The organism is Microvirga sp. BSC39 (assembly GCF_000739015.1).
Lineage (GTDB): Bacteria > Pseudomonadota > Alphaproteobacteria > Rhizobiales > Beijerinckiaceae > Microvirga.
The window spans coordinates 1-57,048 of the sequence record NZ_JPUG01000063.1; the positions used below are offsets into that span (position 1 = coordinate 1).

Genomic DNA, 57,048 nt, shown 5'->3' on the forward strand with positions numbered 1-57,048 from the left:
GTCGGAGCGAGGATGTCGGGTTCCGGGCTCATGATCCGCCTCCTGTGCGGCGGCCAGAGACTGGCGGATGAGGCTGCCGATCAGCACCACCAGGCGTCGGCGCCGGTCGGGCGGCAGGTCCTGCCAGTGGAGGGGTGTCGCTCGCGGGGTCATGGCGTGTGGCCACCCATAAGGCCAAGGCGCGCAGCGCCTGATGGCCCAGTCGTGGTGTCAATGGAACCTCACGTTCAGCGGTTCCACGTTGGTCCGATCTCAATCGGGTTCAGATCCGGACTGTAGGGTGGCAGGAACAGGAACCAGGCGCCCTTTTGCTTGAGAAACTGCGCGGCTTTCTCGCTTTTGTGCGCGGGCAGGTTGTCGAGGATCACCACGTCGCCCTGCGACAGGGTTGGAGCAAGCTGGGTCTCCACATAGGTCTCAAAGATCCGCCGGGTCATGGGCCCGTCGATCACCCAGGGGGCACTCAGCCCATAGCAGCGCAGGCCCGCGATGAAGGTTTGGGTCAGCCAATGGCCGAAGGGCGCCTTGGCATACAGGCGCTGCCCCTTGGGACAGCGGCCGCGCAGGCGCGTCATCTTGGTGGAGGTGCCGGTCTCATCCAGAAACACGAGCCGGTGCGGCTCCTGACGCATGCGGGGCTGACGCTTCGTGCGCCAGTGCTCGCGGGCTTGGCGCACGTCGGAGCGTCCTTGTTCGCTGGCCCGCAGCGTTTTTTTTGAAGCTATAGCCCTGGCGGATGAACCAGTGTGAGATTGACGCGGGCGTGACCGTCGTGCCGAGGGCTGCCAGTTCTGCGGCGAGCTGCGGCATGGTGATGTCGTCCTTTTCGGTCACGCGGCGGAGCAGGAAGTCGCGGTGCGGGTCGAGCTTGGAGTAGCGCCAGCCGCCCTCCGGTTTGGCGGCCAGGCTGCCGGTGGTCCGATACGCCGCCATCAGCCGCACCACGAAGGCGACGGAGACCTCGAAGTGCCGAGCAGCCTCATGGCAGGAATGGCCCGCCTCGACAAAGCGCGCCACTCGGCGGCGCAGATCCAGCGAGGAGGACTTGGTCATCGCTCATCTCCTCCCAAGAGGGCCAGGATGAGTGAATCACGAAGCCGTCACGCCGCATAGCCCCAACGACTCCGTCGGAACTGCCGCTGCTCTAGCGAGATGCAGCTTCTGTGGTCAATCTGTCCTCATCAACATCTGCTCGCCTTAGGGCCATCATCCCTGCCATTGTGGCGGGATGACACAAGGTGGAGTCATGTTCCTTCAGAAGCGATCGGCCTTTATGGTCCTGAGACCAACAGGTGCGGATCGGAAGTAGTCCAGATTCTTGTGCTATAGCGTCTGCACGGACCTGCTGCAGGTTGGATGCGCGATGCCGGATCGCCAATTCGAGTATACTGCAAGACAAGTGTCTAGCCTTTCTCGTCACGAACTTAGGCCTATGAGACCGACTTGCGAGAAGCAAGTGCACTAGCCAACAGAATGGAGATCGCAGTCAGCTCTTGATCCAAACGGCCGGCTTTGGCCTTTGCCTCCGCTGGCCATCCTGATTGATCGTCGCCGAAGCGGTGGCAGAAATCATCAAATGCGTCTTCTAGCTCGCGCTGTCGTTTCATAAGTTTCTGAGACTCTGGAGTAGGGTTCCGGTCAGCGGCCCTGGTATCATTGTGCTGCTTCTCTATAGAGCATTCGTGCCTTGGAGGCTGCATTTCATCCTGGCTAGGCAAGCAATTGCCTGCTTCAGCCTGCTCCGTCGCCTCGAACTGGATCGCCTTTTGTTGGGCAACAGTCACGTGCTGGCGATGCTCAAATCCAAATGCCGACGGTCCAAACGTCTCGTTGGGAAGTTTGTCAGAAGTGGCTGCTTCGATCACAATAGGTGTATTAACAGCTGGAACTGACAAAAGCCTTACACGGTCGGTGCCACTTGCAAGAGCATCAGATGCCCAGGTGCCCTGATGCGGCAACTTAACCCTGTTGTCTGATGACGACAGTGTCGTTTGCTCAACTGGCGCCTCACTCTTGCGGGGTTGATCATGTGAAATATCTGGATGCTGCGAGCTGATTCCCGCCATCTGAGCGTCCGAATTACCGCTGGAATCTCGTTTCCTACGCCTTTGCGGTGGCTTGATCTGATGCTCAGTGGCCAACGCGATCACCAGGTCGGCTTCATCAATCAGTACCTGCTTCGCTGCAATAGCCTTCTCGGTTTCCTGCCGCTTTCTTTCACGAATCGTCTCGATCTGCTGAAGCAGTTTCTCCTTGTGCTTCTGCGCACGGGCGAGGGCCAAGCCCGGACGCTCGCTGCCCCATGGATATTTTGTTTCGAACTTGCGTTTCCTGCTCATATACCGACGCCTCTGCGATTTCACCCGGAGCAAGACACGGCATAAAAAGGCACGAGGTGCCAACGGTGAGAGCTCGCAAAGGTGTAACTTTCCCGTTCGTTATAGCTGCGAACGGTAAGTATGGAAACGGAAATAAATTGCAGAAAAGAGATTTTTGACGAAACCTATTCGGGCCCGAGCGGGTAGTGCTGATGGCGAGCTGCCGGCAACAGGTTGGAAATGGAAATGCTCTTTGCGTGAGATTGTTTGTGCGGCAATCTCCGTAGCATAACTTACAGCCTCGCAACTTTGAGGTTGTGCTGAATCTTGCATCCCCTGTTAGCTTGGAGGAAATCGAATTGTGATCAAACTCACTGCCGATCCGACGCGAAGGCATACCACCGGCAATCTGATCGCCTTTTGGTATCCAGATGCTTCCATCTAGCACGTCTCGGCAAGCCTTGAGCACAGTTGCTGCTCCGCCACGGTCCATTCTGCGTGGTCTGTAGGCCAGGTGCTCCCATCGCCTGACACTGCCAATCAGCAACGCGATCCGGTTCGCATGGGGAAGAGTCTGGTGAGCCATACAGGGTAGTTTGTCCGTCAGGACGGTTGATGAGTTTGCCCAAGCTCAGGTGGTGGGGAATAACAACCGGGCAGAATGAAACTGGACCGAAACACTCCTTTATTCCAAAAAGTCCTGTCAATTCAGACTACGCCGACTTGTTCCAACTCCATGGTCCCACCTGACGGCCAGCCATGGTGTCAGTTATCCTGCCGGTGATTGTTCAACTCACCTCGTCAGGCCGTGAGTTATTCGTAAGAACAATCTGCCCAGGTGGCATCAACAGCGGCAAACAATAGCCCGGCTCCAATAGCATCGGTGGGTTCACCTTGGACCATTCCAATTCGGTAATCCAGCCGACCGGCTTGTCTCGAAACTGTCCACATGGGCAGCGACGACAGGTTCGCAGAAACTGAAGGGATGGCAGCATAGCAGGTTAGATGGGAAGAATGGCAGGTGGAGCAATCTTCCCTATATTCCCAGTGTCACTAATGGCTCTCATCGTCGAAAGCTCCCGGTTCGCGCCAGCGCTGGTCTGACTCCGCGCGTTGCAGGTAAAGCCCGTCTGTTGAGCGTTCTGAAAGCGCCGTGGGTTCTCTCATCGGCCTGAGTACACACCGTGTTCCCGACGCTCAGCGCATCTCATACCCGCGGGCTTGCCGCCGCGATCCTGCCTGAGCGTATTCATGTCAGTTTGTGCTGCCGGAATATCTTTCCACGACAGACAAGGAAGCCCTCTCCCTGTGTGCGCGTCCTCAAACCTGAGAGAAATGGACTGCAGGCCGGCAGCGCCAGAACAGGCCAACACGAGCCTTTACCAACTAGGTAGGGGCCATAGGCCCCGTTCAATATCCCGTCTGACCCTACGTCGCCGACGGTCAGAGCCTGCGGCGGTTGGATACCTCTGAGGCCCATAGACTCCATACAGGGGGCAGAGGAGGTTTAGGGGCAGGATAGGTTATAGGAGGGGCCCAATACCTCAAACGTGCCGCACCTCCGGATGCAGCATGTTTGGCTCGTTCCACATTGGGCTTTGCGAGGCTGGCCAGGAGTGCTTTGGCCTCACGCCAAACCGTACGATCCAGGCGGATCTTGGCCGGGTAGGAACGAGGCTCAGGGATGCTGGATCCAGCCCCGCCTCGTAATCCGGGCGCGAGGAACGCGTCCATCATGAATGTTATCGGAGCGCTGGTCGTCGGGAAATGCTCCGAGTGCGAGCGGACGACGTGCGTGCCTCTGCTCCTGATGGGTCTTACGTCTATGATCCGCAACTCGTGCCGATCACGCATGGTGGAGTTCATGCATGTCCCGTGCGCTCTACCCTCCGAAGTGTGCGCAGGTCAGTCGAGAGGGCTGCCGGAATCAATTCATCGAACGTAAGATTTAGCCCCAGTCTTTAAGTGACAGGTGAACCGGATATCTGGGCGAAGGAGAAGTCACACGCTCCAGACGCACCAAGTTTAAAATTCTGACATATTCATTTTAATTCGCATTTCGCGTATAGTTTGTCATTCCACGAGATTACGCAAATCACGTCATGACTGAAGAACACGCGCTTGAGATTGCCTGTCGGGAACTCGCACAAGAATTGGCAATATCAGGACGGATCGCCGAGGCGGAACGTCGGGCTCGCGAAAGCCTCAAGCGGCGAAGCTCCTCGTCTCGGGAACTCGCTGCCCTGATTGAGGCCTTCAACACCCCAGGACTGCGGTCAGTCCGGGATTTCCAATTGTCGGCCCCGTTCAAAACAGCACCAAGGCCAAAAGCACCTGGCTCAGGCGCGGTTACGTTTCACTTTTCGGTAACACACGTCTCAAAAACAAATCACACGGTCGCCGCCTATGCCCGCCGCTCACCGTCTGGAAATGCGGCCCATTATGGGAGCTATATCGAGCGGGAAGGAGCTGCCGAGACCTTCATCGATCTGGAGTCTCCTGCATTCGCTACGGGCCATAAGGACTTGAGCAACGGAGGTTTTCGATTCCGAGAGGAAAGTGGCACGGCTCCAGGCAGATACGAGGAGGAGGGCGCAGTTGTTGTGTCCTCGTTCGGAAATCTCGGCGACACACGAGAGGAGCGCCTTGAGTTCTGGCGCAAGCTCGACAATGCTGAGCGCAGCCCACGAAACCATGGCTTCACCATCGATCCCTTCCGAGGTGCCGACTTCTGGGACACGGTCAAACGGTATGCTGACACCGGACACAGCATACCTGAGCATCTTGGCAAGGCGATGGACCATTGCCGCGATCGCGTGGACCCGTACAAGGTGCGGCTAGCAGACTCTGAGGCCATCGCCCTTCTCAAGTTTGCTCATACGATGGGAGACTTCCAGGCCACTGGTGCGATCAAGGTCTCCCCCGGACGGGGTGGACGGGTCCAGACCCGTATTATCGCGGAACTCCCTCACGAGATTACGGCGGCCCAGCGTCTGAAGCTGGCAAGGGAATATTGTGAGGCCTTCGAGGAGCAGGGATTACGCTACTGGGCGGTGATCCACGCTCCCGACAAACACAATGACCGCAGAAACTTCCACCTTCATATTGTTTTGAGCGAACGGCCGGCCAGGCGGCTCTTTGATCCCGACACGATAACGTCTGATTGGGATTTCGACATTGTCGAAGAGTATCTCTCCAAGTGCCGCCATAAGCGGACTCGCCGGCGGTTCATGCAACCGCGCATCCGGTCGATGAACAGTAGAGAATGGGTGAAGTCGGAAAGACAGCGATATTGCACTATTCTCAACAGTGCCCTTGAGAAGGCCGGCAGCCCAAAGCGATATGACTCCCGTTCCTACAAGGATATGGGTGTTCCTCAGAAGGCCAGAAAGCGCATCGATCCTAAGATTTATGCCAAGGAACGCAAAGGACAACGGACCAAACAGGGGCTCGACGCCGCGCGTCAGCAATGGTCTGCCGCTATAGGCGAACTTCATGAGCAGAGCATCAAGGCCGCTACCCACGTCGATCAAACCAGCAGCAAAAACCGGGGATTTCTCAATCTTCTCTATTCCGCAGGTCATCCGGACACAGGCGTGATCCGGAACTTGGCCCGCAGGACCACGGATCTCCACAGCCTGCTCTTGTCGGCTGCGCTCGCCGAGATTGCTGCCAACTTTGTGGCTGACAAGATGGTCTCCCGAGCACGGCTGAAGGCGCCCTCTGACCGTACGAGGGTCGACAAGCTCCTGATCGAGGTCGCATCCGAAATCCGGGCAACAGAGGTGAAACGGTTCCGAACTCTGGCTGAAAAGGTCTGGGCTGAGTGCGATGAAACAGTTTCGAAGATTGCTCGGATCCGCAATGAATACGTCAGGACATTTCAGGAGAACATGTTCAGAGAAATGGTGAGCCGGGTCGCCTCACCCGTCCCAATGCAGCGTCATCAGCCCAAGCCTGTCAAGACGTGGGAAGTGGAGCGAGCTGAGCTGATGGCTGAGATGGAAGCTCTGGCCGCCAAGTGGCTCCCGAAATACACGCCTCTGTTTGGCCCGTCACCGGAGCCAGAAGCAATCGGAACTCCTAAGCCCACGACTTCGCGAGGTGCTGAACGCCCTTCGTTGAGGGCCATCTTCGGATCCAAGCCAGCCAGGAGGGAACCTCCTAGTCCGCGGGAGCCGAGGAGTTCACCCCCGCAGAGTTCACCTCCGCCTACGGCAGATCGATTGAAGCTTGCTTCTACGGAAAAGCCGTCTGATTCAACCAAGACCATGTCTGCCCAGCCTTCCTCCGTCCTGAAGCCGTTGACGGGTAACGAGAGATCTCACGACCTCCCGAAGAAATCGCAGCAACTAACGAGGCCGGTGAGTGAAACAATTGGCAGTAAGCTGAACCGGAGTGGATTGGAACGGTCTCCTTTGGAGGAGCTGAAACAACTGAACAAACCAAAGGTGCCTGTTGTGCCACAGACAGAGGATAAGCCTCACGCTCCTCCTCTGATGCCCGGAGGTGCGCCCCTTATCGTGATCGATGAGGAAGAGGCGAGAGAGCGGAAGAAACGCGACAGGGAAGATCTGACCGCGACTGCCAACAAGGAACAACCGGCTGCGCCATCGTCAGTAGATAAAGATCGTCAGCTTTCCGCCATGGACATAAAGCGAATGAGAATGAAGATGATATTGAGAGAAAAGGGGAGGGGTAGGTAGCCTGCGGCCAAGAAGGGGATTTAGCCGCCTCTATGACGATGTTTCAGGACCCACGGGAGGATCTGGTTACTCCTGAAGTCTTACGACCCGTACTCTCTTGCGGCACCGTCCGTTCTGAGCTCTGAGCCGAGTCGCTCTGCCTTCCTGACGTCATGGTTCTCTTAGTCTTGAGACCCTTCGCAAGGATAACAGGACCAGCTTTGACTTGTGACGGGCGGACCTTTCCCCGTGGAGACGGAATCGCATCAGCAGGCTCTTGCCCGATCAGGCGCGTCAGGTTCTCGACTTGGCGGGTGAGGGCTGACTGATCTTGAGCTAACCGCTCTTGCATGGTGATCAGATGCTGGAGGAGATTGGAAAGGTCAGGTGTAAGTCCTGAGGGGAGTTGCTGTGGCGAGACAGCATCGAAGTGGGTCGGGGAGCGCGGCTGATCCTCGTCTACAGCATCAGATGATTTACCTTCCTTGAGCCTGTCCAGAAAGCCAGTCCACCCACCTGGAATGGTGGCATCCAGACGGGACCCAATGAAAGTCAGAAACGGGATGTTCAGCCTCTCGGCAATCTGCTCGAGCACCAGTACAGTCACGTTCGAGGTCATGCGGATCAGGCTGTCCAGGTGCCGGTCGCTGAGGCCTGTGCGCTTGCCGAGTTCCGCCAACGAGAGACGCTCCAGACGCCGGATCAGGTCGAGATTGGCGCTGACGTTCTGCAGCGTCACGCTATTGGTAAGGTCATCCTCGCTGAAGGACTTGCGGGTCATGCCGAGGGTTCTCCTGGTCATCGTCCTGATGGTGGAAGTGGGTAAATCACGGAAGTCGCCGCCGCGGAAGTGGCTTCATATCAGTTCGAACGTCATGGTTTCCTGGTTTTGAGAGCTTGTGTCCACAGGCTCGCACCATCGGCGCATGTATGCTCAACTCTAATCGGCGGCGTCCGACCCTGCCAGGAGCGTCTGGCCGAAGTGCGTTTGCGCCAAATCATATCCTCGGGCCATCTTACAGGTTGTGGAACTTCACCCGAAACTCGGGGTCGCTGAGAATGCGGGCAGCTTTGGCGAGCCGCAATGCGTCAGCACCCGCGCGATGCGGATGGGGATAGAGTTGCTCAATCCAGGTCAGCAGGGATGCCGCCTCCGCCGGGTCGAGCCCGGCCTCCTGGGCCAACCCTCCATAAAGCCTCTCGACATCGCCTACCGCCCAACTCTTCTGTCGGCCGGCCGCGGCATACAGGCGGCCGAGCCACCAGTCATCATGCCGAGGAGCATCCGACACGACGAGGCGCCCGCGTGTGAGGCCGTCCAGTCGGGTGCAGGCCGCCTCGACCGAGATACCCTCTGCCTCGAGCATGGCTGGCGTGATGCCGTGAATGGCCGCTGATTGCGCTGACCAGCCGCTGGTGAAATCCCATATTTCGGACGGCCTAACGAGGAAACTCTCGGGATCTACCTCGTCGTCGAGCACCCAGCCGATCTCGATCGGAAACGAGGCGGAGCTCAGGCCCGACGCCTCGACGTCGATGAATAGCACTTCAAAGCCGCGGAAGGTCAGTCGCATGAGATCTCCAACTCAACTGAGCAGGAGCGGGCGATCAGACGGAGCATGACGAACCCAGCAGGGCCTGCACATGATCAAGCACCCTCTGCGGTCCACCCGCCGTTTGCAGGATGTCAATCGGGCGCTCGTCAAAGGCGGTGTTGTGGCTCCTCACCCAACTCTCGACTGCTTCCGCATCCCCACCGAGGTCCTGGTTAAGGGCGCGGCTCAGGCGGATGACGGGAGCGGCGCGCTCGAGCGTCAGCCAATCCTGGATCACAGGCGTCTGGCTCTCCCTACCCTGCTCGACCCCTGAGGCGGACAGGCCCAGGATCGTTGCAAGTACCGGATCGGGAAGACTGAGGTGAGCGGCGGCCCGCAGGGTAGCCTTGGACACCAGGACAGCATCCTCCGGGCCCAGCGGCTGGTGCAATTCTCCTGACCGGGCGCGAGCCCGCTGGCGTTTGTAGTGCCACTCGTTGAGAAGTACTGCGGCCCAAGCCATGCAGCAGACGATCCCCGGCAGGATGACCGTGGCAAACCAGAACTCAAAGCTCATGACCTCTGCCTTATCAGCAGGTGTGGGCATGCTGTGGGAATGCAGGAGGCTATGGGGGCCATCACACGTCAGCTTTGGGAGGAGGGGAGGTGTTGAGCAGGTCCTGCACGAGGACAAGGAGGGCGCGCTCGTCGAGGGAGCCCAGAGACCAGGGATCCTGAGACAGGTCGAAACCGCGGCTTGCCACCAGAACCCTGGCCTTGGCGATCAGAACCGCCACCGAGCTGGCGGGCTGACGGAGAATGGCATCCGCAGCCTCTGCGGCAGCCTGTTGATGCTCCACATTCTCCTGATAGGCTGCCGTCAGCCCGATCTCATCAGCCGCCAGCGAGAGCTCGTGATGATGGCGGTGAAGGGCCGTGACGATCGCCTGCACCCGCGGCCAGAGATGCGGTGAGGCTTTCGCGATCTCGTACAAGGCTGGAATGTCGCGGACGGTGTAGTAGAAGCCGACCTCATTTTCGTGGCACAGGTCAAAGATGGCATCGGCTCGGGTGGTCAGGAGAACACCTGGCAGAGGCGGTTTTTTCTGCGACCAGATCTGTTCCAGCTGGTTCAGACGCGTGGCCGAGACAAGGGCATCGGCCAGCACAGCCTCAAAGGTAGCTTCGAGCTGCACGAGCGAGAGGTTCTCCGAGGCAGCCGGCCGTGAGACATGCGTCGGCCCCTCACGATCCATGTCACTCATGGTGTGTTGCTCCAATAAACGGAAATCGGTAGTCGTAGAAGAGTACCGTTGAGAGAAGATGCTGTCAACGCTTTTCGTTTATTTTTGATGGAAATCGTGTGTTGACCATGATTACTAAGGAGCAATCCCGTGCTGCAAGAGGGCTTCTGGATTGGTCACAAGATCAGCTCGGTCAAAAAGCCAACCTCAGCGAAAGCACCATTCGTGATTTCGAGAAGGGGCGCAGAATTCCTTCTGTCAATAATCTTGCGGCTATAGCACGGGCGTTTGAAGCTTCCGGCATTATCTTCATTGCGGAGAACGGGGAGGGGCCGGGTGTCCGGCTCAAGAAGCAGAAGCCGGATGAAGGCACGCGTCCGCAGCAACTGACCTCCGAGAACGACACCTGAAACCCGCTACCATACTGGCCAGAGGCATCTTCTCCGGTAGCGTGGATCGGCAAGACCGACAGCAGGACAGGGAGCATGCCTCACCACAGTCCGATCACCGAATGCTGACGTGCCATGACTGATCCGCACCCGAACTCAATCGAACCTGAACGGCCTGACGAGACACTCGCGCTCAAGTATCTCGGCTACACCATTAGGCTGCAGCCGACACCACTGGAGTGGATAGCGGTTGTCACCCGACCCAATCAGCGGCCTGGCATTGTCCTGGCGGCAGATCGCGCGGCGGCCCTGATCAAGGCGCGGGACTGGATCGCAGTTCAGACCAAGTCACAGGACTAGCTCAGGACCAGACGTCTGGACGACGATGCCAGAGAGGAATACACGAAGTCTGTGCTCGTTGCGACGATCAGGTCTTAGGGCTGCGACGTCCCGCAGTCAGTCGAAGGGAGCCGTCGGCGCCGGCGATCTTGGACTGAGCGAAGTTGAGGTTGCCGAGCTTCCAGGACTGGAGGACCACAGAGGTGCTCCCGACTGCCTTTGGCTTTACGCCCCCCTCAGCCACACGCTCAATGGTCAGGGTCTTGCCGCTCCAGTCCAGCAGGAGACGGTCATCTGGGCCGAAGCCAGCTTGGTCCCACAGATCCCGCGGCAGGCGGATGGAGGTGTAGAACCGGTCCGAACGCTTGGCGTCGGGTATCGACTTCACCACAATGGCCGCGGAGCCGGTGTGACGGACTTGAGCCTCGGTCTTCGCCGGGCGCAGGCCCGCCCTTGAGCGCTCTTTTGCTTGGGACGCCTTCCGAGGTTCTGGATCTGAGCTGAGTTCTGGATCCTGCCGTTCGACAGGTTCAGCCTCTCGCGTAAGCGGCTCTTCTGCCTTGAGCGGCTCTGGCTCAGGAGGAGATTCGCTCGGGATGGGCTGGATCGCGCTGACAACCTCCCGCAGGCCGCCGACAATCCCGTCAGCCGATTGGACCATCAGGGGTGCTAGCCGCGCGATGGCCTCGATCTGCTGACCGCCGAGAGCCACCAGCTTGCCAATCTGCTCCGCCATGCCTTCTATGGTCGAGCGCAGGCTCTTCAGCTCTGCGGCCATGCCCGTCAGGGCCTGTTCCACCTCGCGTGGCAGGGTGGGGGTTGATCCAGTCTGCGCGGGCGTCTCCGGAGTAGAGGGGCGAGGGAACTGCACCGGCTTGGGGCGGAAGACTTCCGCAGCGAGCGCTTCAGGCTTGCCCAAGTGGCGGGCCAGGATATCAGCCGTATCCCGGGGCCGCTTGTCCGCCGGGGCGCTCGGGCGGCCTGAAGGGCTGGCAGCCGCTGGCGACCTCTGGGGGCCTGCGTCGTTGGACGGCCGAGACTGCCGCTCCTCCCGAGGTTTCGACAGGCAAGCCGCGCACAGATCATAGGCCCGGTCGCGTCCGAGAAGCCATCCACGCTCCTTGAAGTAGCCTTTGACGAGATCATCGTTGGCAGGCCTGCTGGCCTCGTAGATGTCTGTCTTGGAGCACGTGGAGCATCGGGCGGTGAAACGGTACTTGGAAGGAGCTCCACCGGTACGGGTGATCTGCGACTCGAACTGACGTGCGATGCCCGGCATCTGGCGTGTCCTATGTTAATCGCGAGGGGCTTTCCGGCTGAGAACGAGTCTCATGGCCGAGTGTCGGCTTTGACAGGAAAGCTGCTGAAAGAATGCGAGAACAAATAATGCCCTGCTGGAGATATTCCAAGACCTCTCACGAGCGAGCAACCATTGGTGGCAAAGGGAGGCCATTCTGGACCCTTCCGCTCCACGGGTGGCGCCATCTCTCCGAATAGAGGTGAGCTTGCCTGACATTCCAGGTGGGTAACAGCTCATTAACCATACTTGCCCATTGTTCTCTCGTGCTCTGAGGCGGTCACAGAGCCGTTTCCCACAAGGCAAGCAGATGATGTTCAAGATCCTCACCGATGCAGTCGATGAGAAGCTCGCGTTGATTGCACCCGTCTTAAGAAAGATCGAGCAGGATGGTCAGAGTGCTGATCTGCGCGACCTCGGCTCTCATCTCATCCGTGCTCTACGCCTGTTCGAGCGCAACCCCTGCATTGAGGCAGCTGCGGACGATCTGTATCCGGCAGCGGCGGCGCTGGTTGGAGAGAACATGAAGCTCGCGCAGCCCAGTGCAAGAGGGCGGCGCCTTCTCGACGATGCTCATCGACGCTTTTGCAGCCGGCTTGAGGCGGCCGCGGATCGTCTTAAACCTTATGAGTACCTGGTTGTCCCGGATTTCTCCATTCGCCAGGCGGCCTGACGAGACAGGCTCTGCCGCTCGCAGCTGTTCCTTCCGGGTTCATCTCGTGTGCAGGGGGAAGTGAGATCAAGCCAGGGTGTCAGCGGCTTTTTCGAGCAGAGCCTGAAACGAAGGCTGGTTCTTCTGCCCAACCACAACAGCGTAAAGTCGGAGACTGGAAGCTGTTGCTTCATCCTGCTCACCTCGGGCGAGCTTGGCCGCCGCTCGGTCCAGCAATTCAGCCCAATCTTTCTCACCCCGGCCCAGCAACACCGCTGACCACAGGCCCAATTCACCGGAGAGCATCTTGTGGTCAGGCATGGGTGCCCTCGCTCGCATGTGCGGCCTCGACGGAGGACCACCACGACAAATCCAAGAACGCCTCGGCTGAGTGAACCGGGCGGGGTTCTCAGCCGAGGTGTGTGCGGTGCCGGTTGCAATACCGCCGGACGACTTTGGCAGAGTGTTGGTAAAGATCTCGTTCCTGGTACTGTTTTCGGTCAAGCGGCATCGGATGTTTGCCAGCAGCACTCAGCAGGGTAGAGGCTGATGATGCGCCGAGCTATTGAACAGCAGAGACAATGTGGCTTCGCAGAGCCTCAAGCGTTGCTGGTTCGAGCTTTCCCGTGACAGGCAGCCCTTTGGCACGCTCGAAGGCTTCGACCGCTTTGCTGGTACTCGGGCCAAACACACCATCCGCCTCAAGGCTGCCGTAGCCGAATTCGACGAGCGCTTCCTGTGCGGTACGGATCTGCTCTTTCGACGGTGGAGTTTCTGATGTCGAGCCTGTCGTAGAAATGTCGATCCTAGTAATCGGCCGGTCAGATGGTCCTGTGAGTTGAAGCCGCGCCTGCTCGATGGCTTGGCTTACGCTGGCACGCAGAGCATCCAGATCCTGGAGCTCCTGCATCGCGGCTTCGATCTTCTGCTGTGTAGCATTTAAGTCCTTCCCTGCTTGCAGCGCCTGCGCCTTGTCGTGCGCGAGCTGGTCGCGCTCGGCCGTGACTGCCTGGATCTGCTGATGAAGTTGCGCAATTTCAGTTTGAGCAGATTGCTCTTCAGTCCCAGAGACCAGCACCGAGTAGGCAAACAGCCCCAAGCCGATGATGGTTGCAGCCAGGAGGCCTATCCTAGCAGCCTCGAATGGTAGTCCTACCTGATTTCTCGTGTCACTCATGATCGTACCCACAACCAAACAACTGGAGCGCTTGAGCACTCATGTGCTTATGGAAGATCCAGAATGGGTCCGAGGTGTGACATGAGTGGGGCTGGCACGGGTCAGCTATCCGCATGGTTAACCAATCGTAATCACCGATAGCCGATGAAGCCATCATCCTTCCTGAGCTTGGAGCCGGGCTTGCCAGGTTCGATCTGATCGACAGGGGCGGAAAGATGCCCATCTTCCGGTCATGCGATTCACCAGCTTTCGATAGGCCGTTTGAGCTGGCCTGCATCAATCTAATCCCATGGTCGAACAGGATCTCAGGAGGGGGATTCACTTTTCAGGGGACGTATTTTCCGCTCCAGCCGAATGTCCCAAATCAGCCCTGCGCCGTTCATGGCAATGCGTTCTCGTCGAGATGGTCAGTCTTGGAGGCAACGAAGACATCCGTCGTGCTGACCATGACGTCGTTCGGCCCCGAACCCTTCCGGTATCACGCGCGGTTGCGTTACACGCTCAGACACTCTGCCATGCAGATGTATGTCAGCGTGACCAATCTCAGCCGCTTTCGCCTCCCATACGGTATTGGCTTCCACCCTTGGCTGCCCCGCACGCCTGATACATTGCTCAAGGCATCGGCTGTTTCGATGTGGCTTCCTAATGAGGCGATGCTGCCGAAGCAGCGTGTCCCCGTTTCCATGTATCCTGAGTGGAACTTCGAGGGTGGTGCAAGGCTGCCACGCGGGTTCATCTCAAGATGGTTCGACGGCTGGGCTGGTGAAGCAACCATCGCGTGGCCAAGCAGAAATGTCACACTGCGGTGTCAGGCAAGTTCTGAGCTTGCACGTTTCATCCTTTACTCACCTTCGGAGGACGCAGGATTTTTCTGCTTCGAGCCTGTTAGCCATGCTGTTGATGCGCACAATCTGCCTCCAAACCCGGAGTTTCATGGACTTCGCATATTGGCGCCGGGTGCTGTGATGGCGGCAAGCTGCACGTTTACGGTAGAGCGGTACCAAGCAACTGATTGTCCGTTATCTTGAGCAAATAGGGTATCTGACCCTTGGCGTCAGATGGGGGCTGTCACGGAAACGTTTGGTCAGTGACGCCCAGCTAAGAACGGCAGCATGACCAAATCTGAGCGTCCTAGGTAATACAATCTTTGGAGAACAAGCTCCGCTACCCTACCTCTTGGAAACCGGGTCGGCTACACTTTGATGTGGTGGATCAAGAGCAGGCTTCGTGAGCAATTCACGCCAGTGGTAAAAATGACCTTCAGAGAGATCATTCGTGACTCAGTACAGGCACAACTTCCGACCGTGTTGGCGGATACGGAAGCGGCTGATGACGTCATGTACACTGGTCTATACGATTGAGAGAAAGAAAGCGGGTCAAGACTGACACACTGGACGAGATCTAGGATATGCCGATGTCTCCAGGCGACGGCTCAAATCTACAGCACGTCCTGAGGCCGCGTCCCAACCGGGTCCGCTCGCTTCGTTTGGTTGGCTTTCTCTCATGATCGGTCGATCCACATGGCTCCATTATTCGGACGGGAGAGGCAACCCAAATAGCGAAACGCCCCAGCCGGGGAGGGGGCGACCTCGGCTAGGGCGCTGTGGTGCCTGAGCGCACCACCTTGGGCAGATACGCAACGCGCCCAGATACTCACCGAGTGGACGGCCAAGGTTAATGTCTGGTTCCCACGGCTGAAGCTCTCCCCAAATGGCTCACTTGGTCGACTGCTGTTCAATCGACGTATGGAACGTCCTCTGGTAGCGGCTCAACTGGACTGGGATAGCGGTTGTGGCGAGGCGCTCGGCGCTCCCAAGGCTCTGCGGTTTCTATCTCACCTGTAGAGCCGCAAACGCGATCCCGTCTAACAACCTCTTCTCCGAAGCTGTCGATGCGCCGTCTGACAACGGTTCGGCACCTCTCGCTCTCGATACCACGGGACGGATCTGCGTAGAGGTTACGCTCATAGGTGCGCTCAGTCCCGCCATAGCGGTCATACTGATACTCGCTGTAGGAAACCTCGGTACCGGTCACGCACCCACCCAGCAATGTTGCCACGGCGATCACGGTAGCAGCGGGGATTACTCGTCTAGACCAGCTCAACATGGGAGCCTCCCTGTGTACGCAGGCGACACCAACAGGCATCCGCCCCATACTAATAGAGAGGGTCGTGCGGCACCCGTGAACCGTATCTGAACGGCCCAGCTATCATCACAGGTTCGGTAAACGAGCCTGTGGATGGGGACGCTCGCCTCAGTTGGCGTTCTCAGCCTGTAGCCGCTTCAACTGGCGTGGGGTCTGTGCCGGCTCCCGCAGAAGCCCTCACGGCTTCCCAGTTAGCCAACTGATCCACCCGCTCATTTTCCGGGTGCCCGGCATGACCCTTCACCCACTTCCACGTGATATTCCGGCCAGTCATCACAACATCCATCTGCTGCCATAGGTCTTGGTTCAGCACAGGCTTGCCGTCTGCCTTACGCCAGCCTTTGGCTTTCCAGCCCCGGAGCCATTCGGTCGCGCCCTTGATCACGTACTGGCTGTCACTGTGGATCACGATGGGCAGATCCTTGGAGACAGCTTCAAGGGCCTTGATGGCTGCTGTCATCTCCATCTTGTTGTTCGTCGTGGATCGATCTCGGCCAACGATAATCTGCTCTTCACCTGCAATGGTGATAACGGCAGCGTATCCGCCTGGGCCAGGGTTTCCCAGGCATGCGCCGTCGGTGAAAATAATGGCTTGGTTGGTCATATGGATTTCTCGATAGGTTCGTTGGGCAATTAATTGCCCCAGTGAGCAAACTGGAAGGGCATAGAGCAGGGGAGGGTTTAAGATCCCCTGACCGTATGCCGGCAATCCACAGGAGCGATCTCGCCAAACGACAAAGCCTGTCGGGAGGTGGGGCAGGATGACTGTCTTAGCGAGTTACAGTCTTGGGTGGTATCGTCGGATATAAAGGGTTGCCTGAGGGGACGTGATGGACGATCAGAGGAAGGAACTTCGCAAGCTCATCGCACAACTGCGGCCCGTTCAAGGGGTTCGTTCGACCACGCGCGAGTATCGCAACTTGGACGAACAGAATGATGCGAGAACGGTCTTAGAGGCAGCCGGCCTTCAGTTCACGAGCCTACGCCACAGGGGCGAAGGGAGAGACCCACCTGACTGTGAGGTGGAGATCGACGGTGTTCGTTGTGGGATTGAACTGACTGAGTTCGTCCACAGGCGGACGCTGGAGAAGTCCATCAAGGCCCACAAGGCTGATAGTCGTAATCGCTACTATCATGAGTGGACCCGAGAGGAATTCCTTAAGCAACTCCGAGAGGAGATTGCGAAGAAAGACCAGCCGAGGGATCTGAAAGACGGTCCTTGGCAGCGATATTTCCTTATCTTCTGGACGGGGGAGATGCATTTAGGAATCGAGGAGCTAACGGACTTCCTTGATGGTGTTGTATTTGAGTGCGAACTGATCACAGATGTACTCATGGGCTTGGACTACCACCCAGGCCGGGGATACCCAGCTATCCGTATTCCAGTGGTCAGGAAGTTGGCAGTCATCCGATGACTATGAGTCGTTAAGGCGAGGAGCTGTCTGGGTTGCTTTCAAGATGAGAGGCTGAACAGCAGTCCATCCGATTGGAATGCATGTCCGTGGGCAAGAATACTTTTGCACATCAAGCGTTCGCATGGCAGTTTTAGCTGGGCCATCTGTCAAGGTTGGTCTTCAACGATCAAGTTTGACCGACGTTGAGTGGTCAGTGGCTATTCAAGCGCTTCAGTGTCTCCAGGAGCCGCGTGCCAACCTCTATGGCTTGCTCTGCTGCGTCTGGATCAACGTCGAGGCTGTGTGAGGCCTGGTTCATCGCCTGCAGTGCGACCTCAAACTCACCCACGCCTTCCAGGGTGATCCCATCCCGCTCAACCTCCTGGAGCATAGGACCGATTCCTATGCTACCAATGCCTCGGCCGCGTGCTTGCAACAGCAAGCGCAACTCGCGCTCGATCTCAATCCGGAGCTTCACAGCCGACATTAAGGAGAATTCACGAGCCAACTCCTCGGCAGTCGGCAGGTTGCCTTGGAGCTGACTTGGAAGCGAGGGGGAGAGCCGATACTCAGCGACACCCATTGGTTTGGCGGAGTCGCGCAAGGCATACTCCACCACCACCGCATTCTTGCCCTTGCAGAGGATGATCCCAATGCTCGGTCCGTCAGTTTCGTGACGAAGCTGGTCGTCGACGGCTGAGAGATAGAAGTTCATCTTCCCAGCGAACTCCGGCTTGAACTCCTCGATCTTGAGTTCAAGAACAACAAAACAGCGCAGGCGCAGATGGTAGAAAAGCAGATCGAGGTAGTAGTCCTGGCCACCCACCTCGAGCGGATATTGGCTGCCGACGAACGCAAAGCCTTTGCCCAGTTCAAGGATGAGCAATCGGAGATGGTCCAGGAGGCTGCGCTCAAGTTCCCGCTCCGACATGTCTGGACCGAGTGCCAAGAAGTCGAAGCTGTAGGGATCCTTGACCAGCTCCCTAGCGAGCTCTGACTGGGGAGCGGGCAGGGTCCGCTCGAAGTTGGTAATGGCTTTGCCCTGGCGATGATACAGACCGCTTTCGATCTGGTGGACCAGGATGTTGCGGCTCCAGCCATGCTCAATGGCCTGACGGGCATACCAGAGACGCTCTGCCGGATCCTTCACGGCCTCGACCAAGCGAACATTGTGGCCCCACGGCAATCGTGCAACAACCTGTTGCACGATCTCCCGATCAGGATAGGCCTCGGCGAACGCCCGCATGTATTTGAGGTTTCGCCCCGAGAGGCCAGTCATCTCCGGGAATGCCCGCCGCAGATCTTCGCCGAGCCGATCGATCACGCGAGCGCCCCAGCCTTCTGTCGCCTGCCGGACAAGGATGTCACTGCCGATGCTCCAGTAGAGAAGGATCAGCTCCTGGTTGACCGCGATAGCAGACCGAAGGCGGGCGGCACGGATCCGCTCCTTCAGCTCACTCAGAAGTGCTGTGTATCCGTTGAGGTCCGGTGTGGGAGGTATACGCACCATGGCATGACTTTAGCAGGGGATGATGAGAATCGCTGTAGCCGAAAGCTGTTACTTTTTAGCCTCTGATCCAAGCTGATATTCAACGAGATAACATTTCGCATAATAAACGTTTTGACAAGAAGTCCGTAACCGGTGCTGTGGCAAAGTCTTCCTTCAGGAGGAGCTCATGCGCACCAATCACCGGCTGGCCCAGCTGTGGCTCGATGCCCTCGCGACGGAACTCGGCTCCGCAGCCGGTACCATCGACACCTACACCGATGACCTCAACTGCTATCTCGCCTGGCTTGGCGGGAGAAGCCTCCGATTGGACGATGTCAGCCTTGAGCACGTTCGAGATTACATCGCCGGTCTCGATCAGCGGGGCTATGCCGGATCGACCATCGCCCGCCGTATCACAGTCATACGCAACCTGCATCGGTTCCTGATCGCCGAGGAGCTCGGCTCCCGCGATCCCACGTCCACTATGCCGTCTATGAAGCGGCCCAGAAAGCTGCCCTTCGTCCTGTCGATTACCGAGACGGAAGGGCTTCTGGAGACTGCCCACAGGCTGGCGGCCGATCCTTCGGTCGGCCTTTATCGGCAGGCTGGCTATGCCCGACGGGCTGCTCTGTTCGAGACGCTCTATGCCTCCGGCATGCGCATCAGCGAGGCGCTATCACTGCCCTCCGATGCCGCTCGCCCTGGCACCCGGATGCTGATGGTCCGCGGCAAGGGCGACAAGCAGCGGCTCGTGCCGCTTCATGAGCGGGCCATCGAGGCCATCACCCACTGGCAGAAACTAGCGGCCGAGTATTCCGGGGGAAGGCCGACCCAGTGGCTGTTCCACTCCGTCCGCAACGGCACCAAGGCTCTGACGCGTCAAGCCGCCCTGCTCGAAATCAAGGAAGCTGCTGTGGCGGCTGGGCTGGCTAGCCCGGACCGGGTCTCCCCTCACGTCCTGCGGCATGCCTTTGCCACTCACATGCACTCAGGCGGCACTGACTTGCGCGTGCTACAGGAGCTTCTGGGGCATGCCGGCATCGAGACCACCCAGATCTACACCCACCTGGACACCTCCCGCCTCCACCAGATGGTCGGCGACCTCCATCCGCTGAATGAGGAGGAGCGCACCGACCAGTGGTCGTGATTGGCTTGTCGACATGGGACGACCAGAACGGAAATGTGTCCGGTTCAGCCAGCTGCCGCTTGGCCGGCGACGCGGCCGAGGCCAACAGCTGTCAAAAGACCGTTGCCGGACAGATAACCTTCCGCCCTGGAGCCTGACACTCCGCAGGCTGCGCCTCCGACGGCATACAGATTGGGCAGCAAAGACCCATCCTGGCGGACCACCTGAGCATTCCGGTCAACAACAAGGCCCCCTTGCGTATGGAACAGCGCGCCGGTGACCTTTACGCCGTGGAACGGTGGCCGCAACGGCGGCGATCCGGCGAAGCTCCGCCCGAAGCCGTCGGTCCGGTTCTTGTGCTTGAGCCCGTCGACCTCGTTCACGGTCATCTCCAGCCTGTCGTGGGGAACCCCCATCTGCCGCGCCAATTCCTCGATGGTCTCCGCAGCCAGCACTGCCCCGACCGCCTCCGCCTGTCGAAAGTCCTCGAACTGCCGGGCGATGCCGGCAATGCGCGCATCGAAGACCGTCCAGGCCAGCCCCTCAGGCTGCCGCAGCACGACGGCCGCCTGCTCTGAATAGCCATGGCTTTCGTCGGAGAAGCGCTCGCCGCGCAGGTTCACCTGGAAACCACCCTCGGTGATCGTCGCCCAGGTGATAAGGATGCCATGCGGATGTGCGACCGACCCGTGACCCTGATGGCCCGACAGGTGCCGCGTGGCGGCCCCCAGCGTCTGGCCCCAGAGCAGCGCGTCGCCCTGGTTGCCCTCGTGACCGAAATATAGCGCGGTGCCGAGTTCGGGAATGTGGCGCCGCACAAGATCCTTATTGCCGCCATACCCGTTGCAGGCGAGGATCAGCGCGCCGCACCCGATGCGCTCCTGCGAGCGGTCAGGGCGTTCGATGGCCACGCCAGCGATGCTGCCATCAGACCGCGCGAACAAGGACGTGACATGGGCGTCGCAGAGGATGTCGACGCCGGTCCCCGCGGCCGCCTCGCGCAGCCGGTCGATCAACTCGCCGCCGGACCGGCTCGGCAGCCCGTGCATGCGGCAGACGGAATGGCCTGGATAGCGGAAGTCCTCGATGAGCGAGAACGGCAAGCCATGCCGGTCGGCCAACCACTCGACCGCAGGTCCGACAGCCCCCGCTACCGTCTCGACCAGACCTGGATCTGGTTCGTCGTTCGCTTTGGCGAGGATGTCACGCCCGTACAGCGCAGGGCTGTCGGCGATGCCCGCCTGCCGCTGCCAGCGGGTGTCGGCGGCTGGGATCAGCCCGGCTGAGAGCGCGGTCGAGCCGCGGGGCACCGGGTCACGCTCAAGGACAAGCACGTCCCGCCCTGCCTCCCGCGCCGACAGGGCTGCGACGAGACCCGCAGCGCCAGCGCCGATGATGACGACCGCAATCTCTACGTCGAAGGCGACGCCCTCCGCAGAAAGTATACTCATGCGGCTTCGATCTCTCTCATGACCTCGGAGATGGAGGCGATGCGGCATACCGGTCGCAACGCATCGATGGCCGTGGCATGCACGGCGGGCGAGAAGGCTGCGCAGCCGTCCTCCAGGACGGTGGTTTCGAAATCACGCACATGCGCGTCGCGCACGGTCGATGCGACGCCACCATTCGTGACGATGCCGCAGACAAGCAGCCGTTCGATGCCGCATTTGCGCAGCACCCATTCAAGCCGCGTCATATAGAAGGCCGAATAGGCGATCTTCTCCACGCTCAGATCCGCTGGCTGCAGGACGTCGACAAGCTGATGCCCCCATGCGCCGGGCAGGAAGTCACCCTTCCTGAGGAAGGGCCGGAGCTGCTTGAGATGCGGCGAGATCAGCGGCTCGCCACCTTTTGCAGGTACCAGGGTAAACTGTGTCGAGACGACGTAGCCGCCCTTGGCGCGCAGCAGGTCGGTAAGCGGCTTCAACCGCTCCGGTAGAGCGGCAATTTCAGGCGCGCCCTGCCCCGCCCGGCCATAAGCCCCATCCGCATGGAGGAAATCGTTCTGGAGATCGACGACGACAAGCGCCGTGTGCCCCACCGGAATTGCAGCCTCGCTCATGCAGCGCGCTCCACGATGACGTTACCAAAATCATCGACCCGCGCCGTCAGATCAGGATCGATGACAGTGGTCGCGTCCGGCTGCTCGAGAATTGCCGGTCCGTGCACGACAACTCCGACCGGAAGGTCCAGGCGCGCATAGATTGCGGTGTCGTGCCAACCACCGTCAAACCACACCGGACGGCTGCCGAGCCTGGCCTTCTCGACGCTTGCCGAGGCGTCTGGCGCAAGGGCTGCGAGATCGAAATGAGGCCTGCGCCCCACTGCAGCCGTACGCAAATTGACGATCTTAGCCGGCACGCCCGGGAGCAGACGGCTGAACGATGCCTGATAGGCCCGCTCGAAGGCCTCTCGGACGGTCGACGGATTGACCCGTGTCGTCCCGTTCTCAACCGAAACGGGGAGCGGCACACTCACCGTGTGAGTCTGGCCTACATAATGCATGTCGAGCTCGAACAGGATGTCAATCCGCTCGACGGAGAGACCCGCCTCCTCGACGACTGCACGAGACGCTTCCGCCTCCTTGACCATCCGGTGATCGAGGGCCTCGGCGTCCAGATTGTCGAGGAGCAGATTGATCGTCTGCACTTGGTCGTGGCGGATGTCGGCGATAACGCAACCGAGCGCGGAGGTCACGCCCGGATAGCGCGGCACGAGCGCGGCCTTCAATCCCACGTCCTTGATCAGCGCTCCGACATGCAAGGCTCCGCCGCCCCCGAATGGCACCGCCGCGAACCGGCCCGGATCGTGCCCACGCTCGATCGACACGAGACGGATGGCACCGGCCATTTTGCCGTTCGCAACCCGCACGATCGCCTCGGCAGCTTGCATGGGATCAAGCCCCAGAGGCTCCGCCACATGCTTTGCGATGGCGGCCTTGGCCGCGTCGACATCAAGGCGCGCAAGCTTGCCGCCGATGGGGCGCTCCGCGTTGATGCGTCCCAGCACCACATTGGCGTCGGTGAGCGTCGGACGGGTGTTGCCCTGCCCATACGCCACCGGACCCGGGCGCGAGCCGGCGCTCTCAGGCCCGACCTGAAGCAGTCCGCCCGCGTCGACGTTAGCAATCGAGCCGCCGCCTGCACCGATGGTACTGATCTCGATCATCGGCGTGCGGATGACGAGACCAAAATCGATGGTCGTCTGGGCTGCGAGGGCGGTCTCGCCGTCGACCACGATCGACACATCGAACGAGGTTCCACCGAGATCGCCCGTGATCACATCCGGGAAGCCCGCCGCCTCCGCGATGGCCGCCGCGGCGATCACGCCGGCAGCGGGGCCGGACAGGGCCGTGCGCACCGGAAGGCGCCGGGCGGTTGCGGTCGACATGACGCCGCCATTCGACTGCACGATGTGGAAGCGTCCGGCAAATTTCTCCTGCGCGAGCGCATGATCGAGCTTGCCGAGATAGCTGCCGACTACGGGTTGAAGGTAGGCGTTGAGTGCCGTCGTCGAGGTGCGCTCGAACTCACGGATCTCAGGCAAGATCCGGGCTGAACACTCGACATTTTCGTTCGGCCAAACCTCCCGTGCTGTGGCCAGCGCCTTGAACTCGTTCGCAGGATTGGCATAGGCGTTGATGAACACGATGGCGAGAGCCTCCGCGCCGCGCGAAAGCAGCGTCCTGGCAACCTCCCTGATCTCTTCCGGATCGATCTCCTCACGGATGGCTCCGTCCGCCATGGTGCGCTCGCCGACTTCGAGGCGTAGGTCGCGGTCAACCACAGGCACGAAGTCGCCCCACAATCCCCAGGTATGGCGGCGATCGCGGCGACGCATCTCGAGCACGTCCCGGAACCCGCGCGTCGTGATGAGGCCAATGCGCGCGCCCTTGCGCTCAAGAAGCGCGTTGGTGCCTACGGTCGTGCCGTGCACGATGGAGCCGAGCTGCGCGAGGGGCCCGAACGTCTTCAGCCCCTCGAGGAAACCGATTGCCTCGTCTCCCCGATTGGACGGCACCTTCGCCGTACGGAACCGTGCTGCATCCTCGTCGTAGTAGAATAGATCCGTGAAGGTCCCGCCCACGTCCACCCCGACAATCTTCCCTACGATAGCGTTCATGCCGCCGCTCCCTTTCTCAGAGCGACGGTCGCGCTCTCGTCCACCTCACCATCGTCCTTGACGACAACACCGTAGTCGCGGGACGCTGTCTGGGCGCTGACATAGCCCAGCCGCACGTCGCGGGCGACGCGCTGCGGGTCGCGCCGGAGAGGATTGCCCCACCCGCCTCCGCCGGGCGATTCCAGACGGACGCGCTGACCGGCACGGATCTTTACATTCGCGACCTTGGACGCCATCGGTGGCGAGCGCTCACCCTGATCCGTCTGCCAGGAGAACTGGTTCAGGGACGCGGGCAGGCCACCTGACACTCCGAACGGCGCGAACCTGCCGCGCTCGCCTAGGAGGAAAACGTCCGCATCGGTCAGTGACTCAATCTCATAGATCGCGCCCACGCCGCCGCGATGGGTTCCCGCTCCGGCGGAATCCGGACGCAGAGCCCATTGGGTGAACATGACCGGATAGGCCGCTTCCAGAATCTCGGCAGGCGGGATCGTGGCAGTCGAGATCGGGTTGTTGGCGTGGCTCAGCCCATCGCTCTCTGGATTGCCGCCGAGGCCGCCGCCGAAGAACGAGAACATCACCCAGCGTGAACCGTCCTGGCGATAACCCGCAAGAGACAAGGCATTGATTGTGCCGAACGGGCCAGCTGTGGCACGGCTCGGATCTGCCTTCGCCAACGCGCCGAAAACGATGCCAATGACGCGCAGGATCGTCTCCGTGTATCCTCCAACGGGTTTCGGTGGCCTGACGCCAAGGAGGGTCGTGCTCGGAATCATGAAGGTGATTGGCCGCAGGCATCCAGCGTTGGCCGGCACGTCGGTGAAGACGTGCTTGAGGGCAACATAGCAGCAGGCGACCGCTGTCGAGTAGGCGATGTTGAGTGGTCCTGCACAAGGCGCAGATGAGCGCGAGAAGTCCAGCGTCATGGAATCGCCCGCGACGGTCAGGTCTAGCGCGATCGTGAGCCGCTCGTCGGTGATACCATCGTTGTCGAGATAGTCCTCGAAAGAGTAGGTACCGTTCGGAAGGGCGCTAATGGCCGCGCGCATCATCGCCTCCGCTCGATCCGAAAAGGCGTCGAAAGCGATCGCGACGATCGTGTCGCCATACTCGTTGAGAAGCTCAGTCAGGCGCCGCTCCCCTAGATCCAACGCGTTAAGCTGGCCATTGAGGTCGCCGTAATTCGATACCGGCACCCGGGTGTTGGCCGAAAGGATCGCCATGATGTCCTCGTTCATCACCCCGGCTCGAATGAGCTTCACGGGCGGAAAGCGCACGCCTTCCTGGAAGCTCTCGGTCGCCTGCGCATTGAAGCCGCCCGGCACGTTGCCGCCGATGTCGAGCCAATGGCCGACAGAGGCGAGCCAACAGTAGAGCTTCCCGTCCCGGAAGATTGGGCGCACGAGACGGAAGTCGTTCAGGTGCGTGCCGCCGTCATAGGGGTCGTTGAACAGGAAGGTGTCGCCAGGTTCCAGGCCTCCTTCCCGTTCGACCTTGTCGATCACGGCCTTCACGGCGAATGCCATGGCGCCGACGAAAATCGGCAGTCCTTTGGTGCCCTGCACAAGGGTGGCACCGGTAATTGGGTGATAAAGCCCATGGCAGGCGTCGCGGGCTTCCGCGATGATCGGGTTGAAGGCGGAGCGGTAGAGGGTCGCGTCCATCTCGTCCGCGATCTGCTCGAGGCGCCCTTTCAGAACGGCCAGAGTAACGGGATCGATGGCGCTCATTGGGCAGCCTCCTGGTCAAAGGACTCGTAGTGCTCGCCGAGCGCCAGCATCTCCGGGGTGCCGATGAGCTGATTCAGCGCCGTGAAATCGAACATGCGATCGCGGAAGGGCTCGTTGGTGCCGTGGGCGCGAAGTGACCTGTAATAGTCTTGGGCCGTGCGCGCGAGCGCGCGCACGATACCGCCCGGGAAGATCACAAGTCTGAAGCCGAGGTCTCCGAGATCTTGCGCGGAGGACAGAGGAGTCTCCCCGCCTTCAACCATGTTGGCGAGGAGTGGACGCACCGCACCGAGTGAGGATGTGACCGCCGCGAGTTGTTCGCGGGTCTTCGGCGCCTCCACGAAAAGCACGTCAGCCCCGGCTTCGGCATAGAGCCGCGCCCGCTCGATGGCTGCCTCGAAGCCTTCGACAGCGACCGCATCGGTGCGGGCGACGATGACGGTCTCCTCCGAGACCCGTGCATCCACAGCGGCCTTGATCTTTCCGGCCATCTCGGCAGCCGGGATGATCGACTTGTCCTGAAGGTGGCCGCAACGCTTGGGATAGCTCTGGTCCTCGAGCTGGATGGCGGTGGCGCCGGCGCGTTCGAAGATCCGGACCGTGCGCTGGACGTTGAGAGCATTTCCGTAGCCGTTGTCGGCATCCACCACGAGCGGTGTCGGCACCCGGTCGCGCACCAGCGCGATGGTGTCGGCCACTTCGCTCATGGAGACGAGGCCGATATCAGGCCGTCCCAGCCGCGTATAAGCAATCGCCGCGCCCGATAGATACAGGGCCTCAAAACCCGCCTCTGCGGCAAGCGATGCGGTCATCGGGTCGTATACGCCAGGCGCAACGACGACCTGGTTCTGCAGCAGTCGTTCTCTGAGATTCATCATGACCACCCGTGTTGGGGGGAGCGGGCAAGGAGGCCCGTCAGACCACGGATATCGGGAGCGCCTTCAATGGCATCGACTTCCGCAATGATATGCTCCACATGCGAGCTGCCCCAGACAGGCTCGGCCAGCTCTCGGAACTTAGCACGCACGTCATCGGGCGAATACGGGTCCTCCGTGTCGCCCTTATTGGTGAGCACCTCGGCCGACAATTGCCGGCCGTCGCTGAAGCGCACCCGAACCCGGGCAGGACGCAGGCCTGGCAGCATCGCTGTCAGGGTTGCATCCTCGCGCACGGTGACGCGACGCCCGAGATCGCGGGCGGTGGCATTCGCCTGCGCCTCTTCGCGGAAGGCCGGCACACTGGCGGCACCATTGACGATGAAGGTAGCAAGCGCGAACGGCAGCGAGAATTTGGCGGCAAGCATGTTCTTGGGCTCAGCCGAGTCGAGCTGCGCCGCCCACACGTAGGTGTCGACCTCGATCGCCTCGACTGCCATCGGATCGATCGAGCCGCCCACCTGACGGACAATCTCGCCGAGGGCGTCGAGGGCTCCGTGGGTGTAGCGGCAGGCAGCATGACGCTTGAAGTAATTGCGAGCGATCTCCCAGCGTTCGCCGAGATCCAACACCATCTCGTCCGGACGAAAGTTTTCGGCGATCACGGTGCCATAGACGGTGCCGACACCATCAGTCTCGCCAACGAACCCGGCGGTCTGCAGCTCCCATGCCACGAGGCCGAGCTGGTTCGAAAAACCCGCATAGGTATTGCGGACGGTGCCGCCCTCCAGCATCGTGCGCCGGCTCGTCGAGAGGCCAAAACTGGAGGCCAGATTGATGGTTTCAATGACCTGATCCGAGGTAGCACCTTCAAGCTTTGCAGCCGTCAGAGCAGCCCCGATGGTGCCCCAGGTGCCGTGCGGGTGCATCGTCACCCGCAGTTTAGACGCGATGCCAACACGGGACCCGATTTCGTAGCCGAGGGCAATAGCAAGAATAAGGTCCGGGCCCGAAACGGCGAGGCGTTCGCCTGCTGCCAAAGCTGCCGGAATAACGTGGATGCCGGGATGGCCGCGCGCATACTGATTGCCCTCGTCGAGCTCCAGCATCGTGCCCGCGGTGCCGTTGAGCAGGCTTGCGAGCAGCGCACTCATTCGGCGGCCTGTCCCGATCACAGGAACCTGACCATCACCCCCCTCGCGGCGCCCAAGTTGCGCGACGAAGTTGCGCATCTCAGGTTCTTGCATTCCAGCCGCAATGGCACCGATGCAGTCGAGGAGCACGAGTTTCGTGCGCTCGACCACAGCTGCTGGCAGATCAGCGAACCGAGCGTCGGCCGCGAACCTGCCCCATTGCTGGAGCCATTGAGGTTGTCCGGCCTGCAACAGGACGGATGCGGGAATGACGTTCTGCGTGACAATCGTCATTAGGTTTCCTCCGTCACATGCCCAGATAGGCGCGCTTAAGTTCAGGGTCGTTTCGGACCTGTTCGGCAGATCCGGACAAGGCGAAGACTCCGTTCTCCAGGATGTACGCACGCGAGGCGCACTCAAGCGATTGAACCACGTTCTGCTCCACGAGCAGGATCGGCAGCCCCTCACCGTTGAGCCTGCGGATCAGGGCGAACATCTCTTCGACGAGCAGCGGCGACAGGCCGAGGGATGGTTCATCAAGGATGAGGAGGCGCGGTTCCGCCATCATCCCGCGTCCGATTGCCAGCATCTGCTGCTCGCCGCCCGACAAGGTGCCTGCGGCTTGGCCGCTGCGCTCTCGCAGGCGCGGGAAGGTATCGAAGACCCGCTCCAGGTTGGCAGATCGCCGGTTGCGCCCTCTCCGATAGCTGCCGAGCTCAAGATTCTCCCGTACCGACATGTTCGGAAAGATCTTGCGGCCCTCCGGCACATGGATGAGGCCCGCCTTCACGATGTCCGCTGAGGAGGTTCCGCTGAGCGTTTTCCCGTCGAAGAGGATCTCGCCGTCGTTCGCCCGCAGGACGCCGGAGAGAACCTTGTTCAACGTTGTCTTGCCGACGCCGTTGGAGCCGAGCACTGCAACGATCTCACCCGCTCCGACCGAAAGGTCGAGCCCCCGCAGGACTTCCGTGCCGCCATAGCCTGCTCTCAGCGACCTGACCTCAAGCATGGACCTTCTCCCGCTTCAGGCGTTCGGCCGCGCCGGCACCAAGATAGGCTTCTATAACTGTCGCATCGTCGCAGACCTCGGCAGGCGGGCCCTCAGCAATGATCTGACCTTGCGCCAGCACATAGACTTGCTCACAGAGGTTCATGACCGCCTGCATCACGTGCTCGATCATCAGGATCGTGACACCCTCATCCCGGATCGCGCGGACCACCGGGATGATGTCGCGGATTTCGGAGGGATTGAGGCCGGCCAGCACTTCGTCGAGCAGCAGCAGCTTCGGCTCCGTCGCGAGAGCGCGGGCGAGTTCAAGCCGCTTGCGTCCAGCCACCGTTAGGCTCGAAGCCGATTTATCGAGTTCCGGACCGAGCCCAACGCGGCGGCCAACCTCTTCGGCGCGAGCCATGGCGTCGCTACGCTTCGCGTGACGCAGATGGGCGCCTACAGCGATGTTCTCGACGACGGAGAGGCCGGCGAAGGGCTGCACGATCTGGAATGTGCGGGCGATGCCACGCCGCGCGCGGATGTGCGGTTCGTCGCCGCTGATATCCTGGCTCTCGAACAACACACGCCCCTCGGTGGGTCTCTCGAAGCCTGAGATCAGCGTGAAAAGGGTCGTCTTGCCGGCGCCGTTGGGGCCGATAAGACCGGTGATTGAGCCAGCCGCCACCTTGAGAGACGCCTGGTTCACGGCGACGAGGCCGCCGAAGCGCTTGGTCGCGTTTTGCACCTCAAGCATGGCGAGCCGCTCCCGACGTTTGAACCGGCCGACGCAGGCGGCGCAGGAGACCGAGGATGCCATCTGGCGCAAAGGCAACTGCCACAACCAAAAGACCGCCGAACACCATGAGATCGATACCCGGGACACTGCCTGCCGCAAGTTTGGTGATCTCGCCCAAGCCGTGCAGGGCCACGGCGCCGACAAGCGGTCCGAAGACAGTCCCGAGTCCTCCAACGATCGGCGCGAGGATCGCCTCGACCGAAATCCAGGTGCCGTAGGCGATGTTGGCATCCACGTAGAGGAAGTACTGGGCATAAAGGCAGCCCGCAGCCGCCGTTACCGCGCCAGAGAGCGTGATGGCCCCGAGCTTCACCCGCAGTGTGTCGACGCCGAGAGCCTTGGCGGCCGCCTCGTTCTCCCGCACGGCTACGAGTTGAGCACCAAAGCGCGACCGTTCGATCCAGCGGGTAAGGACGAGGGTGGCACCGACGAGCGCTAGCGCAATCCAGAAGAAGGCGGCGCGGCTTTCGAACTGGAAATTCTCCGGCCGCACGTCGAGCTTGATCAGGACGCCCGCCGCGCCGCCGGTGAAGGCCGCCGCGTTAGCGAGGATTCGCAGTACCTCTGCAAAGGCGAGCGTCACAAGCGCAAAGTAGGATCCGCGCAGACCGGACCGGAAGCTCAGATAGCCAATCATCCAACCGACCGCTGCGCCGGCCACAGCGCCGATCGCAAAGGCAACCCAGGGATTGAACCCGAGGCGGACCTGAAGCAGCGCAGCCACGTAGGCGCCCGTTCCGAAAAAGGCCGCATGTCCGAAAGAGAACTGGCCGCCGAAGCCACCGAGAATGTTCCACCCTTGGGCCGCAAGCGCGATGATGAGGGTGAAGACGAGAAAGTTGAGGACCGTATTGGCCGTGACGAAGACCGGCACGAAGGCTAGGAGCGAGATCAGGACGAGAATCGGAACGATGTCGCGGAATGTCATGCCTTCGCTCCGAATAGTCCCGTCGGCCGCACGAGCAGCACCAGGATGAAGATGAGGAAGATGCCGATCTGACCCAGTGAATCGCCGAGGAAGAGACCGCAAAGGCTCTCGACAACGCCAATGAACAATCCGCCGAGGAGTGCGCCGGGGATCGACCCCATGCCCCCGAGCACCACGATCGTGAAGGCAACAAGCACGAAGGCTTGGCCGATGCGTGGATTGACGTAGAAGGTCGGCATGAGCAGGCACGCCGCCACAGCCAGGCAGGCGCAGCCGAGGCCGAAAGTGACCGCGTAGACGTGAGCAACGTCGATGCCGACAAGGCTGGCGCCGAGCTTCTCCTTGGCAACGGCACGTATGGCCTTGCCGGTATCAGTGCGCGAGAGAAGAAGCCACAGAAGCGCCGTGACCAGCACCGCGGCTCCGAACCCGATCAGGCGCGGCTTAGAGAGGAGAAGCGGACCGAGCTCCACAACTTGGAAGCCATAGTCGGTATTGAGCGTGCGGGTGTCTGAGCGGAACCCCGCGAGCAGGGCGTTCTCAATGGCGATCGAAAGACCCAGGGTCACAAGCAGGATGTTGCTGTCGCTGCCATGACTTGCCGGGCCGATTACGAAGCGCTGCACGGCGTAACCCAGCCCGAAGAAGAGCGGCGTCAGCGGCAGGATGGCGAGATAAGGATCAAGGCCGAAGGCTACGTACACAGCCCATACGGCGAACATTGCTGCGGTGAGCAGCGCGCCGTGCGCGAAATTGATGATGTGAAGGACGCCGTAAACCAGGGTGAGGCCGAGTGCGATAAGCGCATAGACCGCTCCCGTCATCAGACCATTCACGACGGCTTCCGCTATGATGGCGGGTGAATACATCGTACAAAAGTCTCCTCAGAGATCCTGGGGAGCGAACTGCACCCCAGGACCATTGCCTAGGATCAGCCGGTCACCGGGAAACGCGGCTTCGCGTCGGCAAAGGAGTCGGGGAAGATCACCTTAATCTCGCTGCCCTGCACCTGCGTATTGACCGGCGCAGCGCCCATGTTCTGCCCGTTGACGAACTTCGTCTCGCCGTAGGGCATGATGTGGTCCTTGAAAGTCGAGGTGTTCAGTGCCTCGATGATCTTCGCGCGATCCGCCGAACCGGCACGGTCGATGGCGTCGGCAAGGAGCTTCACGCAGGAATAGTTCAGCGGCACGTTGTAGGCGAAAACCTTGCCTTGAGCTTCGACCTGCTTCTTGAGCTCCAGGGCCTTGGGGTTGCGCGGATCGTACCAGTGATTGCAATCCATGATGCCGTTGGCTGCCTCTGTGAACTCCTTCACGAAGCGGTAGTTCGAGGCCGCACCGTTAAGGACGGCATAGACGCCCTTCGGCCGGATGCGCTGCTGTTGCATCGTGCGCGCGAGCAGCACGAACTCGCCATAATAGCTTGACGGGATCACGAGATCCGGATTGAGGGAGCGGATACGCAGGGCGACGTTCGACATGTCGCGCGCGGGCGTCGGATGCGCGATGGTCTCAAGGATCTCGAAGCCGCGCTTCGGCAGCTCCGTCTGCATGAGCTTGGCAAGACCAGATCCGAACAGGCCATCCTCGTGCACGAGGACCACGGTCTTTGCCGGCTTGCCGGCGCCGTCGTTCAGCTTGACGAGGTTATCGAGCGCAAATCCGGTCACGATGCCGAATCCGGGTGCGAAACGGAACGTGTTCTTGAGACCCCGCTGCACGATCGGGTCGCTGACGCCGACGTCGACAATGTAGGGGAGGTCGTAGCGGGCGGCAGCCTGAGTGGCCGCGAGGCAGATCGGGCTCGCGAAGCCGCCGACGATGGCCGCGACGCCATCGGCCTGCATCTTCTCGACCTCTTGGGTGCCTGCCTCCGGGTTCGAACGAGCATCGCCGAACACCATCTCAAGCTTGGCACCGCCGAGCCCTTTGAGGCCGCCGGAGTCGTTGATCTCCTTGATGGCCATTTCGGCGCCCATGCGGCCAAACTCGCCGTCTTGCGCGAGCGCACCGGTGACGGGCTGCAGGATGCCGATCTTTACGGACTGAGACTGGGCGCGCAGATAAGCCGGCATAGCGAGCACGGCCGCGGAAGCGGCACCTGCCCGAAGGATGGAACGGCGGGTTGGACGCATGATGTTCTTCATGTCGATGTTCTCCTCTGGTTGGACACCCGCATGGGGCGGGGCTTTGGCTTGAGGCTCTCCGGCCCCTTGATCTTGCGTTTGGAACTCTCCGGTCGTGCGATGACCGGCTTCGCCACGGGGTTCCACCGGCGGGCGCCGGCGGCGCCTGTTCGCACGAGATCCATGTGGAAGGAATAGCGATCCGGCCTGTAGAGAGCGTGGAGATGCTCGACGCCCTGACCCGATGGATCCCAGACGACGCGTGTGAGCGACAGGAGGGGCGAGCCAATCTCCAGCTCTAGAGCCTCCGCTATGTCAGGTCCGGCCAAGGTCGCACCGATGCTCTGGCTCGCCTCATCGACTACGATTCCAGAGCGCTCGAGGAGCCCGAGAAGCGGCATCGACGCGAGATCGGCCTCCGAATAGGTGACGCCGATGCGTTCCGGCACGTGTGTCACCAGATAGGAAAAGGGCGCGCCGTCAATGAGGCGGACACGGATTGAGCGTTGTGTCCGTTCACCCGGTTCGAGACCGAGCGATACGGCGACGCTCTCGGGTGGATTCACATAGGCAAAGGACAAAAGGCGCACGCCGGTTCGACGGCCCATCTCGACCAGATGGGACAAGACGTTCGACAGGTCCGCCACGATCGGCTGGACCGAGTTGCCTTCTCGCACAAACGTTCCCGAACCGGGGCGGCGGTCGATGAGGCCATCGCTCGCAAGCGTATCGAGCGCACGCCGCACCGTGACACGGGAGATCCCGTAATCGGCCGCAAGTGACAGCTCGCCCGGCAGCCGTGAGCCAGGCTCCAACTCTCCGTTGAGAATGCGCTCGCGCAGGAGAAGATATATGCGCCGCGCTTTGAGGGGTTCGACTGCGTCCGCCAAGTTTGCCCACTCCAGACTGCAACAGAGTTGACCGCTGCAAGGGACAGCTTCCTGTCTACATTATAAGACATTTCGCTTGCGTCAAGCCGCCCCTTTGGAAATACTGAGATTGGCTTCAACATGAGCCATGAGAGCACATTCGGGAGAGTGAGATGGCGCAGAGCCCCTCCGGTCCGCAGACCCTGTTTGACAAGCTTTGGGACAGTCATGCGATCGTGACGCGCGAAGATGAACAGACGCTGCTGTGGGTCGACCGGCACTTCGTGCACGAGGGCTCGTTCCATGCCTTCAACAAGCTGAAGGAGCGCAGCGCCAAGGTTTCCCGCCCCGATCTCACCTTCGGCATTGCGGACCATTATGTGCCGACGCGCAGATCCGGACGCAGCATCGATCCTGCGATCCAGAATATGCTGGATCAGCTTGAGCGCAACACGTCCGAGAACGGAGTGATGTTGTTTGGCCTCAACGATCCGCGCCAGGGGATCGTCCATGTGGTCGGACCCGAACAGGGCCTGACGCTCCCGGGCCTCCTCATGGTGTGTGGAGACAGTCACACCTCCACGCATGGCGCCTTCGGTGCATGGGGTTTCGGCATCGGGGCATCCGAAGTCGCGCACGTGCTGATGACACAGACGCTCTGGCAGCGCAAACCCAAGCGAATGCGCATTTCTGTCGATGGTACTTTGGCTCCAGGGATCGGCGCCAAGGACATCGCGCTCTCGATCATTGCACGTATCGGTGCCGACGGGGCGCAGGGGCATGCGGTGGAGTATGCGGGCTCTGCCATCCGCGCCCTCTCGATGGAGGGGCGGCTCACCCTCTGCAATCTATCGATCGAAGCGGGCGCCCGCTGCGGCATGGTGGCTCCCGACGAGACGACGATCAATTATCTCCGCGGCCGGCCATTCGCCCCCAAGGGAGAGTATTTCGAGCGTGCGGCCGAGGATTGGCTGCGACTGATGTCCGACGAGGATGCACAGTTCGACCGAGAGATCGTGCTCGATGCTTCCGAGATCGAGCCCGTCGTTACTTGGGGCGTCAGCCCCGAGGACGCGCTGCCGATCACGACAGCGGTGCCGGATCCTGAGTCGATCCCGGACTCGGGCAAGGCTGCACAAATCCGGGATGCGCTTGCCTACATGGACCTCAAACCGGGACAGAAGCTCACGGACGTCCGTATTGATCGCGTGTTCATTGGTTCGTGCACCAACAGCCGTATCGAGGATCTTCGTGCGGCCGCAAAGGTGCTGTCAGGCCGAAAGGCCAAGGTCCCCGGCCTCGTCTCGCCCGGATCGTCGCTGGTAAAGCAGCAGGCAGAAGCGGAAGGGCTCGACCAGATCTTCAGGGATGCCGGTCTCGAATGGGTCGAGTCGGGCTGCTCTATGTGCGTGGGCATGAACGGCGATATCGTGCAGCCGGGCGAACGGTGCGCTTCAACTACCAACCGGAACTTTAAGGGCCGTCAAGGACCCGGTGCGCGAACCCATCTCATGTCGCCCGCCATGGTCGCGGCAGCGGCCGTTACCGGACACCTCGCCGATGTTCGTCCCCTGATCGAGGAGCGCTCCTGATGCAGCCGTTTCAGTGTCTGACCGCCACGGCGTGTCCCCTGCCCTATGCCAACATCGATACGGACCAGCTAATCCCGGCCCGGTTCATGAAGCGCTCGCGCGCCGAGGGCTATGGGAGCTTTCTGCTCCATGACATGCGTTTCTCCAGCGATGGATCCGAAATCCCCGGTTTTCCCCTGAACCGCCCAGATTGGAGGAATGCGCAGATCGTTGTGGCGCGACGCAATTTCGGGGCGGGCTCCTCGCGCGAAGCGGCCGTCTACGCTCTGGTGGACTATGGAGTCCGGTGTGTGGTCGCCCCAAGCTTTGGCGACATCTTCGCATCGAATGCGGTCAACAATGGACTGCTTCCCGCTTGCGTGGGCGAACACGACGCGGAGTCTCTGATCCGGTTGCTTGAGGCCGATGCTCGGGAGATAACCGTTGACCTCCAGGCACAGAATATCACCACGAACGGCGTGTCAACTCCCTTTACGGTCGATCCGGTGTGGCGCATGAAACTGCTGAACGGCTGGGACGACATTGATCTGACCCTTAGCCAGGGTGAAGCAATCGCACAGTTCACGGCGAACGATGCAAAGAAGCGGCCGTGGGCCGTTCCGCGCACCGGCTAACCGGCCGGGCGAAAGAGTGATTGCGAACCGGGGCGTGTCTGTCGAGGTCTGATGAGGTGGACACCCCAGCGGTCTCGGTGTGCCAGAGCGGAGGTGTTGACCTCACCACTTGAGGGACGCGTCCATGGGAGGGGTTAGCACAATCAGACTGGATCTGGCGAAGAGCGTGTTCTCCAGCAGTCGGCGGACCTGCCGCGGGCTCAGCGCCAGCATACGGGCCGCCGAAACGGTCATCATGCGGCACTCGACAACCTTCGACAGAACCTCAATCCGCTGCAGGTCGCGCTCGCTCGTCGCAATCCGTCCGATCCGCCTTCTCCCGTATCAGTTAGAAGCGGGGAGTGTGACATTCCTACTTTGCAGGATTAGGACATTCTAACCTTGCGGCTACAAGCAAAGAGACCGGTAACAAACATTATGGAACTTAAAGCGATCCAAAGCTGTGCTGTAACGGGGTCGTGTCTGTGACTGATCGCTCCGGAGAGGCGCTACTCTGATCCGGCGCTCTAGGGGCACCATTGAATGACGGTCAGTCGCGTCTCAAGAACTCCAATCCAGCCGGAAGGTCGTGCTCCTGCCGTGCCGGTCGCATAGCCTTGATGGACGCTCTGGCTTTTGGTGGCGCCAAGTCAGCGATCCAGGCGGCTTTGCCATCGGGTGTCTCGAGCGGACATGCCGCTTCGACGTGGAGCATGGCCTCTTGCAGCCACTCGGCCTGCTGCGCCTCAGAGAACTGCGACAGGTATCGCCGATCTCGTTCATGAAAGGCGATGTCCAAGTTCCCGCCACCCTTGTCGATCACCTGGATCATGATCTGATCCAGGAGGCGTTCCTCAATCAGGTACCCGTTCATCTGGGCGGCTGCGACAGGACCGGTGACCGTGACCAACCTCTTCATGTCCTAACCCCTCTGAAAGGCTCAGGCGAGTGTAGGCGGCACCTTTGACGCAGCGGTACGCAATTGTGCGAACATCCTTAACTGCAAGACTGATGGAACTCGACAACGCAGCGGACCAAGAGAGTCTATGTCACCTGGCCGGCTTTGCCTCTGGGGAGTAGCGCTCCGCCCTCTTCACCTTTAGGGTTCAAAAGCACCGAGGCATCTGGCGGTGGAGCGCTGGCCCCCAAGTGTGGGCCGGAGCTCACATCAAATGTCTAGCTTTCATCACAGCCTAGCGATCGAGCCACTGAAATCATTAAATCGGCTGTCTAACACGAAGATGTTTGATAACACTGTGCCTGCTAACCACTGTTGCGCAAACCTGCCGCGATGCCGTTGATCGACAGGTGAATGCCCTGCACCACCTGCTCGTCCGCATCGCCCGACCGGTGCCGCTTCAGCAGCTCGATCTGCAAATGGTTCAGTGGATCGAGATAAGGGAAGCGGTTGCGGATGGACCGCGCGAGCAACGGGTTGCCGTCGAGCAGGGATTGCTGCTGCATGATGGCGAGCAGTTGCCTGATCGAATCTTCCCACTCCCGCCGCAGGCGCGGGAAGATGGCATTGCGCAGCGCCTCGTCTTCCACGAGGTTCGCGTAGCGCGACGCGATGGCGATGTTGCTCTTGGCCAGCACCATGTCCATGTTCGAGAGCAGCGCCTGGAAGAACGGCCACTCCCGGTACATTTCTTGGAGCAGAGCGAGGCCGGTATCGGGCCTTCTCTCCAGCCAGGCATTCACGGCCGAACCGAAGCCGTACCAGCCCGGCAGCATCAGGCGGCACTGCGCCCAGCCAAAGACCCAGGGGATGGCCCGCAGGTCCTCGATCCGTCGGGAGTTCGTACGTGAGGCAGGCCGGCTGCCGATGTTCAGATTGGCGATCTCGCCGATGACCGTGGACTCCCAGAAGTAGCGCTCGAACCCTTCCGTTTCGTAGACGAGGGCGCGGTAGGCCCTGAAGGCGCTGTTGGAGAGTTCCTCCATGGCCTTCAGGTATTCCTCACGCGGCGCGGGCTGGCCAGAGTGCAGCAGGGACGCTTCAAGCGTGGCAGCGGCCAGGATCTCCAGGTTGCGGCGGCCGAGATCGGGGTTCGAGTACTTGCCGGCGATCACTTCGCCCTGTTCCGTGATGCGGATGGCGCCCTGCACGGCACCACCCGGCTGTGCCAGGATCGCCTGATAGCTCGGGCCGCCGCCCCGGCCGACAGATCCGCCGCGGCCATGGAAGAGGCGAAGGGCCACGCCATGACGCTTGAAGATATCGACCAACTCGATCTCGGCCTTGTAGAGCTCCCAGCCGGAGGTGAGGAAGCCGCCATCCTTGTTGCTGTCGGAATAGCCGAGCATCACCTCCTGCGCCTGCCCGCGACTGCGCAGCAGACGCATGTAGTCAGGCATGGCAAAGAGCGCGTCCATGACATGGCTGCAATGGCGCAGATCGGCGATGGTCTCGAAGAGCGGGATGATGTTGACATGCATCTCGCCTTCGCGCGGGCGCAGAAGGCCTGCCTCCTTCAGGAGCAGGGCGACCTCCAGGATGTCGGACGGGTCGCTCGCCTTCGAGATCACATAATTCGGCACCGCCGCGCGGCCGTAGCGGCGATGCGCCTCGGCGGCTTCATGAACGATGGCGAGTTCCGAGGACGTCTCAGGCGAGTAGTCGAGATAGGGCGAAGTCAGAGGCCGCGGCGTCCTGAGCTCCTCCAGGAGCAACGCCACGCGCTGCTGCTCCGAGAGCGCCTCGTAACCCGTACCCGGCATTGCTTTCTCAAACAGCTCTGCCACGACGCGCTGATGCACGTCGGAATTCTGACGCATGTCGAGGCTTGCGAGATGAAAACCGAACACGTCGACGGCGCGACGCAGCTTGCGCAGACGCCCGCGCGACAGGGATCCGGATCCATTAGACAAGAGGGAGCGATGCAGGACCGACAGGTCACCGGCGAATTCTTCGACACTCAAGTAAGCCGGTGCATGGCCCACGGCATGACGGGCAATGTCGCCATGGCCGAGAGCGGCCGCCGTGGCGGCGAGGCGTGCGTACATGCCCGTGATCGCGCGGCGATAGGGCTCATTCTGGCGATGCAGCGACGGATCGGGCGAGGCCTTGGCAAGCTCCTGCACCTGCTCGGACACATTCACATAGCGGCCGTCCAGCGACAGCTCGGCCCCGAGGCAATGCAGCTCCTCCAGGTAGAAGCCGAGCGCATGCTTGCTCTGAAGCAGCAGGGCTTGGCGTAGGGCATCCGCCGTCACAAAAGGATTGCCGTCGCGGTCGCCGCCGATCCAGCTGCCCATGCGCAGGAACGATGGAAGCTCCACGGTCTCCCAGACGGGATCCATCGCCGCGAGCTGATCCTCCAGGGAGGCATAGACCCGCGGCAGCTCCTTGAAGAAGGTGTAGTCGTAGTAGGACAGGCTGTTATTGACCTCGTCGATGACCTTCAGGCGATCGCGGCGCAGGATGCTCGTCTGCCAGAGCGTCAGGATCGCGCGACGCAGGCTCTCCTGGCAGGTGGCCTCCTCTTCGGGCGTCAGATCCTGCCGGTCGCGCTGTGCCAGGATCTGCGAAATCTCCATCTCCCGGTCGATGGTGCTCTTGCGGCGCACCTCGGTCGGATGGGCTGTCAGAACAGGGCAGACCAGCGCAGACGCGAAGAAGGCCTGCAAGGCCGCTTGGCTGATGCCGGTTTCCTGCACGAGCTTGAGAGCCCGGGCCAGCGTGCCCTCCCGGGGAGCCGGCGCTGTCATGGCATGCGCACCCGCCATCGCATGAGCGCGCGAGCGCCGGACGTGGTGCTGATCCTCGGCGATGTTCGCCAGATGCGAGAAGTAGCTGTAGGCGCGGATGATCTGATTCGTGCGCCCGCGGGAGAGGCTGTTCAGGATCGTCTCGAGCTCGCGGCGAGCCATCTCGTCCTCATCACGGTGAAAGCGGATCGAGGTCTGGCGGATGCGCTCCACGATCTCGAAGGCCGCCTCTCCCTCCTGCTCGCGGATCGTATCGCCCAGCAGGCGGCCCAGGAGGCGGATGTCGTCACGAAGCGGAAAATCCTTCTCGGGCGTGACATCGGGATTGATCAGGGACACGGCTAACGTCCTTCTGCTAGTCTTCGTCTGCTGGCAAACCAGCCTCTCCCACAATGGGCGAAGGGCGTCATGCAAGTGGGCTCAAGGCGTGTGCCGATTATACACGTTTCTGAGCACCAACGGATGTAACATCCGGTCGGCGCCAGCGGCATTGCAGCACCAAGTGCTTTATATGGCTTGGACGAGCCGATCGATGCTGGCTTTGGCATCTCCGTAGAACATGCGGGTGTTCTCCTTGTAGAACAGCGGGTTCTCAATCCCGGAGTACCCGGTCCCCTGCCCGCGCTTCGAGACGAACACCTGCTTGGCCTTCCACACCTCCAGCACCGGCATGCCGGCAATTGGGCTGTTCGGATCCTCCTGGGCTGCCGGGTTGACGATGTCGTTCGAGCCGATGACGATCACCACGTCGGTCTCCGAGAAGTCCTCGTTGATCTCGTCCATCTCCAGCACGATGTCGTAGGGCACCCTCGCCTCCGCCAGCAGCACGTTCATGTGCCCCGGCAGGCGGCCGGCCACCGGATGGATGGCAAAGCGTACCTGCTTGCCCTTGGCCCGCAGGCGCCGTGTCAGCTCCGAAACCGATTGCTGCGCCTGCGCGACCGCCATGCCGTAGCCCGGCACGATCACGACGCTGTCCGCTTCCTCAAGCGCCGTGGCCACGCCATCGGCATCGATGGCGATCTGCTCGCCCGCGATTGCCATCACCGGACCGGTGGTCGTGCCGAACCCGCCGAGGATCACGCTGATGAAGCTGCGGTTCATGGCCTTGCACATGATGTAGCTCAGGATCGCACCCGAGGAGCCCACCAGCGCACCGGTGACGATCAGCAGGTCGTTGCCGAGGGTGAAGCCGATGGAAGCTGCCGCCCAGCCCGAGTAGGAGTTGAGCATCGAGACCACCACCGGCATGTCAGCCCCGCCGATGCCCATGATCAGGTGGTAGCCGATGAAGAACGCCAGCAGCGTCATCGCGACTAGGGCCCAAATGCCCGTCCCGTTGACGTACAGCACCAGCAGGACGAGCGAGAGCAGCGCCGCCCCGGCATTGAGCCCATGGCCGCCCGGCAGCTTCCTGGCCTTGCCATCGACCTTGCCGGCGAGCTTGCCGAAGGCGACGATGGAGCCAGTGAACGTCACGGCACCGATGAACACGCCGAGGAACACCTCGACCTTTAGGATTGCAATCTCCACGCCGGACTTATGCGCCAGCACCCCGGCAAAGCCGGTGAGCGCACTCCGCGAGGCCTCGTCCAGGGTGAGCACGCGGGTGAGCTCGAGATCGGCGTTGAAGCCGATGAACACGGCGGCCAGACCTACGAAGGAGTGCAGCGCCGCCACGAGCTGCGGCATCTCGGTCATTGCGACCTTCTTGGCCACATACCAGCCGATGGCAGAGCCGATCACCAGCATGGCGGCGATGACCGCATAGTTGCCCACACCGGGTCCGAACACGGTGGCGCCCACGGCGAGCGCCATGCCGGCAATGCCGTACCACACGGCCCGCTTGGCGCTCTCCTGGCCCGACAGGCCGCCGAGAGACAGGATGAACAGGACAGCGGCCGCCACGTAGGCAGCAGAGACAAGACCAAAGCTCATCGGACGATCCTCACGACTTCTGGAACATGGCCAGCATCCGGCGGGTGACCAGGAAGCCGCCGACGATGTTGATGGTGGCGATCAGGAAGGAGAGCGAGGCCAGGCTCACCACCAGCCAGTGGCTGGAGCCCACCTGCAAGAGTGCTCCCAGCACCACGATGCCCGAGATGGCGTTGGTCACCGCCATGAGCGGCGTGTGCAGGGAATGGCTGACGCTCCAGATCACCTGAAAGCCGACAAAGCAGGCCAGCGCGAAGACGATGAAGTGGGCCATGAAGCTGGCCGGCGCATAGGCCCCGACCAGCGCGAGCAGCAGGCCGCCCGCCACGAGCAGCCCCACCTGGGTGCGGGTCTGCGCCCTGAAGGCTGCCGCCTCCCCTGCCCGCTTCTCCTCAGGTGTCAGCTCCTTGGGCTTCTCCTTTGGCTTGGCGGCGGCAATCGCCTGCACCTTGGGAGGGGGTGGTGGATAGGTGATCGCACCTTCGTGCGTGACGGTGGCGCCGCGGATCACGTCATCGTCCATGTTGTGGTGGATGATCCCGTCCTTGTTCGGGGTCAGGTCGGTGAGGAAGTGGCGGACGTTGTTGGCGTAGAGCGTTGAGGCCTGGGCCGCCATGCGGCTGGGGAAGTCGGTATAGCCGACGATGGTGACGCCGTTCTCCGTCACCACCTTCTCGTCCGGCACGGTCAGGTCGCAGTTGCCGCCCCGTTCGGCGGCGAGATCCACGATCACCGAGCCCGGCTTCATCACCTGGACCATGTCGGCGGTCCACAGCTTCGGCGCCGGCCGGCCGGGGATCAGGGCCGTGGTGATGACGATGTCGATCTCGGGTGCAAGCTCGCGGAACCTGGCGAGCTGCTTCTCGCGGAACTCGGGACTTGAGGGCGCGGCATAGCCGCCGGTGGCAGCCCCGTCCTGTGTCTCCTCGAAGTCGAGGAAGACGAACTCGGCTCCCATGGACTCGATCTGCTCGGCCACCTCAGGCCGCACGTCGAAGGCATAGGTGATGGCGCCGAGCGACGTTGCCGTGCCGATGGCCGCCAGCCCGGCGACGCCGGCGCCGACGACCAGCACCTTGGCCGGCGGCACCTTGCCGGCGGCGGTGACCTGGCCGGTGAAGAAGCGGCCGAAGTGGTTGCCGGCTTCGATCACAGCACGGTAGCCGGCGATGTTGGCCATGGACGAGAGTGCGTCCATCTTCTGGGCGCGGGAGATGCGCGGCACCATGTCCATCGCAACAACTGTGGCACCCTGTGTTCTCGCCCGTTCCAGCAGATCGGTGTTCTGAGCTGGCCAGAAGAACGAGATCAGCGTCTGATCCTGGCGCAGAAGGCTGACCTCGCCCTCCGTCGGTGGACGCACTTTCGTGACCACGTCCGCCGCAGCGTAGAGGGCGGCTGCATCCGGCACGATGGTCACCCCGGCAGCGGCATAGGCCGCATCCGAAATCCCAGCAGCAGTTCCGGCCCTCGCCTCGACGAAGCATGTATGGCCCAGCTTCTGCAGCGCCACAGCCGAATCCGGCGTCAGCGCAACGCGTGCTTCACCTGGAAAAGCTTCCTTCGGTGCCCCGATCCTCATGGTCAATGTCCTGTTATGCGTCGTGTCAGGTGAAACTCAGATGGATCTTCATCGACCGGCTGCGATCGCTGGCTGCCTCGAAGGCTGCCACCGCATCGGCGATTGGGAAGGTCCCGCTCATCAGAGGCTTGAGATCCACCCGTCGCGTGTTGATGAGGTCGACCGCAAGCGCGAACTCCTCATGGAAGCGGAACGTGCCCCTCATCTCGATCTCCTTCGCCACAACCAGGTTCTGCGGGATCGATACATCGCCGCCGAGCCCGAGCTGAACCAGCACGGAGCGGGGTTTAAGCACCTCCAGGCCAGAGCGCACGGCGCTTTCATTGCCCGAAGCCTCAAACTGGACATCGAAGGTGCCTTTGTTGGCGGCATACGCCGACAGCGCCTCAGGCTCGCTCGCCACATTGATTGTCCGGTCGGCGCCCACAGCCCGTGCCTTCTCGAGCACGGCATCCATGACGTCGATGGCGACGATCTCCCGTGCCCCATGCGCCCGGGCGGCGATGATGGCAAGAGCTCCGATCGGGCCGCAGCCGGTGACCAAAACCCGCTTGCCCAGGAGCGACCCAGCCCGGTTGACCGCATGCAGTGTCACCGCCAGCGGTTCGGCAAAGGCTGCCTCGTTGATCGAGACATCCTCGGCCACCCTGTGGCATTGCCATTGCTCGGCCACCAGGCTCTGCCGGAACGCGCCCTGGATGTGCGGCATCGGCATGGCGCTGCCATAAAAGCGCATGTTCAGGCACTGGTTCTGCTGCCCCTTGAGGCAATACTCGCAGTGCTGGCAGGGCCGGCTTGGCGACACCGCCACCCGGTCTCCGATGGCAAGCCCCGAGACGCCCTCCCCCAGCGAGCGGATGGTGCCCGCCACTTCATGGCCGAGGATCATCGGCTCGCGGACCCGGACTGTCCCGAAGCCGCCGTGATGGTAGTAGTGCAGATCGGAGCCGCAAATGCCCCCAGCCTCGATGGCCACCTCGACCTGTCCCGGCCCGGGCGTTTCCGGCTCACGCTCCTCGATGCGCAGGTCCTTGGCGGCATGAATGACAACGGCTTTCATAGGGCAATCCTCAGATGACGGGCGTAAGAAGGGGCTGCCGGGCAAAATGCGCCGCAAGGTTGTCGCGCACGAGCTTGCCCATCGCCTGCCGGGTTTCCACGGTTCCGGAAGCGTGATGCGGCTGAAGGACGACGTTCTCCAGCTTCAGGAAGCGCTCGTCGATATTTGGCTCATTCCAGAATACGTCGAGACCCGCGCCTTTGATGATGTTGCGTTCAAGTGCGTCGAGCAGGGCTGCCTCATCGACGGCCGATCCACGTGAGATGTTGATCAGAATGCCATCGCGTCCCAAGGCACGTAAGACATCCGCATTGATGATCCCTTGAGTGCTGGTGCCCCCGGCCAGGGTCACGATGAGGAAATCGGACTGCTCGGCCAGAGTGATCAGATCGGGCACAAAGGTATACGGCAGATCGTCCCGCTGGTTGATGTCGACATAGGCGACTGGGCAGTCGAATGCGGCGAGACGCTTGGCAACCTCGACGCCAATGCGCCCCATGCCGACAACGCCGACTTTCTTGCCGTGAACCCGGGTAACCAGATGCATGTTCGCGCTGCGCCAGCGTCCGTCCCGGACATATTTGTCAGCGTGCGGGATCTGGCGGGCCACGGCGAGGAGCAGCCCGACCCCTATGTCGGCCACGTCGGCCGTCAGGACGTTGGGTGTATTGGTAATTTGGATCCCGTTTGCCTTCGCGTGGGAGAGGTTGATGGCATCGGTTCCGACACCATAGCAGGAGACGATCTCTAGGCGGGGTAGTGACTTCATGAGCTCAGCCGAGGCGCCGATCTCACCGCGTGTCGCAATGGCGCGAATGTTGCCGCCCACGTCGCTTAGAAAGGCCGCTCGGTCGGTTGCCTCCCAAAGCTTGTGAACCTTGTAGTTGCTTTCCAGGTCCTCAAGGTCCCAGGCCGGATAGGGACCCATCATCAGGATCTCGGGCTTAGTCATTGTGATCTCCTCCCAGGTCGGCTTTATGCAGCGCTGCGGTGTGTTATGCAGGGCCGCGTTTGTTCATCGGACAGGAGTCTGCTGCTCCGTCATAACGGTGAGCGTGGAGCGGCTGCCTGCCTCAAAGGCAGGTGGTGATGCCGCCATCAACGTAGAGCGTATGCCCATTCACGAATGAGGATGCCTCGCTCGAAAGGAAGACGGCCGCGCCGACCAGTTCCTCAACATTGCCCCATCGGGCTGCCGGCGTGCGCTTCTCAAGCCAGCTTGAGAATTCTGTGCTGTCGACAAGAGCTTGGTTGAGCGGCGTCTTGAAGTACCCGGGCGCAATGGCATTGATCTGTAGGCCGTGCTTGGCCCAGTCCGCACACATGCCCCGGGTCAGGTTCTTCACCGCCCCCTTGGTCGCTGTGTAAGGAGCGATTCCGGGCCGGGCAAGCTCACTTTGCACTGAGGCGATGTTGATGATCTTGCCCCGCCCCCGGGCGATCATATGCCGTGCGACCGCCTGCCCGACATAGAATACGCTGGAAATGTTGGTGGTCAGCAACTGCTCCCATCGGTCGGCTGGGAAGTCCTCGAGGGGCGTGCGGAACTGCATGCCCGCATTGTTGATCAGGATGTCGATTGGGCCCTCATCGCTCTCAATAGCCGCGATCCCATTATGGACGTCCTTGGCTGAGGTCACGTCGAACAGCGCCGATGAGACTTTATGCCCCGCAGCCGATAGTTCGGCTGAGGCCACCTCAATCTTGCTGGGGTCGCGTCCATTGAGGATTACCGCGGCACCGTGCTCTGCCAAACCTTTGGCCAGAGCCAGCCCGATCCCCTGAGACGAGCCTGTAATGAGGGCACGTTTGCCCCTTAGAGAAAACAGCGGAAAGTCCATGATGGCCTTGTCGACTCCAGTTAAGCGCGAGGATCTCTGAAGAGCGATTTATTGCTTGTCTCGACCATGCGATGGGTCGAATGTTTCGCAACGTTAGGTTCAGAACGGTAGTTCTGCAAAGACAACTACAGTCTGCATCCATAGCTTTTTCTTATGACGAGCGATTGTACAATGCCGGGAGGAGAGGCATACGCCTTCGGCTCCGGAAATGCGTGGTTACACAGTCAAGTTGTAGCTGTCTGCGCTAAGGGACATGCCCAGTATCACTTAGATCAAGCCCACGCACGATGGGTGATCGGGACCAGCGGGGCTCCCGATCATTTCCGCACCTTGAACGATGCCGCACCGCTCGCGATCGACTGATCCATTTCCGAACACGTTTCAGGGTGGCCGACCGAGGTTGCTGGAGTTACGTCAACGGCACGGATGCTAGGTCCTGGTAGGTCTTGAGCCAGTCGAGAGCAGCGGTGAGACAGAGTATGCCCATGAACGATGAGGCTGTCTTCTCGTAGCGGGTTGCAACAGCCCGCCACTCCTTCAACCTCGCCCAGAGCCGCTCGACAACATTGCGATTGTTGTAAATCCACTCGGGGCATGCCACCGGCGCCTCATTGGACTTGGCCGGGATCGCCGGTCTCGCACCGAGGCTCCAGATGTACTCGCGGAAGCTGTGACCGGAATAGCCACGATCGGCCACCACCCAGTTCGGCACGTCCGACAGGCTGTCGAGCAGCGGAATGGCGTCAGGCAGCTCGTGCGCCTGACCAGGCGCGATCCGAAACGCGATGGCGCGTCCGAGACCGTCGGCGATCACGCAAGCCTTGGTGCCATAGCCGCCACGCGATCGGCCAAGTGCTTCGCGATCGTCTCGTTGAGCTTGAGAGCCCCTTTTCGGCGCGCTCCGGCGGCTTTCTGATGCGCACGCACACTGGTGCCATCCAGGAATGTCATTCCAAGCTGGGTCCCACGTTCCTGCACCAGGTTTAGCAGACGCTCCCAGACACCCAGGCGAGCCCAGCGGATGAAGGTCTGAGCGGCCCGCCACCAAGGGCCCAGCTCAACGGGCACAGAGCGCCACTTGGCGCCATTCTGATGCCGCCAGAGGATCGCCTCCATCGTGCGACGCAGATCGTGCGGTGGGGTTTTGCCCTTCGGACGGCACTGTTCCACCAAAGGCTCCAGCATCGCCCATTGTGCGTCCGTCAGCTTGGCTCCTCCTCAAACAGGACGAGCAAAACGCCTCCAAGTGCAAAGGGTTCAAGTCATAACAGGCCGTAGTCGCTCGAACACTTCTTCCGGGACAGAGTACGAAATCTGCAATGGTCGAGCGCAGACATGGGCAAGAAGGCCTCTAGCACATCAACCCTGGCGCTGATGCAGAGGCGAACCTCAGGTCAACAGATGCTTCAACCTGTTACGCGCGGGTTCGTGTTCATTTGCCGTTAGATGGATGAAGGGCCATTACTACGCCAAGTCCACTCTCACCCTCAATTGCCTGTCAGTCCTGTCAGTACTGAGTCTCGCATGGGCTTACTGCCACAGGAAACCGACCACAAAGATCTATATCTCGCGACTAGGTCTCGCGACTAGGTGGCCGGCCGGATTGCTCACCGCGACCACCTAGTCGCATCGATCCTGACCGTGTTGGCTTCTTTCACGATCCAGCTATAGCGTCGTAATCAAGGAATCGGGTCGAACTTTAGCTGGGATAGTGGAGTCACCTTGTCGGTTCGGGTCATTTTGAATTCCGTGTTGGGTCCGAGCCACTTATCCCAGGCTGCGTTGATTTCGCCAGCATCATCCATTGCCTTAAGCGTTTCATTAACCTTTGCTAGCAGCGCGGGCTCGTCCTTCTTCATGCCGATACCCGTGGGCTGCAGCACCATAGGCTCTGGGATCATCTTCAGCTCAACACCTCGCGTCTTCGATTCATTAACAAGCTTCGTGATCGTCATGGTGTTTGCAACCATGCCGATCGCTTTGTTCTGTTGAACCGCCATGAAGGCGGAGCCTGTGTCCTGGAATGTTAGCGGTTCGGACCCATTCAACTTGATTGCAAGTTCAGATGTCGACCCTTTCGTCGAAGCGAGCCGCTTACCCTTAAAATCTGCCTTCGACGTTGACGGGTCACTCGCCTTTACGGCCAACATTTCTTTGGCAACATAGTAGGGATCGCTATATTGGATCTGCTCCGCGCGGCTCAGGGTGTAGGCGAGGTTTGCGATCGTCAGGTCGACGCGGCCAAGCTTCACTTCTGGCACCCGTGCTTCAACGGACAACGGCGTGATTTTCGCCTCGACGCCCCAGCGCTTCGCGATCCCTTTGCAGAGATCGACATCAAAGCCGACTAGCTCGCGTGTCTTCGGGTCAGGAGCGGAGAAAGGCGGAACGTCAGCGTACGTCCCGCAGCGAAGCTCCTTACGCGCCATGATGTCTGCAAGCTGGTCGGCGTTCGCGGGCGCCACAAATGCGATAGCAATTGCTGTGACAGCGAGGCCGAACTTCATAGAATTCAACGACATGGTCTATCTCCTCTGGTTATATTTTTGGATCTAGGTTTCAGTGGCGCAGATCGGAAAGGAAACGCTGCGCCCGAGGGTGCTGGGGCCGAGAGAAAAAGCTCTCGGGATCAGCCTCCTCAAGGATGCGGCCGCCGTCCATGAACCAGACACGATCCGCAACTTCCCGTGCAAAACCCATCTCGTGGGTGACGCACATCATCGTCATTCCGTCTGCTGCCAAGGCCTTCATTACGGCGAGGACCTCGCCAACCATCTCAGGGTCAAGGGCACTGGTGGGCTCGTCAAACAGCATCGCGGGAGGCTCCATGGCTAGCGCTCGAGCGATCGCAACCCGCTGTTGTTGACCGCCGGACAACTGGCCCGGATACGAGCCGGCCTTTGCTGCCAAACCGACGCGATCAAGGAGTTGCAATGCCTTCTCTCGAGCGACTTCCCGCTTGACGCCATTGACTGTGACTGGCGACAGCGCAACGTTCTCGAGCGCCGAGAGGTGCGGGAAGAGATTGAAGCTCTGGAACACGAAGCCAATGCGGCTCCTGAGATGATTAAGTTCCTTGCTGCGCATCTTGGCGTGCACGTCTTGGCCATCAAAAAGAATGGAACCAGATTGGATCTCTTCAAGCCTGTTGATAGTTCTGATCAATGTAGACTTCCCGGAGCCGGATGGTCCGCACACCACTACAACCTCGCTTCGTGCCACGTCGGCGTTGATGTCAACGAGCGCCTGAAAGGATCCGTAGTTTTTGTTGACATTCGAAAAGCGGATCATGGGTGGGCCTCCCGCGGGCAGACGATCAATGGTCATGGCTCGACCGTAAGTGTTTGGGGCTGTAATTCGACGGGTAACGTACCGCTCGTTGTCCCGGCACGTTTGCGCGCAATCCGTCGTTCCAGAACAGTAGCAGCATGGGACAATGTCCAGCATACGAGGTAGTACACAAGTGCCAAGATGAAGAAGACCTGAAAAGGCTTTGTGAGAAGTTGATTATTGATCTGGTTTGCAGCGAACGTGAGTTCTGGAACGTTGATCACGTACCCCAAAGTCGTCTCTTTGATCGTCGAGACGAATTGGCTCAGGATGCTCGGCATCATGTTGTAAAGAGCTTGCGGGAGGATAATGTACCACATGGCTCCAAGGTAGCTGTGGCCTAGCGCGCGCGCAGCATCCATCTGACCACGGCCGAGAGCCATAATCCCGGCTCGCACGACTTCACTCAGGAACGCTGCCTCATAGATAACTAGGGTTACGAGCATCGTCACGAACCCAGGTATATTCGCGCCGATGAGCACCGGGACCATGAAATAGACCCAGAGGATTAGCATCAGCAAAGGCACGCCCCGCGCAATGTAAACAAGGGCAGTCGACGGCCAGAGCAGGAATGGCGAGCGAGACATCCGGGCGAGCGCCAGCAAGACGCTGAGGGGGAAAGCCAGCGCAATACTCAACACCGACAGGATCAGGGTCGCTGCAAAACCGCCTAGCGGACCATTGGGATACTGCCCGATCAGCAGGAGAAGCCAGTTATCCTGAATAATAGAGAGGATGTCCCACAGCACTGGTCAGCGCTCCCCCTTCAGCACTGCTTGGCGGCTCAGTGCTGCTCCGGCAGACATGATCAACAGGGAGCAAATCAGGTATGCAATTGTCGCGATGAGGTAGACCTCGAACGTTCTGAAGCTCTGGTTTTCCACTTCCTTGACAGCGTGCGTGAGCTCGGCGACCCCGATCGCCATTGCAAGGCTGCTGTTCTTAAAAAGAGAGACGCTGTGATTGATCAGCGCGGGCAAGGCGTTGCGGAAGGCTTGCGGCATAAGTACGTAGCGCATCGTTCCAAAGAAGCTGTGGCCGAGCGCGCGGGCCGCCTCAGATTGTCCAGCCGGGACGGAGCGAATGCCAGAGCGCAGATCCTCGCTAAAGTAAGCGGCCTGGCAAAGCCCCAGCGCGATGACGGCGAAGATGGCCTCCGCGCCATGATCGGAAAGCCAGTATTGTAGTGCCTCGGGCAGTATGCTTGAGATACCGAAGTACCACAGCATGAGTTGCACCAGGGTCGGAACATTGCGGTGATAGGACACGTAGGCTGCGACAGCTCGATCAGCGAGGCGGCTAGGAGAGAGCCGGATGATCAGCAGCAGGACGGCGAGAGTCATGGCAAGAAGCCACGACCCGGCAGCAATCACCAAGGTCATCTCCAACCCGTGAAGAAGCATGCGCCCGAAGTCCGGGTTCATGAGGATCGCCGTGAGATCGAACCCGGTCATTGCCGCTAACCCGCCGTCACTTGTCGGTCGCCTTTTGTCGCGGGACGAGCCGTCTGGAGGCCGCCGAGCACCTGGAGAGTTGGCGTGATCTCCATGTGACCAACATTCATGGATACGGGCGCCGCAACGGCGAAGGCGATTGCCTCAGCAATGTCAGCTGCCTCCGGCAGTTCAAAACCTTCGATGAAGCGCTCCCGGATCTCGGGTGTGTCCCCATGAACATGCGCAAAGATGTCGGTGGCCACGCGCCCGGGACAGATCTCTGTGACGCGAACCCGGTGCCCGAAAGCGTCAATACGCAGCTGGCGGGACAGCATGCTGACCGCAGCTTTGGTCGCATGGTAGGTCGAGTTCCCGCCGAAATTGTAGGCTCCGGCGATCGACGAGATATTGATGACATGGCCGCGATCGCGCGCCACCATGCCGGGAACGATGAGCCGGCAGAGATGGAGCACGGCCCGTGTGTTCACATCGACGAGCAGGTCGATGTCCTCGGGATCCGCCTCGAGGAACTTCTTGGGACGGTCGACGCCCGCATTGTTGACCAAGATGTCGAACTGGACTGTCTCCGCGAGGCTTGCGAGCTTTTTGCGATCCACCACGTCGATGACATGTGCGATGCATCCGGTCCTTTCCGCAAGGCGTTCCAGCGGCTCTCGACTGCGGGCGATCGCATGGACCTCCAAGCCTTCGCGGCGGAACCGCTCGACCACGGCGGCGCCAATCCCCGAGGAAGCGCCAGTCACAAGAGCTGTCTTGTAGTCAGAGAAGGGCATGAGTGTCCTCGCTGGTTGATATAACTTAGGAGAAGTTAGCCAGCAGACGCCAAGACCGTTTGTGTTTGTGGCGATAAGCTGTTCTTATCTTGAGGCGTCTGAGCACGGCTACGCCATCTGGGACACGGGCACGACCCTCCCACCAGCCTGCTCGATTTCCATGCGGATTTTGCGAGCGAGCGATAAGGCGCCAGGCGTATCCCCATGCAGCAGGATGCTGTGAGGACGCATCGGCAGGTCCTCTCCGTCATAAGTTATAACAGTTCTCTGCTGTAGAACTTGTCGAACACGGTCTAGAACCTTGGCCTCGTCATGAATAACCGAGCTCGGCATCCGGCGCGGAACGAGAAGACCTAACTTGTCATAGGCCCGGTCTGCGAGAAAGGTGGTCGCGACGCGCAGTCCGCAGGACGCCGCCGCATTCTCAATAGCCTGGCTCGTTGAGGAAACGATGATCAGTTCAGGATTGAAGCGTGCGACTGCGGCAACAAGAGGTGCTGCGACGGTGGGATCTGCGGCCGCCATGTTCCCGAGGGCACCATGGAAGCTCATGTGGGTCATTCTGTGCCCCACCGCCCGCGCGATGCCCTCAAGCGCTCCAAGCTGATAAATCACCATTGCAGCCAACTCTTCCGAGTCGATCTGCATCGGCCGTCGTCCGAACCCTTGCATGTCGGGAAAGCCGACATGTGCCCCGATGTCGACCCCGCGTTCCAGGGCTGCCTTGACCGTTCTTTCCATAATCAGCGGATCGCCCGCGTGAAAACCGCAGGCGAGGTTCGCCGACGACAGCACATCCAACAGTGCATCGTCGTCACCGATACGCCACTGGCCGTAGCCTTCAGCAAGGTCTGCATTGAGATCGATTTGCATAGGTTGGCCCCTTAAGGCTTCAGTGCGACGAGCGGATCGCCATAGCCGACGAGCGAGCGGTCTGGCGCAATGATCGAGGCCACAATCCCGTCGCGCGGAGAGAGGACGGGTAAGAGAATGGGTCCGACCTGTAGAAGCCCCAGCGGCTGACCGGCCGCCACTGGCTCGTTCGGCTCTACCAGCGCCGCCTCTTGGACAGGGTGAGCATGCAGGAAAAGCCCCACACTCAGCGATAGGGCAACATCAGGTTGGCCTCTTGCCGGAACGGCTGCATCCCGCACAGAGCCCGCCGACCCAGCTCGCCTGCTTCTAGCCTTAACACTGCGCCTCAGGCAGATGCGATAATCCGGGCCTGTCAGCTCGTACGTCGCGATCCCCGCCTCGGAGATCCAGGCTGCAATTTGTGGAATGTCTGAGATCTTCATGAGCTCGCCTTCCGGGCTTTCGCAAGATCGAGACACCGCGCTACTTCGGACAGCCATCGAGAGACCTCGTCAAGGGCGTGCAGTGCCCCATCCCAGTCTGTCTCGATGAAGCGGATGGAGCTGCCGATCGGGGCCTGCCCGAGCCGCCAGAGATCCGCCTCGATGACGGTTCCGATCTTCGGATATCCGCCTGAGGGCTGGGCATCGCACATCTGCACGATCGGCTGGCCGCCGTGCGGCACCTGAATGACCCCGGGAACGATGCCATGCGAGCGCAGCTCCATGGGAGCAACGGGCTCAAGGACAGAACCGGACAGGCGATACCCGTAGCGGTCGCTCTGGGGCGTTACCTTCCACGGCTTCAGCCACAGATCGCTCTGGGACTCCGGTTTGAAGCAGTGGTATTCGGCGGCCGGCAGAACCCGGGCCGCTGGCAGGCCATCCACTATCAGCGGCAAAGCGAATGACGGCGGCACAATACTGGTTCCGTCCGACGCGCGGCGTGCGCCGTTGGGCTGGCCGAAAGGCAGCCTGTCTCCCTGCTGCAGCGCCCTCCCCTCAAGACCGCCGATGGCTCCACGCAACTGTGTGGACCGAGACCCCAGGACGATGGGAACATCGATGCCGCCTGCCACGCAGACGTAAGCACGAGATCCCCGCCAACGGGCAGATCTCGTCAGCCCAAGGCGCAGCACCGAGCCAGCTTTCGCTTGGATGCTCGACCAAGGAAGGATGACTTTGCCATCAATCGATGCTTCGCACGTTGCACCGGTCAATGCGATCTCGGCTTCACAATCAAACCGAGCTTCGAATGGAAAGACCTGAATCTCGATCGCAGCAGCATCCTCACTGTTGCCGAGCAGTAGGTTGCCGCAGGCGAGTGCAAGCCCGTCCATCGCGCCGGCGGTGCCGACACCCCATTTCAAAGCACCGAAACGCCCGCGATCCTGTATGGTCGTGAGCGCGCTTTTGGATAGGATTTCCATCATCGGACCACCTCGACGATGCGGAACCGAATACTGTCGCCTGGCTGCAGCAGGACGGGTGGATCGCGGGACGCGTCAAAGAACGTCGTTGATGTCGTGCCGATCGTATTCCAGCCACTGGGACCGGCCGAGGCCGATACGCCGGTCTGGGATCCTCCAATCGAGACCGCGCCGCCCGGAAGCTTCAGCACCGGCACCTTCCTGCGCGGTGTGGCGATGCGTGCGTCCATCCCGCCAAGATAGCAGTAGCCGGGATGGCTTCCGATCGCGTAAACGGGATAGAGCGGACTGGCATGAATCTCGGCAATTTCGTGCGGGCACAAGCCAGTATGGGCGACGACATCCGCCATGTGCGGCCCCCCTTCCCCTCCATAGACGACTGGCAGCTCAATCGTGCGCCCCTGTAGGATCATTGGTGTCGCTGCGTCCCAGGCGGAGTGCAGACGTGTCTCGAGCGGCGCAAGCGACCGCGGCGGCACCGAGAAGCTCACGAGGAGGTTGTTGACGCCGGGTACGGCTTCGCTCACTTCCGGCCAAGTATCCACCTCACGGGCAAGCGACCAAATCCGCCATTGTGTCGTCAGGCTGGTCTCGCCCGGTGCTTCGAAGAGAAGCGCTCTGGTGCCCAGCAGGCTGATTTGGGGCTCCTTCACCATCATGCGGAGGCCTCGGCTTTCAGCAATTGCTCAAGATAATGGATATCGAACCCGCCCTCGATGAAGCCTGGCTCGTCCAGAATCCTTCTGTGCAAGGCAAGGTTCGTGGCGACACCCTCGACCCTCATCTCGGACAGCGCCACCTTCAACCGCGCCATTGCCTCGTGCCGGGTCTGTCCATGAACAATGAGCTTGGCGATCATCGAGTCGTAGTAGGGCGGTACGGCCGCTCCCGCGGCGATGTGACTGTCGACTCGCACGCCAGGCCCACCCGGAACGTCGAACCGTGTGATCTGCCCCGGGGATGGTGCGAAGGTGGTGGGATCTTCGGCATTGATCCGGCATTCGAAAGCGTGACCGTGGCAGGAGATATCAGCTTGGCTAAGGGTGAGGGCCTCGCCGCGTGCAACCCTAATGCCTTCGGCCACGATATCGATTCCGGTGGTCGCTTCAGTCACTGGATGCTCGACCTGCACCCGCGTATTCATCTCGATGAAGAAGAATTCCTCTTGCTCGACCAGGAACTCGAAGGTGCCGACACCCTGATAGCCGATCCGCCGGCAGGCCTCGACACAGCGCTCGCCGATCCTGGCGACGAGGCCGCCCGGCAGGCCCGGAGCTGGGGCTTCCTCCAATACTTTCTGATGGCGGCGCTGGAGGGAGCAATCGCGACTGCCGAGCCAGAGTGCCGTGCCATAAGCGTCAGCCAGCACCTGGATCTCGACGTGGCGCGGATGCTCGAGAAACTTTTCGGCATAGATCTCTGGATTGCCGAAGGCGCGGCGCGCCTCCTCGCGAACAAGCGCAAACGCATCGGCAAGCTCCGAACGGGACCGGACGACTCGCATGCCGCGACCGCCTCCTCCGCCTGCCGCCTTGAGGATCAACGGAAGGCCGATCTCACCGGCGACCGATTGCAAAGCCTCCAGGTCGTCGGGCAGGGCTCCCTCTGAGCCGGGCACGCACGGCACGTTTGCCTCGCGCATGGCACGCTTGGCTGCAACCTTGTCGCCCATGGTGCGAATGCATGCCGGGCTCGGCCCGATGAACGTCAGACCTGATCGGGCGACGTCGTCGGCAAAGGCGGCATTCTCAGACAGGAACCCATATCCGGGATGAATGGCTTGTGCACCCGTCACCTCCGCAGCAAGCAAAATCGCGGCACCATCGAGATAGCTCTTCCCTGCCGGAGCGGGGCCGATACACACGGCGGTATCCGCGTATTTCACGTGGGGGGCATCTCGGTCGGCCTGCGAATAGACGGCGACCGTCCGCAACCCAAGCGTTCGGCAGGCCCGCTGGATCCGAAGGGCAATTTCGCCGCGATTGGCTATGAGAACATTGTCGAACATTGGCGCTCAAACGATCCGCAGGAGGGACTGGCCGGCGGCGACTTCGTCGCCGGTCGTGACGAACACAGCGTCGATCACGCCATCCCGTTCAGCCGTAACAGGATTGAACATTTTCATAGCTTCAACAGTACAGAGAGTGGTGCCGGTCGTGACGGCCTGGCCCACGGCCACGAAGGGCGGCGCATCCGGCGAAGGACCCAAATAGACAATCCCGGACAAGGGGGCGGTGACATCGTTCGTGGAGGCTGCGGATTTGACGGACGCCGGGGACTCGCGACGAGAGGAGTCCGGGCGAGTGTGCGTCACAGTCGGTGTTGACGCTGCCCCACTGGTTAAGGGCGCGGACCCCATGGCCCCCGTCTCGCGCGTCAGTCGCAGAGTCCAGCCATCCTTGCTGACCTCCACTTCAACAAGGTCGGATGCGCTCATCGCATCGATTAGTGCTTTGATCTCGTCGAGTGTCATGAGGATCACCGGTCCGTCACCGTGACGGGCCTATGTTCCTGACGCTAGCAGCCGCTCAAAAGGGAGGCCAAGACAGATTGTCTCTGTGCCCATAAGAGCAGCTTATGCTCTCTTGAGGACGCCTTCCTCTTGAGATGAGAGCATATTACCGGGCAGTTCCCGAACAAGTTCCAGCAGAATCAGCCTGATCGCGGCGGCTGGCTCGGACAGAGGAAGGTGGTCCGATTGGCAGAGTGCCAGGGGCACCTCAATGGCGGGATCAACAATCCGCGCATGCCACGCCGATGTGGACTCCACAACCTGCTTCGCCATTGAGCCGGGCAGGACCGTCACGCCCATTCCTGCCGCGATCACGGAAGCCAGCGTGCTCGCCGACTCGATCTCGGCGACGACGCGAGGGACAAGCCCTATACCAGCGCACGCCGCGTCCACGACTTTGCGGACCACATTATAAGGGCGAGGGAGGAAAAGATCCATTTCGCCGAGCCGTTCGAGAGGCACGGGATCCAACGGAGCCGGGATGCTGCTGGGGCCCACCAAGTAGAGGCTTTCGCGCAGAAGAGGCTGGAACGTGAGCCCGTGCACCGACTGCCCCCCGCCGTACAGCACGGCGAGATCCATTCTGCCGTTCATTACGAGTTCCGAGAGTGTGGTCCCATAGGTCTCGTTGAGGTAAAGCACGACCCCGGGATGACGGCTTCTTGTGGCCACCAGCAAAGGCATGGCGAGGCCAGCGGCAGCGGTGCCCGGTGCAAGGCCGACGGACACGGCGCCGGAAATACCCTCTCCGGCGGCCCTCATATCAACCCGCGCCTGATCGCATTGCCGAAGAATGAGCTGAGCGTGGCGATACAGGACCTTGCCTGCCTCCGTCGGCGTCACGCCCCGCGGCGTGCGAACCAGGAGCTGTTGGCGGACTTCGGACTCCAGTGTTGCCAATTGCTGGCTCAAAGCGGGCTGAGCCACGTGAAGGATATCTGCCGCCTGTGTCAGATTGCCGATATCGACAATCTTCACGAAGTACTGGAGGCGTTTGAGGTTCATGATCCGAT

At 60.9% G+C, this 57,048-nt stretch carries 53 protein-coding genes and 1 pseudogene (1 of these 54 only partly in view); 9 read left to right on the forward strand and 45 right to left on the reverse strand.

What is annotated here, in order from left to right:
• Window positions 1-227: 227 nt before the first annotated feature.
• The 3 genes from MA07_RS30880 to MA07_RS13325 form a co-directional block, all read right to left on the reverse strand.
• A complete protein-coding gene (locus tag MA07_RS30880) occupies window positions 228-632 on the reverse strand; it encodes an IS630 family transposase (RefSeq protein WP_052002682.1) in 405 nt (134 codons plus the stop codon).
• Entirely contained in the window at window positions 595-1,053 is a 459-nt protein-coding gene (locus MA07_RS30885; RefSeq protein ID WP_036351433.1) for an IS630 transposase-related protein, read from the reverse strand. The genes MA07_RS30880 and MA07_RS30885 overlap by 38 nt, the downstream gene beginning before the upstream one ends.
• Window positions 1,054-1,430: 377 nt before the next feature.
• On the reverse strand, window positions 1,431-2,339 hold the full coding sequence (locus MA07_RS13325) for a hypothetical protein (protein WP_036351435.1): 909 nt from the start codon (window positions 2,337-2,339) through the stop codon (window positions 1,431-1,433).
• A gap of 2,081 nt (window positions 2,340-4,420) precedes the next feature.
• On the opposite strand from MA07_RS13325, the gene MA07_RS13330 reads away from it, so the two are divergent.
• Window positions 4,421-7,024: a MobA/MobL family protein gene (locus MA07_RS13330; protein WP_081928952.1), complete on the forward strand. Its 2,604-nt coding sequence runs from the start codon at window positions 4,421-4,423 to the stop codon at window positions 7,022-7,024.
• Between the two features lie 43 nt (window positions 7,025-7,067).
• Here the strand turns inward: MA07_RS13330 and MA07_RS13335 are convergent, their stop codons facing one another.
• From MA07_RS13335 to MA07_RS13350, 4 genes are all read right to left on the reverse strand, one after another.
• Window positions 7,068-7,784: a helix-turn-helix domain-containing protein gene (locus MA07_RS13335; protein WP_036351440.1), complete on the reverse strand. Its 717-nt coding sequence runs from the start codon at window positions 7,782-7,784 to the stop codon at window positions 7,068-7,070.
• Window positions 7,785-8,019: 235 nt separating this feature from the next.
• Window positions 8,020-8,577, reverse strand: coding sequence for a hypothetical protein (locus MA07_RS27835; protein WP_052003148.1), 558 nt, complete (start codon window positions 8,575-8,577; stop codon window positions 8,020-8,022).
• Between the two features lie 34 nt (window positions 8,578-8,611).
• On the reverse strand, window positions 8,612-9,115 hold the full coding sequence (locus MA07_RS13345; protein ID WP_036351443.1) for an antitoxin Xre/MbcA/ParS toxin-binding domain-containing protein: 504 nt from the start codon (window positions 9,113-9,115) through the stop codon (window positions 8,612-8,614).
• A 61-nt stretch (window positions 9,116-9,176) separates the two neighbouring features.
• Window positions 9,177-9,803: a hypothetical protein gene (locus MA07_RS13350; RefSeq protein WP_036351446.1), complete on the reverse strand. Its 627-nt coding sequence runs from the start codon at window positions 9,801-9,803 to the stop codon at window positions 9,177-9,179.
• A 107-nt stretch (window positions 9,804-9,910) separates the two neighbouring features.
• Here MA07_RS13350 and MA07_RS13355 point away from each other — a divergent pair, with 107 nt between their 5' ends.
• Both MA07_RS13355 and MA07_RS13360 read left to right on the forward strand, forming a co-directional pair.
• A complete protein-coding gene (locus MA07_RS13355) occupies window positions 9,911-10,192 on the forward strand; it encodes a helix-turn-helix transcriptional regulator (protein ID WP_052003150.1) in 282 nt (93 codons plus the stop codon).
• Between the two features lie 114 nt (window positions 10,193-10,306).
• Window positions 10,307-10,531: a hypothetical protein gene (locus tag MA07_RS13360; protein ID WP_036351448.1), complete on the forward strand. Its 225-nt coding sequence runs from the start codon at window positions 10,307-10,309 to the stop codon at window positions 10,529-10,531.
• Window positions 10,532-10,598: 67 nt separating this feature from the next.
• Here the strand turns inward: MA07_RS13360 and MA07_RS13365 are convergent, their stop codons facing one another.
• On the reverse strand, window positions 10,599-11,789 hold the full coding sequence (locus tag MA07_RS13365) for a hypothetical protein (RefSeq protein ID WP_036351450.1): 1,191 nt from the start codon (window positions 11,787-11,789) through the stop codon (window positions 10,599-10,601).
• 331 nt (window positions 11,790-12,120) lie between these two features.
• Here MA07_RS13365 and MA07_RS13370 point away from each other — a divergent pair, with 331 nt between their 5' ends.
• Entirely contained in the window at window positions 12,121-12,480 is a 360-nt protein-coding gene (locus MA07_RS13370) for a hypothetical protein (RefSeq protein WP_152568860.1), read from the forward strand.
• Between the two features lie 66 nt (window positions 12,481-12,546).
• Here MA07_RS13370 and MA07_RS13375 read toward each other — a convergent pair whose 3' ends face one another.
• Together MA07_RS13375 and MA07_RS13380 are read right to left on the reverse strand one after the other, a co-directional pair.
• The gene (locus tag MA07_RS13375) at window positions 12,547-12,780 is read right to left on the reverse strand and encodes a hypothetical protein (protein ID WP_152568861.1); all 234 of its coding nucleotides are present in this window, start codon (window positions 12,778-12,780) and stop codon (window positions 12,547-12,549) included.
• Between the two features lie 241 nt (window positions 12,781-13,021).
• Window positions 13,022-13,636 carry a peptidoglycan-binding domain-containing protein gene (locus tag MA07_RS13380; RefSeq protein WP_152568862.1) on the reverse strand — a complete coding sequence of 205 codons (615 nt, stop codon included), beginning with the start codon at window positions 13,634-13,636 and terminating at the stop codon, window positions 13,022-13,024.
• A 155-nt stretch (window positions 13,637-13,791) separates the two neighbouring features.
• On the opposite strand from MA07_RS13380, the gene MA07_RS28985 reads away from it, so the two are divergent.
• A complete protein-coding gene (locus MA07_RS28985; protein ID WP_280114240.1) occupies window positions 13,792-14,664 on the forward strand; it encodes an aldose 1-epimerase in 873 nt (290 codons plus the stop codon).
• 1,238 nt (window positions 14,665-15,902) lie between these two features.
• Here MA07_RS28985 and rnhA read toward each other — a convergent pair.
• Window positions 15,903-16,385 (reverse strand): ribonuclease HI, encoded by a 483-nt coding sequence (rnhA, locus tag MA07_RS13385; RefSeq protein WP_036351461.1) that lies wholly within the window; start codon window positions 16,383-16,385, stop codon window positions 15,903-15,905.
• Between the two features lie 226 nt (window positions 16,386-16,611).
• On the opposite strand from rnhA, the gene MA07_RS13390 reads away from it, so the two are divergent.
• Entirely contained in the window at window positions 16,612-17,196 is a 585-nt protein-coding gene (locus MA07_RS13390; protein WP_036351465.1) for a hypothetical protein, read from the forward strand.
• A 190-nt stretch (window positions 17,197-17,386) separates the two neighbouring features.
• On the opposite strand, the gene MA07_RS13395 is transcribed toward MA07_RS13390, so the two are convergent.
• Window positions 17,387-18,685 carry a PDDEXK nuclease domain-containing protein gene (locus MA07_RS13395; RefSeq protein ID WP_036351469.1) on the reverse strand — a complete coding sequence of 433 codons (1,299 nt, stop codon included), beginning with the start codon at window positions 18,683-18,685 and terminating at the stop codon, window positions 17,387-17,389.
• Window positions 18,686-18,851: 166 nt separating this feature from the next.
• On the opposite strand from MA07_RS13395, the gene MA07_RS13400 reads away from it, so the two are divergent.
• Window positions 18,852-19,811, forward strand: a complete 960-nt coding sequence (locus tag MA07_RS13400; RefSeq protein ID WP_036351472.1) for a tyrosine recombinase — start codon at window positions 18,852-18,854, stop codon at window positions 19,809-19,811.
• Window positions 19,812-19,855: 44 nt separating this feature from the next.
• Here MA07_RS13400 and MA07_RS13405 read toward each other — a convergent pair whose 3' ends face one another.
• From MA07_RS13405 to MA07_RS13460, 12 genes are all read right to left on the reverse strand, one after another.
• Window positions 19,856-21,241, reverse strand: coding sequence for an FAD-dependent oxidoreductase (locus MA07_RS13405; RefSeq protein WP_036351474.1), 1,386 nt, complete (start codon window positions 21,239-21,241; stop codon window positions 19,856-19,858).
• Window positions 21,238-21,852 (reverse strand): cysteine hydrolase, encoded by a 615-nt coding sequence (locus MA07_RS13410; protein ID WP_036351477.1) that lies wholly within the window; start codon window positions 21,850-21,852, stop codon window positions 21,238-21,240. The genes MA07_RS13405 and MA07_RS13410 overlap by 4 nt, the downstream gene beginning before the upstream one ends.
• Window positions 21,849-23,912 (reverse strand): hydantoinase/oxoprolinase family protein, encoded by a 2,064-nt coding sequence (locus tag MA07_RS13415; RefSeq protein ID WP_036351480.1) that lies wholly within the window; start codon window positions 23,910-23,912, stop codon window positions 21,849-21,851. Before MA07_RS13415 ends, MA07_RS13410 begins: the two co-directional genes overlap by 4 nt.
• Window positions 23,909-25,642 (reverse strand): hydantoinase B/oxoprolinase family protein, encoded by a 1,734-nt coding sequence (locus tag MA07_RS13420; RefSeq protein WP_036351482.1) that lies wholly within the window; start codon window positions 25,640-25,642, stop codon window positions 23,909-23,911. Before MA07_RS13420 ends, MA07_RS13415 begins: the two co-directional genes overlap by 4 nt.
• Window positions 25,639-26,517 carry an isocitrate lyase/phosphoenolpyruvate mutase family protein gene (locus MA07_RS13425; protein WP_036351575.1) on the reverse strand — a complete coding sequence of 293 codons (879 nt, stop codon included), beginning with the start codon at window positions 26,515-26,517 and terminating at the stop codon, window positions 25,639-25,641. Before MA07_RS13425 ends, MA07_RS13420 begins: the two co-directional genes overlap by 4 nt.
• Entirely contained in the window at window positions 26,517-27,944 is a 1,428-nt protein-coding gene (locus tag MA07_RS13430) for an MmgE/PrpD family protein (RefSeq protein WP_036351485.1), read from the reverse strand. Before MA07_RS13430 ends, MA07_RS13425 begins: the two co-directional genes overlap by 1 nt.
• Window positions 27,945-27,957: 13 nt before the next feature.
• Window positions 27,958-28,659: an ABC transporter ATP-binding protein gene (locus MA07_RS13435; RefSeq protein ID WP_036351488.1), complete on the reverse strand. Its 702-nt coding sequence runs from the start codon at window positions 28,657-28,659 to the stop codon at window positions 27,958-27,960.
• On the reverse strand, window positions 28,652-29,395 hold the full coding sequence (locus MA07_RS13440; RefSeq protein WP_036351491.1) for an ABC transporter ATP-binding protein: 744 nt from the start codon (window positions 29,393-29,395) through the stop codon (window positions 28,652-28,654). The genes MA07_RS13435 and MA07_RS13440 overlap by 8 nt, the downstream gene beginning before the upstream one ends.
• A complete protein-coding gene (locus MA07_RS13445) occupies window positions 29,388-30,365 on the reverse strand; it encodes a branched-chain amino acid ABC transporter permease (RefSeq protein WP_036351493.1) in 978 nt (325 codons plus the stop codon). The genes MA07_RS13440 and MA07_RS13445 overlap by 8 nt, the downstream gene beginning before the upstream one ends.
• Window positions 30,362-31,234 (reverse strand): branched-chain amino acid ABC transporter permease, encoded by an 873-nt coding sequence (locus tag MA07_RS13450; RefSeq protein WP_036351496.1) that lies wholly within the window; start codon window positions 31,232-31,234, stop codon window positions 30,362-30,364. Before MA07_RS13450 ends, MA07_RS13445 begins: the two co-directional genes overlap by 4 nt.
• Window positions 31,235-31,296: 62 nt before the next feature.
• The gene (locus MA07_RS13455; RefSeq protein ID WP_036351499.1) at window positions 31,297-32,514 is read right to left on the reverse strand and encodes an ABC transporter substrate-binding protein; all 1,218 of its coding nucleotides are present in this window, start codon (window positions 32,512-32,514) and stop codon (window positions 31,297-31,299) included.
• Window positions 32,511-33,383, reverse strand: coding sequence for a GntR family transcriptional regulator (locus MA07_RS13460; protein ID WP_081928955.1), 873 nt, complete (start codon window positions 33,381-33,383; stop codon window positions 32,511-32,513). Before MA07_RS13460 ends, MA07_RS13455 begins: the two co-directional genes overlap by 4 nt.
• A 152-nt stretch (window positions 33,384-33,535) precedes the next feature.
• Here MA07_RS13460 and leuC point away from each other — a divergent pair, with 152 nt between their 5' ends.
• Both leuC and leuD read left to right on the forward strand, forming a co-directional pair.
• A complete protein-coding gene (gene leuC, locus MA07_RS13465; RefSeq protein WP_036351501.1) occupies window positions 33,536-34,954 on the forward strand; it encodes a 3-isopropylmalate dehydratase large subunit in 1,419 nt (472 codons plus the stop codon).
• Entirely contained in the window at window positions 34,954-35,568 is a 615-nt protein-coding gene (gene leuD, locus MA07_RS13470) for a 3-isopropylmalate dehydratase small subunit (RefSeq protein WP_036351503.1), read from the forward strand. Before leuC ends, leuD begins: the two co-directional genes overlap by 1 nt.
• Before the next feature lie 171 nt (window positions 35,569-35,739).
• Here leuD and MA07_RS30490 read toward each other — a convergent pair.
• The 21 genes and pseudogenes from MA07_RS30490 to nac all read right to left on the reverse strand — a co-directional run.
• Window positions 35,740-35,877 (reverse strand): annotated as a pseudogene (locus MA07_RS30490) (ISNCY family transposase); the annotation flags it as partial.
• 220 nt (window positions 35,878-36,097) lie between these two features.
• Entirely contained in the window at window positions 36,098-36,466 is a 369-nt protein-coding gene (locus tag MA07_RS13475; RefSeq protein WP_036351506.1) for a hypothetical protein, read from the reverse strand.
• Window positions 36,467-36,810: 344 nt separating this feature from the next.
• Window positions 36,811-39,597 (reverse strand): phosphoenolpyruvate carboxylase, encoded by a 2,787-nt coding sequence (ppc, locus tag MA07_RS13480; RefSeq protein ID WP_081928956.1) that lies wholly within the window; start codon window positions 39,595-39,597, stop codon window positions 36,811-36,813.
• Between the two features lie 168 nt (window positions 39,598-39,765).
• Window positions 39,766-41,196, reverse strand: a complete 1,431-nt coding sequence (locus tag MA07_RS13485; protein ID WP_036351509.1) for an NAD(P)(+) transhydrogenase (Re/Si-specific) subunit beta — start codon at window positions 41,194-41,196, stop codon at window positions 39,766-39,768.
• 10 nt (window positions 41,197-41,206) lie between these two features.
• Complete coding sequence (locus MA07_RS13490; protein WP_036351512.1) at window positions 41,207-42,778, reverse strand: Re/Si-specific NAD(P)(+) transhydrogenase subunit alpha; 1,572 nt, start codon at window positions 42,776-42,778, stop codon at window positions 41,207-41,209.
• Between the two features lie 25 nt (window positions 42,779-42,803).
• Window positions 42,804-43,838, reverse strand: coding sequence for an L-idonate 5-dehydrogenase (locus MA07_RS13495; protein WP_036351515.1), 1,035 nt, complete (start codon window positions 43,836-43,838; stop codon window positions 42,804-42,806).
• Window positions 43,839-43,848: 10 nt separating this feature from the next.
• Window positions 43,849-44,790, reverse strand: a complete 942-nt coding sequence (locus MA07_RS13500; protein WP_036351518.1) for a 2-hydroxyacid dehydrogenase — start codon at window positions 44,788-44,790, stop codon at window positions 43,849-43,851.
• Between the two features lie 121 nt (window positions 44,791-44,911).
• The gene (locus MA07_RS13505) at window positions 44,912-45,679 is read right to left on the reverse strand and encodes an SDR family oxidoreductase (protein WP_036351520.1); all 768 of its coding nucleotides are present in this window, start codon (window positions 45,677-45,679) and stop codon (window positions 44,912-44,914) included.
• A gap of 409 nt (window positions 45,680-46,088) precedes the next feature.
• Window positions 46,089-46,864 (reverse strand): IS5 family transposase gene (locus tag MA07_RS13510; RefSeq protein WP_200879368.1). Its coding sequence is split into 2 segments (ribosomal slippage): window positions 46,089-46,567 and window positions 46,567-46,864, totalling 777 coding nucleotides; the frame shifts between segments, so codons are not numbered across the junction.
• A gap of 494 nt (window positions 46,865-47,358) precedes the next feature.
• Complete coding sequence (locus tag MA07_RS13515) at window positions 47,359-48,186, reverse strand: ABC transporter substrate-binding protein (RefSeq protein ID WP_036351588.1); 828 nt, start codon at window positions 48,184-48,186, stop codon at window positions 47,359-47,361.
• Between the two features lie 52 nt (window positions 48,187-48,238).
• A complete protein-coding gene (locus MA07_RS13520) occupies window positions 48,239-48,970 on the reverse strand; it encodes an amino acid ABC transporter ATP-binding protein (protein ID WP_036351523.1) in 732 nt (243 codons plus the stop codon).
• A gap of 32 nt (window positions 48,971-49,002) precedes the next feature.
• Window positions 49,003-49,758, reverse strand: a complete 756-nt coding sequence (locus tag MA07_RS13525; protein WP_036351526.1) for an amino acid ABC transporter permease — start codon at window positions 49,756-49,758, stop codon at window positions 49,003-49,005.
• A 3-nt stretch (window positions 49,759-49,761) separates the two neighbouring features.
• Window positions 49,762-50,463, reverse strand: coding sequence for an amino acid ABC transporter permease (locus MA07_RS13530; RefSeq protein WP_036351529.1), 702 nt, complete (start codon window positions 50,461-50,463; stop codon window positions 49,762-49,764).
• Window positions 50,464-50,468: 5 nt separating this feature from the next.
• Entirely contained in the window at window positions 50,469-51,239 is a 771-nt protein-coding gene (locus MA07_RS13535) for an SDR family oxidoreductase (protein WP_036351532.1), read from the reverse strand.
• A gap of 108 nt (window positions 51,240-51,347) precedes the next feature.
• Window positions 51,348-52,112, reverse strand: a complete 765-nt coding sequence (locus tag MA07_RS13540; protein ID WP_036351535.1) for a 5-oxoprolinase subunit PxpA — start codon at window positions 52,110-52,112, stop codon at window positions 51,348-51,350.
• A gap of 11 nt (window positions 52,113-52,123) precedes the next feature.
• Entirely contained in the window at window positions 52,124-52,537 is a 414-nt protein-coding gene (locus MA07_RS13545) for a biotin/lipoyl-containing protein (protein WP_036351537.1), read from the reverse strand.
• Window positions 52,534-53,526, reverse strand: coding sequence for a biotin-dependent carboxyltransferase family protein (locus MA07_RS13550; RefSeq protein ID WP_036351540.1), 993 nt, complete (start codon window positions 53,524-53,526; stop codon window positions 52,534-52,536). Before MA07_RS13550 ends, MA07_RS13545 begins: the two co-directional genes overlap by 4 nt.
• Window positions 53,523-54,182, reverse strand: coding sequence for a 5-oxoprolinase subunit PxpB (gene pxpB / locus MA07_RS13555; protein WP_036351542.1), 660 nt, complete (start codon window positions 54,180-54,182; stop codon window positions 53,523-53,525). The genes MA07_RS13550 and pxpB overlap by 4 nt, the downstream gene beginning before the upstream one ends.
• Window positions 54,179-55,531 (reverse strand): acetyl-CoA carboxylase biotin carboxylase subunit, encoded by a 1,353-nt coding sequence (accC, locus tag MA07_RS13560; protein ID WP_036351545.1) that lies wholly within the window; start codon window positions 55,529-55,531, stop codon window positions 54,179-54,181. Before accC ends, pxpB begins: the two co-directional genes overlap by 4 nt.
• Window positions 55,532-55,537: 6 nt before the next feature.
• A complete protein-coding gene (locus MA07_RS13565; RefSeq protein ID WP_036351591.1) occupies window positions 55,538-55,996 on the reverse strand; it encodes an acetyl-CoA carboxylase biotin carboxyl carrier protein subunit in 459 nt (152 codons plus the stop codon).
• A gap of 102 nt (window positions 55,997-56,098) precedes the next feature.
• Window positions 56,099-57,048, reverse strand: the 3' portion of a protein-coding gene (gene nac / locus MA07_RS13570; RefSeq protein ID WP_244445247.1) for a nitrogen assimilation transcriptional regulator NAC. Its footprint extends 22 nt past the window's final position; 950 of the gene's 972 nt are visible here — the last part of the coding sequence; the start codon falls outside the window, past its right edge; it ends in the stop codon at window positions 56,099-56,101.

Coding starts and splice junctions, on each gene's coding strand:
- MA07_RS30880 (WP_052002682.1), bottom strand. CDS start 632: ATGCGTCAGGAGCCGCACCGGCTCGTGTTTCTGGATGAGACCGGCACC.
- MA07_RS30885 (WP_036351433.1), bottom strand. CDS start 1,053: ATGACCAAGTCCTCCTCGCTGGATCTGCGCCGCCGAGTGGCGCGCTTT.
- MA07_RS13325 (WP_036351435.1), bottom strand. CDS start 2,339: ATGAGCAGGAAACGCAAGTTCGAAACAAAATATCCATGGGGCAGCGAG.
- MA07_RS13330 (WP_081928952.1), top strand. CDS start 4,421: ATGACTGAAGAACACGCGCTTGAGATTGCCTGTCGGGAACTCGCACAA.
- MA07_RS13335 (WP_036351440.1), bottom strand. CDS start 7,784: ATGACCCGCAAGTCCTTCAGCGAGGATGACCTTACCAATAGCGTGACG.
- MA07_RS27835 (WP_052003148.1), bottom strand. CDS start 8,577: ATGCGACTGACCTTCCGCGGCTTTGAAGTGCTATTCATCGACGTCGAG.
- MA07_RS13345 (WP_036351443.1), bottom strand. CDS start 9,115: ATGAGCTTTGAGTTCTGGTTTGCCACGGTCATCCTGCCGGGGATCGTC.
- MA07_RS13350 (WP_036351446.1), bottom strand. CDS start 9,803: ATGAGTGACATGGATCGTGAGGGGCCGACGCATGTCTCACGGCCGGCT.
- MA07_RS13355 (WP_052003150.1), top strand. CDS start 9,911: ATGATTACTAAGGAGCAATCCCGTGCTGCAAGAGGGCTTCTGGATTGG.
- MA07_RS13360 (WP_036351448.1), top strand. CDS start 10,307: ATGACTGATCCGCACCCGAACTCAATCGAACCTGAACGGCCTGACGAG.
- MA07_RS13365 (WP_036351450.1), bottom strand. CDS start 11,789: ATGCCGGGCATCGCACGTCAGTTCGAGTCGCAGATCACCCGTACCGGT.
- MA07_RS13370 (WP_152568860.1), top strand. CDS start 12,121: ATGTTCAAGATCCTCACCGATGCAGTCGATGAGAAGCTCGCGTTGATT.
- MA07_RS13375 (WP_152568861.1), bottom strand. CDS start 12,780: ATGCCTGACCACAAGATGCTCTCCGGTGAATTGGGCCTGTGGTCAGCG.
- MA07_RS13380 (WP_152568862.1), bottom strand. CDS start 13,636: ATGAGTGACACGAGAAATCAGGTAGGACTACCATTCGAGGCTGCTAGG.
- rnhA (WP_036351461.1), bottom strand. CDS start 16,385: ATGACCAACCAAGCCATTATTTTCACCGACGGCGCATGCCTGGGAAAC.
- MA07_RS13390 (WP_036351465.1), top strand. CDS start 16,612: ATGGACGATCAGAGGAAGGAACTTCGCAAGCTCATCGCACAACTGCGG.
- MA07_RS13395 (WP_036351469.1), bottom strand. CDS start 18,685: ATGGTGCGTATACCTCCCACACCGGACCTCAACGGATACACAGCACTT.
- MA07_RS13400 (WP_036351472.1), top strand. CDS start 18,852: ATGCGCACCAATCACCGGCTGGCCCAGCTGTGGCTCGATGCCCTCGCG.
- MA07_RS13405 (WP_036351474.1), bottom strand. CDS start 21,241: ATGAGTATACTTTCTGCGGAGGGCGTCGCCTTCGACGTAGAGATTGCG.
- MA07_RS13410 (WP_036351477.1), bottom strand. CDS start 21,852: ATGAGCGAGGCTGCAATTCCGGTGGGGCACACGGCGCTTGTCGTCGTC.
- MA07_RS13415 (WP_036351480.1), bottom strand. CDS start 23,912: ATGAACGCTATCGTAGGGAAGATTGTCGGGGTGGACGTGGGCGGGACC.
- MA07_RS13420 (WP_036351482.1), bottom strand. CDS start 25,642: ATGAGCGCCATCGATCCCGTTACTCTGGCCGTTCTGAAAGGGCGCCTC.
- MA07_RS13425 (WP_036351575.1), bottom strand. CDS start 26,517: ATGAATCTCAGAGAACGACTGCTGCAGAACCAGGTCGTCGTTGCGCCT.
- MA07_RS13430 (WP_036351485.1), bottom strand. CDS start 27,944: ATGACGATTGTCACGCAGAACGTCATTCCCGCATCCGTCCTGTTGCAG.
- MA07_RS13435 (WP_036351488.1), bottom strand. CDS start 28,659: ATGCTTGAGGTCAGGTCGCTGAGAGCAGGCTATGGCGGCACGGAAGTC.
- MA07_RS13440 (WP_036351491.1), bottom strand. CDS start 29,395: ATGCTTGAGGTGCAAAACGCGACCAAGCGCTTCGGCGGCCTCGTCGCC.
- MA07_RS13445 (WP_036351493.1), bottom strand. CDS start 30,365: ATGACATTCCGCGACATCGTTCCGATTCTCGTCCTGATCTCGCTCCTA.
- MA07_RS13450 (WP_036351496.1), bottom strand. CDS start 31,234: ATGTATTCACCCGCCATCATAGCGGAAGCCGTCGTGAATGGTCTGATG.
- MA07_RS13455 (WP_036351499.1), bottom strand. CDS start 32,514: ATGAAGAACATCATGCGTCCAACCCGCCGTTCCATCCTTCGGGCAGGT.
- leuC (WP_036351501.1), top strand. CDS start 33,536: ATGGCGCAGAGCCCCTCCGGTCCGCAGACCCTGTTTGACAAGCTTTGG.
- leuD (WP_036351503.1), top strand. CDS start 34,954: ATGCAGCCGTTTCAGTGTCTGACCGCCACGGCGTGTCCCCTGCCCTAT.
- MA07_RS13475 (WP_036351506.1), bottom strand. CDS start 36,466: ATGAAGAGGTTGGTCACGGTCACCGGTCCTGTCGCAGCCGCCCAGATG.
- MA07_RS13485 (WP_036351509.1), bottom strand. CDS start 41,196: ATGAGCTTTGGTCTTGTCTCTGCTGCCTACGTGGCGGCCGCTGTCCTG.
- MA07_RS13490 (WP_036351512.1), bottom strand. CDS start 42,778: ATGAGGATCGGGGCACCGAAGGAAGCTTTTCCAGGTGAAGCACGCGTT.
- MA07_RS13495 (WP_036351515.1), bottom strand. CDS start 43,838: ATGAAAGCCGTTGTCATTCATGCCGCCAAGGACCTGCGCATCGAGGAG.
- MA07_RS13500 (WP_036351518.1), bottom strand. CDS start 44,790: ATGACTAAGCCCGAGATCCTGATGATGGGTCCCTATCCGGCCTGGGAC.
- MA07_RS13505 (WP_036351520.1), bottom strand. CDS start 45,679: ATGGACTTTCCGCTGTTTTCTCTAAGGGGCAAACGTGCCCTCATTACA.
- MA07_RS13515 (WP_036351588.1), bottom strand. CDS start 48,186: ATGAAGTTCGGCCTCGCTGTCACAGCAATTGCTATCGCATTTGTGGCG.
- MA07_RS13520 (WP_036351523.1), bottom strand. CDS start 48,970: ATGATCCGCTTTTCGAATGTCAACAAAAACTACGGATCCTTTCAGGCG.
- MA07_RS13530 (WP_036351529.1), bottom strand. CDS start 50,463: ATGACCGGGTTCGATCTCACGGCGATCCTCATGAACCCGGACTTCGGG.
- MA07_RS13535 (WP_036351532.1), bottom strand. CDS start 51,239: ATGCCCTTCTCTGACTACAAGACAGCTCTTGTGACTGGCGCTTCCTCG.
- MA07_RS13540 (WP_036351535.1), bottom strand. CDS start 52,112: ATGCAAATCGATCTCAATGCAGACCTTGCTGAAGGCTACGGCCAGTGG.
- MA07_RS13545 (WP_036351537.1), bottom strand. CDS start 52,537: ATGAAGATCTCAGACATTCCACAAATTGCAGCCTGGATCTCCGAGGCG.
- MA07_RS13550 (WP_036351540.1), bottom strand. CDS start 53,526: ATGATGGAAATCCTATCCAAAAGCGCGCTCACGACCATACAGGATCGC.
- pxpB (WP_036351542.1), bottom strand. CDS start 54,182: ATGATGGTGAAGGAGCCCCAAATCAGCCTGCTGGGCACCAGAGCGCTT.
- accC (WP_036351545.1), bottom strand. CDS start 55,531: ATGTTCGACAATGTTCTCATAGCCAATCGCGGCGAAATTGCCCTTCGG.
- MA07_RS13565 (WP_036351591.1), bottom strand. CDS start 55,996: ATGACACTCGACGAGATCAAAGCACTAATCGATGCGATGAGCGCATCC.